We start from the raw sequence: 57,671 nt of genomic DNA on the forward strand, positions 1-57,671 counted from the left end.
CATATCCGCGAATAATAGAACTCTGCATAGAATCAGGGAGGAGGAGCGGAAATGAAGTCAGGGTCCAACCGAAAAGCACAGAATGCGGGAGCAGATCCTGCACCGCGACCGGGACAGCCGCAGGGCAGCGTTCCCTTGGGCCTCGCGGATACGGTCGCCCAAAGTCTGCTTCACATTCAGACGGAGCTTGGCGGCAGTCCAGATCTCCAGATCCGCAGAATCCAGATCGGGGGAGAACGCCGGCTGGAAGCGGCCGCTGTTCATCTAAGCGGACTGGCGGACCCTGCGGCAGTGAATGAATTCGTACTCGGTTCACTGCTGAATCATACGGAGGAGCTGTTCCTTGACAGAACGGATGGCGGTGCTGATAGCCGCGGGGAAGAAGCTTCACTTCCGCAGCAGATACTTAGCCGTGCAATGGAGACAGGTGATGCGGAGCTCCAGGAGAATTGGAAGGAAATCATGCTCGCTATTCTCTCAGGGGACACAGCGATTCTGCTGGAGGGCTGCCGGTCAGCGATTCTGTGCGGAACCAGGGGCGGGGAGCAGCGGGCGGTCAGTGAGCCTTCCTCCCAGCTCGTGGTCAGGGGGCCGAAGGACGGGTTCGTCGAGTCGGTGGCCACGAACATCTCGCTGATCCGCCGCAGAATCAAATCCGCCAAGCTGCGCCTGGAGGTCTTGAAGATCGGTTCGGAGACCCATACCCATGTGGCGCTGATGTACATGAAAGGGATTGCGGGGGAGGATCTGATCCGCGAAGCCAGAGACCGGCTGAACAAGATTGTTATTAATGAGATTCTGGAATCCGGAAATATTGAGGAATTAATTCAGGACAAGACCTTTACGCCGTTTCCGACGATCTACAACTCGGAACGGCCGGATGTGGCTGCAGGAAATCTGCTCGAAGGCCGGGTGGTTATTATTGTGGACGGCACGCCGTTTGTGCTGATTCTTCCGGCGGTGTTTACGCAGTTTTTTCAGTCTGCCGAGGATTATTCCCAGCGGTTCGACATTAGCATATTAATGCGGCTGGTCCGTTATTTGAGCTTCCTCGTTCTGATTCTGGGGCCTTCGGTCTACCTTGCGCTGACTACCTATCATTATGAGATGATTCCGACCACGCTGCTGATTAATCTGCTCTCCCAGCGGGAGAATGTACCCTTCCCGGCCTTTGTGGAGCTGCTCTTGATGGAGCTGGCCTTTGAAATCCTGCGCGAAGCCGGGGTACGCATGCCTCGCGCCATCGGGCAGACGGTCTCTGTGGTCGGTGCGCTTATCCTGGGTACGGCGGTGGTAGAGGCCGGCATAATTACACCCATCATGGTTATCGTAGTGGCGTTGACCGGGATTGCCAGCTTTGCCCTACCGGCTTACAACATGGCGATTGCCGGGAGAATTATCCGGTTTGCTTTTCTGATCATGGCCAGTATATTCGGCTTCTATGGAATTACTCTGGGCCTGATCCTGCTGGTGGCACATATGAGCAGCCTAAGATCCTTCGGTGTTCCTTATCTCTTCCCCTTCGTGCCGCTCTCCATTAAAGGGCATAAGGACACACTGTTCAGAATGCCGCTCTGGCTGACCGGGCCGGACAAGCCGCCGGCACAGATGCGCGAGGAAATGCCGGACTACATGCTGCTAACGACTGGTCATGAAGAGCAGCTCCCCCCGTTAATCCGCAAGAATAGCAGGACTGAGGAGGAGAACCGTGAGGAATAGAATCTTCGGCGGCATAGGTGTACTGTTTGTCCTTCCAATGCTGTTGCTTACCGGCTGCTGGGACAGTGTTGAACTCAACCGGCGGGCGATTGTCTCGGGGGTAGCGATCGACAAGGGAGACACTGAGGCTGAGCGGTACAAGCTGTCCTTTCAAGTGATTGTGGCGGAGGAAATCTCCGGAGAGAAGAGCAGAGGTATATCGCCGGTTGCGCTGTACACAGGAACAGGCCGCACGATGTTCGAGGCGCTGGCAGACGCTTCCCGCCAGACGGCACGCTTCCTCTCCCTGGGACATGTGCGGGTGCTGGTGATCTCGGAGGCGTTCGCCCGCGAAGGCATCAAGGACCTTCTCGATGTGCTGGAGCGGGAGAGCGATACACGGCTGAACAGCCTGATTTTCATCTCCAAGGGACAGCCTGCGCGTGAGATCATGTCCACAATGACCGTGTTCAGCAAAATCCCGGCCAATGATCTGGTGGAGAAGCTGGAGACGACCTCCAAGCAGTTCGGCTATAACTTCCGGATGGCCGTGGATGATGTGATCCGGGGCATTCAGATCAGAGGAGGCGGTCCGGTGATCAACGGGGTATACACCAGAGGAGAGTGGACTCCCTCATCGGGCAGCAATGACAGCCTGAAGAATATCGAACCCCGGTCGATCCTGAGAGTCTCCTCCCTTGCGGCATTCAAGGATGACAAGCTGAAGGGCTGGCTTACGGGTGACGCTGCTCTCGGTACCGTTCTTTTGCATAATCGGATCAAAGAGTTCCCGGTTCTGCTCAAGCAGCAGGAGGGCCGTTATCTCTCCTTCAACATCTATCAGTCCCAGGTGTCACTTGCCGTCGAGTCGTCTGACCCGGAGCATCCTGTCTTTACGGTCAAAATCACGCAGCAGGCTGCGCTCAAGGAAGCTCCGAATCCGCTCGATCTTACCTCGCCTAAAGTGCTGGAAGAGCTGTCAGACCGGCTCATAAAAGAAAGCGTCAAGCATATCCAAGCAGCCATAAGCACAGCCAAAGAATTGGGCAGTGATTATCTCGGCTTTGGACGGGCATTGCAGCGGAAGGATCCGCGCGGCTGGAAGAAGGTCAGGGACCACTGGGAGGACGTATTCGCAGACTGTGAAATCCGGTTCGATGCGGATGTAGTCATCCGGCATACGGATATGCGCAGCAACTCTTTTCAGATTCATTAAGTCTGCCGGTAAGGTAACCGGGTGGGGAGGACCACAGAATATGGGTAAGGTCAAAATCGGACTCGTCGAATTCTTCAGCCTGACGGTGCTGTTCGAGCTGGGCACGGCGCTGGTGGTTAATCTGGGAATGGGGGCAGGCCGGGATGCCTGGCTCTCGATCCTGCTCGGCTGCGCGGCGGGGCTGATGATGTTCACGGGATACGCCTATCTGTACCGCAAGCATCCGGACCAGCCTTTTACAGCTTATACACGGCAAATTCTCGGAAAATATATCGGGGCACCTGTAGGCCTGCTCTACATTATTCTCTACATAAACCTGGCCGCCAGGGATTTGCGCGATGGCAGCACCATGCTCGCAATGTCAACCATGCATCATACTCCGCTGTTTATCTTAAGCACCCTGATGCTGCTCTCGGGAGCTTATGTGCTGCATAAGGGGTTGGAGGTGCTGAGCAGAACGTCCATGGTATTTGCGTTTGTCGTTCTGGGGATCGGCCTGTTCGGGACCGTGATGCTGATACTCTCCGGTACGATTAATCTGCACAGACTGCTGCCTGTACTGGAGAATGGCTTTCAGCCCGTGCTTCGCTCGGTGATTCATCAGAATTATATGTTTCCGTTCGGGGAGATGGTGTGCTTCACGATGCTGATGCCGTACCTGTCCAGTGTCAAAAAAGGGCCTTGGATTATCGCCGCCGCCATGGTGTTCTCCGCGCTGCTGCTCAGCTTCACCATGGCGCTGAATGTTTCGGTTCTGGGTGCTGATATTGTAGAGCGTTCGCCGCTCCCGCTGATGCCGACAATCAGCAAGATCTCCATTTCGGATATCATCCAGCGGGTGGATATTTTCGTGGTGATGGTGCTGATCATCGGGGTGTTTTTCAAAATGGCTGTCTTCTTCGCTGCCGCGCTTATCGGAATTTCGGACCTCTTCAAGATACCGTACCGGAAAATGCTCTATCCCTGTGCGCTGATTATCCTCTTCACCTCGATGCTGGATGCGCGAAGCTTCATTGAACATCTGGATGAGGGCGGGACCCTGCTGTACAAGGTGTATCCCTATTTAATGATAGTCGTTCCGGCGCTGCTGGTAATAGTAACGGCGGTCCGCGATCATTTCTCCGCCCCCCGGCCGGGCTGACGGCCGCTAACCCAATAGATGACATCAGGTATGATAAGGAGCAGCACCAGCACAGCCGCAGTCAGCTTCTCCGAGGTAGTATAGAGCAGATAATTCAGTATATAGCGGATATTCTCCGTGCCGTAGCCGAACATCCAGTCCAGCATGTACAGGTACAGCAGCGAGAGCGCCGACAGCAGGAGGATTACGGCATATTTGCGCAGCAGCAGTTTTCTTATTTTTTTCTTCATTCTTACAGTCTCCTTCTGGCAAGATTAAGCGTAGTATGAATCATTTGCCGGACTGGCATACAAGAATAACGGACGGTCGCCTCTTTTGCCTGCTAAAGCTTATCATCCATCCCGATTTATGTTACATTAGTATGAAACTAATGTCAGTCAAGGGGAGGTTCTTGCGGTGAAGCCGGATTTGCGCTCTGCATGGGAGAACAATGTGTTGGTCGGAGACGGAGCGATGGGAACCTTTTTGTATCAAAAGGGTTTCCCTGTCGGCATCTCCTACGAGGAATTGAATCTGACCTCACCGGAGGTCATTGAGGATGTGCACCGGAGCTATATCAATGCAGGTGCTGTACTGCTGGAGAGTAATACCTATTCCGCGAACTACGACAAGCTGTCCAAGTTCGGACTGGAAGCCAAGGTAGCGGATATCAACCGGGCAGGAGTCCGCATTGCCCGCCGGGCTGCAGGCGAGAATGGTTATGTAGTCGGAGCCATCGGCTCGATCCGCGCAGGCAAACGGGCGAATCTGTCCTCCTCCGAGCTGAAGAAGTTCTTCTCGCAGCAGATTGCCGCGCTTCTGGAGGAAGCGCCGGACGGGATCATGCTGGAGACCTTCTATGATGTCGAGGAGCTTCATCTGGCGCTGAAGGCTGTGCGTAAGCTCAGTACGCTGCCGGTAATCTGCCAGCTGGCTGTGGACGATTCGGCGCGGACGCTGGATGGATTAACCCTGCCGGAAGCGTTCCATATTCTGCAGCAGGACGGAGCCGATGTGATCGGCTTCAACTGCAACACCGGACCGAACGGGATCAAGCGTGCGCTGGGTACGCTACAGGGCAAGCTGGCGCTGCCGGTGTCGATCTATCCGAATGCGGGGGTAGCCGATTATGTAGACGGCCAGTACCGCTATGGCGCCTCGCCGGAGTATTTCGGACAGATGGCTCCGGTGTTCGCGGATATGGGCAGCCGGATTATCGGGGGCTGCTGCGGGACTACCCCCAAGCATATCGCTGAGATCTCCGCTGCCCTGAAGGGCTATGTGGTGGAGCCGCTGCCTGAGCCCGCTGCCTTCAGTGCGCCTGAGAGAATTGCGGTGCAGGAGCATCTGGCGGATGACGGGGGACAGGGAGGCGGCGAACCGACGCTTGTCGATCTGGTCAAGGAACGCCACACCGTTATCGTAGAGCTTGACCCTCCGCGCGATCTGGACATCGCGAAGTTCATGAAGGGGGCAGAGGCGCTGCGCCGGGCCGGAGCCGATGCGCTGACGCTGGCTGATAATTCGCTTGCTGTCACCCGGATGAGCAATATGGCGCTGGGGCATCTGGTGCAGGCCCGCACAGGCCTGCGGCCGCTGGTGCATATTGCCTGCCGTGACCGCAATCTGATTGGCACCCAGTCGCATCTGATGGGCTTCGACGCGCTGGGGATTGACCATGTGCTGGCCGTGACCGGAGATCCTGCCCGGTTCGGGGATTTGCCCGGCTCAAGCTCGATCTATGACCTGACTTCATTTGAAATTATACGTATGATTAAGCAGCTCAATGACGGCGTGGCCTTCTCCGGCAAGCCGCTCAAGCAGAACGCGAAGTTCGTCATCGGCGCAGCGTTCAATCCCAATGTCAAGCATCTGGACAAAGCGGTCGAGCGCCTGGAGAAGAAGATTGCCTCGGGTGCGGATTATATTATGACCCAGCCTGTGTATGATCCTGAATTGATTGCCCGGATTGCCAAGGCTACTGAGCACCTGGATATTCCGATCTTCATCGGCATTATGCCGCTGGCCAGCGGACGCAATGCAGAGTATCTGCACAATGAGGTTCCCGGCATTCAGCTCTCCGCCGAGGTCCGCAGCCGGATGGCCGGACTCGAAGGCGAAGCGGGACGGGCCGAAGGGGTGCTGATCGCCAAGGAGCTGCTGGATGCGGCTATTGCACATTTTAACGGAATCTATCTGATTACGCCGTTTATGTTCTATGATATGAGCGTGCAGCTGCTGGAGTATATTTGGGAGAAGCAGGGACGTAAGTTATCCCCCTTGTTTCGCTAGTAATAATCAATTACAATAGTGTAATGGATGTGATTCCGTTGTCATATAGTATGACCGGATACGGTCAGTCAGCCCTGGAATACGGCGGACACAAGATAACGTTCGAGGTCAAATCGGTGAATAACCGGTACTGCGAAGTTGTGCTGCGGTTGCCCAGGGAATGGACGGGGTATGAGGATAGGCTGCGCAGAATGGTTCAGGCTCATATCAGACGGGGACGGGTAGATGTTATTATTAATAGAGAACTCACCGACGGGGCGGCTGACACGCATGTGCTGGACCGCCGCAGGGTGAGCTCCTATCTTGATGCAGCGGAGGTACTGGTCCGGGAGTATGGCTTCAAGGGAGAGTTGTCCCTGCGGGATATCCTTGCTATGCCCGGTGTAATGGAACCGAAGGAAGAGACGGCTGTTGCTGACTCCTCCGGAGAACTTGCAGATCTTCTGGAGCAGGGTCTCCAGCTTGGTCTGGAGGCCCTGCTGGAGATGCGCGGACGGGAAGGCTCCTATTTGGCGGCCGATCTGACGCGCAGACTTGACCGTCTGGAAGAGCTGCATGCCGGAATCAGCAGATATGCGCCTCTGGTTGTGGAGGAGCAGCGCGAGAAGCTGCGGCAACGGCTTAACCTGCTGAATGACGGGAGCTTCCCCTGGGATGAGCATAAATTCGGCATGGAGATGGCTATTTTCGCCGACCGCTGCAATATAGATGAGGAGCTGACCCGGCTTCACAGCCATTTCGGCCAGTGCCGGGCCTTGCTGCTGGGCAGCGAGCCTGCCGGACGCAAGCTTGATTTTCTCATCCAGGAGATGAACAGGGAGACCAACACAATAGGGTCGAAATGCAGTCATCTGGCGGTTGTGAATCTGACGCTTGATATGAAGGCGGAGCTCGAGAAGATTCGGGAGCAGGCGGCGAACCTGGAATGACAGGAACCAGGGAGCAAGCTATGATGTTACTTATGGGGGGAACAACCGGAACATGGCAATCAAATTAATCAACATCGGCTTTGGGAATATCGTGTCAGCGAACCGCATTATTTCCATTGTCAGCCCGGAATCGGCACCGATTAAGAGAATTATCCAGGAGGCCAGAGACAGGCATATGCTGATCGATGCCACCTACGGGAGGCGGACGCGGGCTGTCATTATTACCGACAGCGACCATGTGATTCTCTCGGCTGTACAGCCTGAGACGGTAGCTCACCGCCTATCCAGCAAAGACGACGATAACGACGAATAACAACAATTGGAGTGTACTATGTCAAAAGGATTGCTGATTATACTATCCGGCCCTTCCGGTGTCGGCAAAGGTACGGTATGCACAGCGCTGCGGCCGAAGATGCCTGAACTCGTCTATTCCGTTTCTGCCACCACACGCTCTCCGCGTGCAGGTGAAGAGAACGGAGTCAATTATTTTTTCAAATCCAGAGAGCAGTTCGCCGATATGATTGAAGGCGACAAGCTGCTGGAATATGCGGAGTACGTAGGCAATTATTACGGTACTCCGCGTGACTTTGTAGAGAGAACACTTGAGAGCGGAAGAGATATTATTCTGGAGATCGAGGTTCAGGGAGCTCTCAAGGTCAAAGAGAAATTTCCCGAAGGGATCTTTGTATTCCTTCTTCCCCCGTCCATGGACGAGTTGAAGGACCGTATTCGCGGACGCGGAACAGAGCATCCTGATGTAATCAGTCACCGCATGTCTGTGGCAGAAGACGAGATCGGTTTGATCCGGCATTATGATTATGCCGTGGTGAATGATGAGATTGATCTGGCCTGCAAGCGAATAGAAAGCATTATTATCGCCGAACATTGTAAGGTGCGATGAACAAGTTCTACAGGATTGGTCCATATTTACAGTAAAAGATGAAGAGGTGCCTTACATGCTATATCCATCCATTGACGAATTGGTGACTAAGGTCGACAGCAAGTATTCCCTGGTAGTCGCTTCAGCCCGCCGGGCCAGAGCACTCCGTGAAGGCGGCAAGACCGATATCGTTGCGCCTAAATCGCATAAGTATGTCGGTGTTGCACTTGAAGAAATCTATGAAGACCGTATTATAGTAACGCGCGGCGAGGAATAGTCCCCTGAAATGGTGCCGTCCCTTGAATAAGGGCGGCGCAGCCGTTTCTGCCCGCTTAAGCTGCACAATGAAGTGATAATGGCCCGTACCGGGCTGTTCCTGACAACCGGAAGGTTGTTATTTTTTTCTCTATATATAAAGAAAATTTGAAGCGCAGGCTTCTTTTAGCGTAAATATGACATAACGAAGCCGTAAATATGAAGATTTTCATTTCTTCTTTTCATAGCTGGATATAGAATGGGTGCAGATTGAGGAACGGAGGGAGATCAGATTGAAGAGCTTACAAGGGAAGTCGATTATACTCGGAATTACCGGCGGGATTGCTGCGTATAAGGCCGCGGCGCTGACCAGCAAGCTTACCCAGAAGGGCGCCGAGGTGCATGTCATTATGACGTCATCGGCCAAGCAGTTCATTACGGAGCTGACGCTCCAGTCATTGTCGAAGCAGCGGGTGTACAGTGATACGTTCCAGGAGCGGGACCCGTCTTCGATTTCACATATTGATCTGGCTGATGCTGCCGACCTGGTCCTGATTGCGCCGGCTACGGCCAACATTATCGCCAAAATGGCCCACGGGCTGGCAGACGACATGCTGTCCACCACGCTGCTTGCTACAACAGCGCCTATTATGGTAGCTCCGGCGATGAATGTCCATATGTATCAGCATCCGGCGGTCCTCAGCAATATGGATACCCTCTATAACCGAGGTGTTCAGTTTATTGAGCCCGGTGAAGGGCTGCTGGCCTGCGGGTATGTGGGCAAGGGACGGCTGGAGGAGCCGGAAGAGATCGTGAAGGTGGTTGAGAACTTTTTTGTATTGCAGAAGGAGAAGACCTCCGGACCGCTTGCCGGTAAAAAAGTGGTGATTACCGCAGGAGGCACGGTAGAACGTATTGATCCTGTCCGTTATATCTCCAATGATTCCTCGGGTAAAATGGGCTTCGCCCTCGCGCGCGCCGCGCGCGCCATGGGTGCTGCGGTGACGCTAATTGCCGCACGTACCGATGAGGCGCCGCCCCGTGATGCCGGTATCGATCTGGTCCGCGTCCAGTCAGCACAGGAGATGCACGATGCAGTCATGGCCCGCTGGAGTCATTGCGATATTCTTGTGAAAGCAGCGGCGGTTGCGGATTACCGTCCACGCGAGAGCAGTGACTCGAAGATTAAGAAGAGCGGCAGCACCATGACGCTTGAGCTGGTGAAGACGACTGATATTCTGGAGAGCCTGGGCAGAATCAAGGACAAGCAGTTCCTGATCGGCTTTGCTGCCGAGACCGGAAATGCTGAGGTCTATGCCAAGGACAAGCTGGTCCGCAAGAACCTCGATCTGATTGTAGCCAATGATGTGGCCATGGAGGGTGCGGGATTCGGCACGGATACCAACATCGTCAAAGTGTATGATGCCGAAGGCCTGGTGCTTGATCTTCCGCTGGCTTCCAAGGATGAGGTGGCGCGCCGGATTCTGCGGCTGGCGGCTGAGCGTGTTGCCGGAGCCTTATTATAATGGATATTGCCAAGGTCATTGTCGATGTTCCTGTACGCAGCACCGACCGGCCGTTTGACTATATTATCCCGGATGCTCTGAAGCTGTGGATTGAAGTGGGCAGCAGAGTCGCTGTTCCGTTCGGCCCCCGTACGGTCCAGGGGTTCGTAGTGTCCCTGGAATCAGGGGAGACCGGCAGTGTCTCCCGGATGAAGCCGATTGTAGAAGTACTGGATCTGCTTCCTCCCCTATCGCCGGAGCTGGTTGAGCTGGCCGACTGGATGAGCCAAAGATACGCCTGCAGACGGATCTCCGCACTGCAGGCGATGCTTCCGACTGCCCTGAAGGGCAAAGCGGAGCGTTTGATCTCGCTTGGAGATACAGAGGAAGCGTCCAGCGCCCCCGCAGATGAGCTGTTTCCGCTCTTTCTTGAGGCGGACAACGAAGAACAGCAGATCATTGACTTCGTTAGGCGTCACAGCGAAGTATCCATGAAGCTGCTGACCCGTACCTTCCCCGAGGCTGCGGAGACGATCAAGTTCATGGTGCGGCGCGGAGTCCTGGCAGAGAGCCAGTCGATCAAGGATAAGATGGGCAAAAAGAAGCTCAAGGCCGTTGACCTGGCTATTGGCTTGTCAGCAGCCCGGGAGTCGCTCTCCAGCTTCCCCGCGCGTTCAGTGCGCCAGAAGGAAGTGCTTTCCTACCTGATTGATATGGAAGCCATGCTGCCGATGCCGCTCAAGGATATTCTGGCGATCCTTCAGGTCACTGCGGGCACGCTCAAGACGCTTGCGGACAAAGGGTATATAGAGATCAGCGAAATCGAAGTCTACCGTGACCCCTACCGGGGACGGGACTTCAAGCCAAGCACACCGCTTCCGCTGACAGCTGAGCAGGAGAGGGTCTATGAGCGGATTGTGGGTACTGTCGAGCAGCAGACGCATGAAGTCTTCCTGCTGCACGGGGTGACCGGCAGCGGGAAGACGGAAATCTATCTCCAGACGATCCAGCGCTGTATCGAGCAGGGTCGGCAGGCAGTGGTGCTGGTGCCTGAGATTGCGCTGACACCGCAGATGGTGGAACGGTTCAAGGGCCGGTTCGGCAGCGGGGTGGCGGTGATGCACAGCCGCCTGTCTGTCGGCGAACGTTATGACGAGTGGCGCAAGATCCGCGAAGGTAAGGCGATGGTTGCGGTCGGAGCACGCTCAGCCGTATTCGCCCCGTTCGCCAATCTGGGCCTGATTATCATGGATGAAGAGCATGAAGGCTCTTATAAGCAGGAGGAGAACCCGAAATATCATGCCCGTGATGTGGCTGTCCGCAGGGCAGAGCAGGGCGGGGCCGTGGTAATTCTGGGTTCTGCAACACCTTCACTGGAGAGCTATCATGCCGCCAGATCGCAGAGTGACATCCACTTCTCGCCGATTCTGCTGGAGATGCCGAGCCGTGCACTGGGCAACGAGCTGCCGAAGGTGGCTGTCGTTGACATGCGTGAGGAGCTGAAGGAAGGTAACCGCTCCATGTTCAGCCGCAGTCTGCATGCCGCTCTGGTGAGCAGGCTGGAGCGCGGCGAACAGACAGTGCTGCTGCTCAACCGCAGAGGCTTCTCGACCTTCGTCATGTGCCGGAGCTGCGGCTACGTTGCCGGCTGCCCGGAATGCGATATCTCGCTGACCTATCACAGCCGAAGCGACAATCTGCGCTGCCATTACTGCGGGCATGCAGAACCTGCACCCAAGGTATGCCCGGAATGCGGCAGTGAGCATATCCGCTTCTTCGGGACAGGGACGCAACGGGTAGAAGAAGAGCTGGGCAAGCTGTTCCCCGGTATCCGGGTTATACGTATGGATGTGGACACGACCACGGAGAAAGGCTCGCATGAGAAGCTCCTGAACCAGTTCAGGGACAAGAAGGCCGATGTGCTGCTGGGCACACAGATGGTCGCCAAAGGACTTGACTTCCCCGATGTAACGCTGGTTGGGGTCATTACTGCGGATTCTGCACTCAATCTGCCTGATTTCCGGGCGGCGGAGAAGACCTTTCAGCTCTTGACGCAGGTTGCCGGCCGCGCGGGCCGGCATCAGCTCCCCGGCGAGGTGGTGGTCCAGTCGTATACACCGGAGCATTATTCGATTATCCATGCCAGCGGGCATGATTACCGTTCATTCGTCCGGGATGAGCTGAAGCACCGCAAAGAGCTGCATTACCCGCCCTATTGCCGTCTGATTCTGGTCACCCTGTCGCATGAGCAGCTTCCGCTGCTGCTGAAGCTTGCGGAGAATTATGCGCTCAGCATTCAGGGCAAAGCCAGACAGCTGCGCTGGTACGGCAGTCTGGACAAGCTCTCCTCGGATGCGCTGGATCTGCTGGGACCGGTGGCCTCGCCGCTGCCCCGGCTGAAGGGGCGTTACCGGTTCCAGTGTATTATCAAATGGCGCGGTGCGATTGACGCCATTGCGCTGGCCCGCCAGGTGGCGGAGGAGCTGGAGGATTCTGTCCGCGATAAGGGGCTGCAGATCAGCATCGATGTCGATCCGCAGATGTTGATGTAATTCTCGGGCATGTTACAATGGTAAGGCGGTTTTGCCCTGCCGTTTCGGCGAGAAATAGAAGGATAATGTATAGCGTGAAACCTATACATTCTTATATTTGAACAAGGATGGTGTTAGTGTAAATGGCAATCAGGCTGATTGTGAAAGAACCGGATGAAGTATTGCACAAAAAAGCGAAGACGGTAACCACCGTTACCCCCAATGTACAAAAACTGCTCGATGATATGGCAGATACGATGTATGACGCGGAAGGCGTAGGTCTCGCAGCCCCGCAGGTAGGAATTCTGAAACGGCTGATTGTAATCGATGCCGATGAGGAGCATGGATTGATCAAGCTGATCAATCCCGAGATTCTCAGTATGGACGGGGAGCAGTTCGGACCCGAAGGCTGCCTGAGTATTCCCGGCCTGAACGGGGATGTCCGCCGTGCGGAGACAGTAACTGTACGCGGCCTGAACCGCGAGGGCGAGGAAGTGACCATTACCGGAAGCGGCCTGCTGGCCCGGGCTTTTCAGCATGAGATCGACCACCTGAATGGCGTGCTGTTCACAGACATTGCTGAGAAGGTCTATGAATACACAGCAGAACGCAGTGAAACTGAGGAGTGAATGAAATGAGAATAGTGTTCATGGGAACACCGGCCTTTGCAGTCCCCTCCCTGCGGATGCTGCTGGAAGAGGGCTATGAGGTAGTGGCTGTGGTGACTCAGCCGGACCGGCCGCAAGGCCGCAAGAAGACGCTGGTCCCATCCCCGGTGAAGGCGGCTGCACTGGAGCTGGGCCTGCCTGTCCTTCAGCCCGAACGGCTGCGCCGCCCTGAATCGGTGGCTGAGCTGGCTGCCTATGAGCCGGATCTGATTGTTACCGCCGCTTATGGACAGATTCTTCCGAAGAGTGTTCTGGAGCTGCCGGCGAACGGTTGTGTGAATGTTCATGGCTCCCTGCTGCCCAAGTACCGGGGCGGTGCTCCGATACAGCGCTGTATCATGAACGGCGAGAAGGTGACCGGTGTGACGCTGATGTATATGGCGGAAGGATTGGACACCGGAGATATGATCTCGCGGGTGGAGGTAGCGATAGAGGATGACGACACTTCAGGAACGCTGTTCGAGAAGCTAAGCGTGGCCGGACGGGAGCTCCTCAAGGCAGAGATGCCGCGACTGGCTGCCGGCCGTGTAGAAGCTGCCGTGCAGGATGACAGTGAAGCAACCTATGCGCCGAATCTAAACCGGGAAGATGAACGGATCGACTGGAGCCGGGGCTCGCTGGAGCTATACAACCAGATTCGCGGCCTGGTGCCGTTCTCGGGTGCGTTCACCCTGTGGAACGGCGAGACCTTCAAGGCATGGGCAGCGGTGAAGCCGCAGGCGGAGGAACAGCCGGGCGGTAGCGCGGCTCCGGGCACCGTGCTGTCCGTGAGCGAACGCGGCGTTGAGGTGAAGACCGGTGACGGGACGCTTCGGCTTACAAGCGTCCAGCCTGCCGGCAAAAAAGCCATGAGTGCAGCCGACTTCAGCCGTGGTGCAACCCTCGCACCCGGCACGGTGCTCGGTTGAGCGCGGGCGGTAAGGGAGGCGGCGGACCGCGTCCGCGTACTTCCGGCAATCAGCCTGCGGCTTCCGGCACAAAGCCTGCCTCCGACAGAACCGGCGGAGCGGGCCGGAATCGGCCGGGCGGCAAGCCTGCTGCGCCAGCTTCTGCGCGTGAGGTTGCTCTTGATATTCTGGTGCGCGTAGAGCAACAGGGTGCTTACAGCAACCTGCTGCTGGGAAGCAGCCTCCAGAAAGCGGACCTCAGCCGGGAGGATACGGGACTTGCTACAGAGCTGGTGTACGGAACCCTCTCACGGATGATTACCCTCGATTATGTCCTCAGCAGCTTCGTCAGCAAAGGGATGGCCAAGCTGGAGCCCTGGGTACGGAGTCTGCTGCGGTTAAGCCTGTACCAGATCATGTATTTGGACCGGGTTCCTTCGCATGCAGCCGTTAACGAGGCTGTGAATATCTCCAAGCGACGCGGCCATCAGGGCATCTCGGGTATGGTCAATGGCGTGCTGCGCAGTGTGCTGCGGGCGGGAGAGCTGCCGGTCTTGCCTGAGGGGCTGAGCCGGGAAGAGCGGATCTCCATCCTGCACTCCCATCCCCTGTGGATGGTGCAGCGCTGGTCGGCGGAATACGGCCCGGATACGGCAGAAGCCATGTGTGCGGCGAATAATGAGCCGCCCGCAGTCAGTGTCCGTGTCAATACAACGATGATTAGCCGGGAGGCCATGCTGGCAGAACTGCTTGAAGCCGGTCTGGATGCCGCAGAATCGAAGGTGAGTCCTGCCGGGCTGGTCATCAGAGGCGGCGGCAATCTGGCGCTGACCTCCTGGTACCGGGACGGCTATCTGTCCGTTCAGGATGAGAGCTCTATGCTGGTAGCCGAGGTTGTCGCTCCCGAAGCCGGAATGAAGGTGCTGGACTGCTGCGCTGCCCCCGGCGGCAAAAGCGCCCATATGGGCGAGCTGATGAAGGACGAAGGCTCCATATTGGCCAATGACCTGCATGAGCATAAAGCGGGGCTGATTGCCGAGCAGGCAGCACGCCTCGGCCTGGAATGCATTACCACCGCAAGCGGGGATGCCCTGGAACTGGGTGCAGCCCTCCAGCCGGAATCCTATGACCGGATTCTGCTGGACGCTCCTTGCTCGGGGCTTGGGGTCATCCGCCGCAAGCCTGACTTGAAATGGCGCAAGCAGCCGGAAGATATTGCAAGCGTAGCTGCATTGCAGCTTGAGCTGCTGCAATCGGTCTCCGGGCTGCTGAAGCCGGGAGGCGTGCTGGTCTACAGCACTTGTACTACTGAGCAGGCGGAGAACAGCCGGGTTGTCGCTGCTTTCCTGGAGCGCAATCCCGGCTTCGCGCAGGTCAGCTTCAAGTCAGCCGTCTGGGAGCGGCTGGAGGGAACCGCGCTTGCTGCCGGTGACGGCATGCAGCTGCTCCCGCATCATTATGGCAGCGACGGCTTCTATATTGCCCGGCTGGAGCGACTCTTGTAATATAGTGATTGTGCTTCAGGACTACAGCTTCCCGCCCGCAGATTCCTCCGCGCGGCGGGCTTTTCTTTTACCGGTTCTGAGTTTTGTGTTAAAATAGGAAGAATGAGAAACAATACGCATATAATTTATGAAAGCACAGGTGCAAAAATACAATGAAACCTTTAATATATGATTTTTCTTTAGAAGAGTTGCAGCAATGGGCCAAGGACAATGGAGAGCCGGCTTTTCGCGGCGGGCAGATCTTTGACTGGCTGTATGTGAAGCGGGTCAATGATTTCGAATCCATGAGCAACCTCTCCAAGGCACTCAGAGCCAAGCTGGTAGATCAGTTCAGTATTTCGGCACTCACCGAGATTACGAAGCTGGAGTCCAAGGACGGCACCGTGAAATTCCTGTTCGGTCTGCATGATGATCATGCGATTGAGACAGTCATTATGAAGCATAATTACGGCAACAGCGTGTGTGTGACCACCCAGGTAGGCTGCCGGATCGGCTGTACCTTCTGTGCCTCTACCCTTGGCGGTCTCAAGCGGGACCTGACTGCAGGGGAGATCGTTGCCCAGGTTGTCCGTTCCCAGCAGATCCTTGATGCTCGCGGCGAACGTGTAAGCAGCATTGTCATTATGGGTACAGGCGAACCCTTCGAGAACTATGATGCAACCATGAGATTCCTGCGTCTGATGATCCATGAGAAGGGCCTGAATATTGGCCAGCGCCATATCACCGTATCCACCAGCGGAATTGTGCCGAACATCTACAAATTCGCGGATGAAGATACACAGATTAATCTGGCGATCTCGATTCACGCTCCTAACGATACGCTCCGTTCCAAGCTGATGCCGGTGAACCGCCGTTATCCGTTCGACGATGTAATCGAGTCCCTGCGCTACTATCAGGCTAAGACAGGCCGCCGGATCAGCTTCGAGTATGCCTTGATCGGCGGCGTGAATGATCAGAAGGAGCATGCAGAGGAGCTGGCGGGTGTGCTCAAGACCATGCTCTGCCATGTGAATCTGATTCCGGTCAATCATGTGCCTGAGCGCAAGTATGTCCGGACTTCCCGCAATGATATCTTTGAATTTCAGCGTATACTGGCCGATCATGGCGTGAATGTTACCATCCGCCGTGAGCAGGGCCATGATATTGCGGCCGCATGCGGACAGCTGCGCGCCAAACATATGGAGTTGGGGTGAGGATATTTGATCAGAACAGTTCAAGCCAGCGACATTGGCCGGGTACGTACCGTCAATGAGGATTCAGTCTGGATCGGCGCTACGCGCCACGGTTATACCCTCGGCATTATTGCCGACGGGATGGGGGGGCATCTGGCTGGCGATACCGCGAGCAGGCTTGCACTTGAGACGGTCAGGGGTATTCTGGATCAGCTGGAGCCTGATCTCCCGGAGGCAGAGCTGAAGGAAGCGCTGACTACCGCCATCATGGAAGCCAATAACACAGTTCACAGAGAAGCTCAGAGCGATGAGAAGCTCCATAATATGGGGACCACCATCGTTGCTGCACTGCTGAAAGGGTCGGCAGGCTATATCGGCCATATCGGAGACAGCAGGGCTTATCTGATCCGGGACGGTGAAGCCAGGCAGCTAACCGAGGACCATACGCTGGTGAATGAGCTGTTCAGGAACGGCCAGATCAGTCTGGAGGAGCTGGATAATCATCCGCGCCGCAATGTGCTTACCAGGGCGCTGGGGACGGATACAGTGGTATCCGCGGATCTGGCATATGTTACGCTTGCAATTGGTGAGCTCCTGCTGCTGTGCAGTGATGGACTCAGCAATTATGTCAGTCTGGAGCATCTGGGCAAGGTAGCCGGAATCAATGAAATATCTCTGGAAGAAAGAGCAGAGCGATTACTTCAACTGGCATTGCTTGCGGGCGGCAGCGATAATATAAGCGTTGCTATGCTGGAACACCAAGGAGAGGCCGCAGTGCCCGAGACAAAGGAGTGGGGAAGATGATCGGTCACGAATTGGGCGGCCGTTACCAAGTCATCGAACGGATCGGCGGAGGAGGCATGGCGCTTGTCTATAGAGCCCATGATATTCTGCTTAACCGGAATGTTGCTATCAAAGTACTGCGCAATCAATTTGTGCATGATGAGGAATTCATCCGCCGGTTCCGGCGGGAGGCGCAATCAGCTGCATCATTATCTCATCCCAACGTAGTCAGCATATACGATGTCGGCCAGGAAGATGAAGTCCATTATATCGTTATGGAATATATTGAAGGCAAGAACCTGAATGAGATTATCAAAGAGCGGGCACCGATGCAGGTGGATGAATCCGTGCGGATTGCCTCGCAGATTTGTGATGCGCTGGATCATGCGCATATGAACCAGATTATTCACCGCGATATTAAGCCTCATAATATTCTGATTGGACGTAACGGGCGGGTTAAGGTTACCGACTTCGGGATCGCCCGGGCGGTTACGTCCACTACGATTACCCAGACGGGGTCTGTGGTCGGTTCCGTGCATTATTTCTCGCCGGAGCATGCCAAGGGCGTAACTACAGGCGAGAAGTCGGACCTCTACTCCCTGGGCATCGTACTGTATCAGATGCTTACGGGTGTATTGCCTTTCTTAGGGGAGAGTCCGATCAGCGTGGCGCTGAAGCATCTGCAGGAGGAATTCGAGGAGCCGCGACTGCTGAATCCGCTGATTCCGCAAAGCGTGGAGAATGTAATCCTGAAGTCGATGCGCAAGAACCCGGAGGAGCGCTACCAGTCGGCCAAGCAAATGCTGCAGGATCTGGAGACCTGTCTGCTGCCTGAACGGCGCAGCGAAGCCAAGATGCTGTTCCAGGACGATGATGATGAGGACAGAACACGCATCATTCCGGCGATCAAGCCGCTGCAGCGCGGGCTAAGCAGCCGTGGCGGCGGAGAGGAGCGAATCCGCAGTATGGAGGAAGCTCCGCCGCCTGCTGCTGTGAAGCGCAAGGGCCGTGCAGCGCTGTGGATCAGCCTTACGCTGGTCGTGTTAATCGCCATGTCCGGAATTGTCTGGTATGTCAATTCCAAGCTGTCGGTTGATGAAGTTTCGGTGCCTGCGGTGACGGGGAAGACCTTCCAGGAGGCCAAGGCTGAGCTTGAGGCTGTGGGGCTGTTTGCCGAGGAGCCCGCGCTGGTTGAGTATAATCCTAATTTCGAAGAGAATATTGTCTGGAAGCAGAACAAGACCAATACGATGGTCAAAGAAGGAACTCATATTATTCTGACGGTAAGTGCCGCCAAGGTGCTTCCGAAGCTTAAGGATGTCTCTAACCTGAGTTATGACGATGCCGTCAAGGAGTTAATCGCGCTTGGCATAGCCCAGAGCAGAATCACTCCTGATGAACGCTTCAGTGAGGAATTTGCCAAGGGGAAGGTCATTAGCTCTGAGCCTGCCGCAGACACTGAATATGATCCTGATACGGTAACTATCAAGCTAATCGTGAGCAAAGGTAAAGAAAGCACCCAAATGCCGGATCTCATCGGGAAGACGGAGAAGGAAGCCAAGGCTGCGCTGGAGAGTGTAGGTCTAGTGCTGGATGCGGTCAAGGAAGAGCCAAGCTTCACTTACAAGAAGGGTGAGGTTACGAAGCAGTGGGCCTATGAGGCAGGGGATCTGGTCCCTCCAGGTGAGAAGATCACGATCTATATCAGCACAGGATATCCTCCGGAAGCTCTGGAATTTACGTTCAATGTGCCGGTAGCACCGGCTGCGGAAGGCAAGAAGAGCAAGATCCGTATTGTGTTTGCCGATGCGCGCAACGGAGGCGAGAACCAGGAGTGGGGCACGCGCACGATTGGCAAAAGCCAGACCCTATCCGTGAACATGCTGCTTGCCCCTAATAAAGACGGCATGGTATCTGTATACCGGGACGGAGAGTTCCTGGAGACTTATCCGATCACTTATGTCGATGTCAAGAATAACACGGTGCAGCAGCCTGAACCGCCTCCGGTGGAGACACAGACGCCTGCACCGACAGTTGCTCCTACCGAGCCTGTTCAGCCTACTGAGACTCCGGCTCCCGAGCCGACAGCAGAGCCGGCGATTATTCCACCGGACACAGGAGAAGGAGAGGTGACGGGCGAGACGGACCAGACGGGTTATGTTCCGGGTAACGGACAGAATAACAATGAGCTGGCTTCCGCCCTCAGCAAGGGCAACAGTAAGGGAAAAGCTAACGGTAAGGGCTCTGACACCAAGCCAGGCAAAGATAAAGGCAATAAATAATAGAACAGAGATAAGCTTCAGCCGGGCTGCCGGGAATACGGGCAGGGCTGAAGCAGCGAAATGACCCGGGGTTCTACACACTTGGGTCATTTGCGTAAATATCAGGAGAGGAAGGCTCAGCATGTATGCCTGAAGGAATCATAATCAAAGCGTTAAGCGGATATTACTATGTTAAGCCGCTCAAGGATGAACAGATTGTAACTGAGGAAGAGGCGGTACAGTGCCGGGGGCGCGGCATTCTGAAGAAGAAAGGAATTGCGCCGCTGGTCGGTGACCGGGTAATCTATGTGCTGACCGAGAACGGGGAGGGCATGGTAGATGAGCTGCTTCCCCGTGAATCGGAGCTGATCCGCCCGCAGGTGGCTAACGTGAAGCTCGCGGTGCTGCTGTTCTCCGTGCGGGAGCCGGATATGAATCTTAATCTGCTGGACAAGTTCCTGGTTCATATCGAGCATTCCGGCCTGGAGACGCTGATTGTGCTCACGAAGCAGGATCTGGCCGATGATGAAGGGCAGGCTACGGAAGCTGTCAAAGCTCTATATGAGCAGATTGGTTACGAGGTCATGGTCACAAGCTCGCTGAACGGATCAGGTGCGGATGAGCTGCGTCAGCGTCTGGCCGGTATCATCAGCGTCTTCTCGGGACAGTCGGGCGTAGGGAAGTCCACACTGCTCAACCGCCTTGTACCGGGCCTGGCGCTGGAGACAGGAGAGATCAGCCTCCGTCTCGGGCGCGGACGGCACACCACACGCCATGTAGAGCTGATGGATATAGGTAATGGAGGATTTGTGGCCGACACTCCGGGCTTCAGCCAGCTGGACTTCCTGGAGCTGGGAGTGGATGAGCTGTCCGTGTGCTTCCGGGAGTTCGCCTCTTATGCGGAGAACTGCAAATTCCGCGGCTGCAGCCATCTGCACGAACCGGGCTGCAAGGTGATAGAAGCCTGGAAGTCCGGGGATATTGCAGATAGCCGTTACGAGCATTACAAGCTGTTCTTTAATGAAATGAAAGATAAAAAGCGGAGGTACTAAACTTATGGTAAAAATTGCTCCTTCCATATTGTCAGCAGATTTCGCAGCGCTGGGCGCAGAGGTGGCCGAAGCGGAAGCCAGCGGTGCGGACTGGATTCATGTAGATGTGATGGACGGACATTTTGTGCCGAATATTACGCTGGGTCCCGCGATTGTGTCCGCGGTGAGATCCCATACTTCTTTACCTCTGGATGTACATTTAATGATTGAGAACCCGGAACGCTATATCGCTGATTTTGCGGCAGCGGGCGCTTCTGTGATTACGGTACACGCCGAAGCCTGCGTGCATCTGCATCGTGTAATCCATCAGATCAAGGAGCTCGGCCTGATGGCAGGGGTGGCCATTAATCCGGCTACGCCGGCTGCTGCGGTGCGTGAGGTCCTGGAGGATGTGGATATGGTGCTTGTGATGACCGTCAATCCGGGCTTCGGCGGGCAGGCCTTCATTCCGCGCACACTGCATAAGATTACGCAGCTCCGGGAGTGGGCTGAAGAGATCCATCACAAGGGTCTGCTTATCGAGGTAGACGGCGGAGTAGCCGAAGCTACGGCACCGCTTGTTGCTGAAGCGGGGGCGGATGTGCTTGTGGCAGGTAATGCAGTGTTCGGCCGCAGCGACCGCGCAGGAGCGATCAAGGCCATTCGAGAGGCGGCGGACAGCGCTGTCCGGCAATAGGTGATGACGCCCATTTACTATTGAACGAATTGACCCTCAATCTGCTGCATTCGCATACGGAAGGTATAGGCCAAGTTGTGGTCGCATAAATATGGTTACATGAGCAGAAATCTCATGTAGCCTTTTTTGCGGAGGTCTGCAATCGATGGTATATTTTTCATCTAGACAGGATAGTCTCCTACTGCACGGCATGAATTGATGGGAGGGTTAATTATGAAATTTTATACGTTCAAGCTGCCAAGATTTTTGGGAGGTTTTGTTAAAGCGATTTTGAACACGTTTCAGAAGAGTTAGGTTAAAAAAGACAAGTAAATATGAAAAAAAGCACCTTACGAATGTAAAGGGTGCTTTTTGCTACAAATATAATATCTCTTCTATTCTCGCTGAAACGGATACCGTCTGTGTAAGAACGGCATGTCCGTTTCTACTTGGTATGAGATATCGCCAGGCCCGGTAATGATCGGAAACTAGACGCGTTCAACTTTACCGGATTTCAAAGCACGGGTGCTGACGTAGACGCGTTTCGGTTTGCCGTTCACCAAGATACGAACCTTCTGAACGTTAACTCCCCAAGAGCGACGGTTGCGGTTGTTAGCGTGAGACACGTGGTTACCGCTGCCCGGTTTCTTGCCTGTTACTGTACATGTGCGGGACATAGATTACACCTCCTTGTTACTTACACCTGCGTAAAACAATACTTGAATATCATATCACAGCAAAAATTGCTTCGTCAACCGATTCAAAAACATTTATTTCTGCAGACTCTTATAGTACAATATAAATTAGTGCATTATGTCCAGTTGATCATCGAATTGATTAGGCATGAAGTTAGGAAGGGGAATTCTCATTGAGTAAGCGTTCTATAAACGGGACAGATTTTACCGCAATGGTACTAGCCGGTGCGGAAATGCTGCAGCAGCATGCCGAGCATGTCAATTCATTGAATGTGTTTCCGGTGCCGGATGGCGATACGGGCACGAACATGAATCTGACTATGACCGCAGGCGCGAACGAATTGAAGAGAAACAACACAGCCTCTGTCGGTCAATGTGCGGGAGTGCTGTCGAAGGGACTATTGATGGGCGCGCGGGGGAACTCCGGCGTTATTTTGTCACAGCTGTTCAGAGGTCTTGGACGTTATGCGGCCCAATATGATGAGCTTAACACACAGCAGTTCGCTGCAGCACTGCAGACCGGGGTAGATACCGCCTATAAGGCAGTGGTGAAGCCGGTTGAAGGCACCATTCTTACGGTTGCCAAGGAAGCTGCAAGACATGCAGTGTATTATGCACGCCGCACAACGGATATTATCGAGCTGATGACCGAAGTTCTGGCCAAAGCCAAGGAAGCCTTGGCGCATACACCTGAGCTGCTGCCTGTGCTGAAGCAGGTGGGCGTGGTGGATTCGGGTGGCCAGGGTCTGGTCTACATCTATGAAGGCTTCCACCAGCATCTGACCAGCGGAGCAGTCTCAGCACCTGTACAGACTCCTGTGCAAGGACAAGCTGCGGCCCCTGTATCTGTGCCGGCGCCTGTGCTAACCAAACCTGAGCATGCGTTGTCCTCCGTACAATCTTCCGCGCAATCACAGCTCCATACGGAAGACATTGAATTTTTATATGATATGGAATTTTTCATTAACCGTCAGCTTGGCGCATCCGTGAAAGCGGATTTTGATGAGGAAGCTTTTCGGAAAGCGTTATCAGTTAACGGGGATTCAATCATCGTCATCTCGGATGATGAGACAATCAAGGTGCATGTGCATTCCAAGACTCCCGGAGAGGTGCTTAACCTGGCGCTCGTCCACGGGGAGATTACCCAGATTCACATCCTTAACATGCGTGAGCAGCACCGCGATCTGTTGACTGCCGGTATGGACATCGCACCGATGCCTGATGTCTTCGCAGATATCCCGGAAGAGAAGGCCAGCGTGCAGGCGCCGGCGGTTCCTCCTGCGGATGATCTGGCGCCGTACGGCTTCATTGCGGTCTCCTCGGGAGACGGAATCTCGGATATCTTCCGCAGTCTGGGTGTCGATGCGATCCTGGCCGGCGGCCAGACGATGAATCCCAGCACAGAGGATTTCGTGAATGCGATCTCTTCCATTTCGGCGAAGCATATCTACATTCTGCCGAATAACTCCAACATCGTCCTGGCTGCGCAGCAGGCCAAGGAGCTGCTGGAGGGCGAACGTGAGATTACAGTGATTCCAAGCAAGAGTATCCCCCAGGGGATCTCGGCTGCCTTTGCCTTCCAGGAAGAGGATGCGGTTGATACCAACACCAGCAATATGCTGGAGGCGATTGCCCAGGTCAAATCCGGACAGATTACCAATGCTGTACGGGATACCGTGATGGAGAATCTGGAGATCAAATCCGGTCAGTATATCGGCATCGAGAGCTCCAAGATTGTTGCAGCTGCCGATGATTTGCTTACGGTCAGCAAGCAGCTGCTGTCAAGCATGCTGGTGAATGGTGACGAGATCGTTACTGTGCTGACCGGTGCAGACACCGAGGCGGATATTACGGATGCCCTCGGCAGCTGGCTGGAAGAGACGTACCCGCAGGTTGAGGTAGAGATTCATGAAGGCGGCCAGCCGCTGTACTATTATCTTTTCTCAGTTGAGCCGTAGAATCTCTTAAGTGAGTGGCGCAGCCAAATCATAGCATGGGGAGGAACATTATGAATCGTACCGTAATCGTTACCGACAGCACCTCCGATATCCCGCCTGCTCTGGCGGAGCAGTACGGCATTGAAGTCGTTCCGCTGACGCTGATGTTCGGCGAAGAGGCATTCCGGGATAATGTGGATATGACTCCGGAACAGTTCTACGAGCGTCTTCCCCGCTCGCCGCAATTGCCGACCACTTCGCAGCCGTCTCCTGTAGAATATATGAATGTATACCGTAGTATACAGGAGAAGCATCCGGGCAGTTCAATCCTGTCCTTCCACATCTCCTCCGGCTTAAGCGGCACCTACCAGTCTGCTGTCATGGCCAAATCCATGCTGGAAGAGGAGGGCGAAGCTATCACCGTGGTAGATAGCCTCTCCGCCTCCTACGGCTTCGGGTTTATGGTCGTGGAAGCCGCCCGGCTGGCGGAGCAGGGGCATGCTCCTGCGGAGATTCTGGCGAAGGTGGAGAGTCTGCGCCAATCCCGCAAGCTGTATTTTCTCGTGGATACACTGGAATATCTGCAAAAGGGCGGCAGAATCGGCAAGGCATCGGCCATCCTGGGTACGCTGCTCAATATCAAGCCGATCCTGTCCATTGATGCGGAAGGCATTATCTATGCGGTAGAGAAGGTCAGGGGACGCAAGAAGGCAGTCGCCCGCATGATCGAGCTGTTCAAGGCAGATCTGCCGGGTGTGAATACAATACATGTGGCCGTGGGTCATACAGCTGAACCGGCTTCCGGCGAAGAATTCCTGCGGGAATTAGCCGGACATTTCACCTTGAAAGAGAAGGTTCTGACCAATGTCGGCCCTGTCGTGGGCAGCCATGTCGGGAACGGAATCTTAGCCGTATTCATCTGGCCCGCCTAAGTATAGGGGATGAACATGGTGCTTACTTTGGATTCAATTCAAGTGAAACAAATAACTGGCGTGAGCGCTCAAAAGCAAAGTGAGCTTCACGCCTTTGGCGTCTTTACAGTGAAGGACTTGCTGGAGTATTACCCTTTCCGGTATGAGGATTTCCGTCCGAAATCTCTCAGTGAGGTCAAGCACGGCGATAAGGCAACCGTGGTAGCCAAGGTCATCGGTATTCCGGTACTCCAGCGCTTCGGAGGCAAGTCCCGCATGAGCTGCAAGATGGTGGCAGAGCCGTGGATGTTCACTGCTACGTGGTTCAACCAGCATTATGCGCGTGAACAACTGACGGTCGGCCGTGAAGTGGTGCTGACGGGAAAGTGGGACCAGAAGCGGAATCAGATCACGGTGACTAACTATGAATTCCCGGACCGGGGCGAAGGCAAGACAGGGACGCTGCAACCGGTATACTCGATCGGGGGCAAAATTACGCAGTCGTGGATTCGCAGAATTATCGGCCAGGCTCTGCAGCAGTACGGGGACCTGATCCCGGAGATTCTGCCGCACAGCATTATGCGCAAATATGACTTCATGTCACGCAAGCGGGCCATTGCCACAATCCATCAGCCGGAGGATACGCGCGAGGGCCAGCAGGGAAGGCGCCGGATGGTGTATGAGGAGCTGTTTCTGTTCCAGCTCAAGGTACAAGCCTTCCGCGTGCTGAACCGTGGCCGGATGGATGGTGTAGTTCATACGGTGGACAATGCAACAGTAAGGCAATTCGTGCGCAGCCTGCCGTTTGAGCTGACCGATGCCCAGAAGCATGTAGAGCTGGAGATTCTGCAAGATATGCGTTCAGGGTATTGCATGAACCGGCTGCTTCAAGGCGATGTGGGCTCCGGCAAAACTGTACTCGCGGCCATAGCGCTCTACGCGACTGTAAGATCCGGATTTCAGGGTGCACTGATGGTCCCGACTGAAATCCTGGCAGAGCAGCATATGCGCTCGCTCACGAGAATTTTTGAACCGTTTGGCATCACCGTGGGCTTGCTGACCGGGAGCGTATCTGGCCGCAAACGGAAGGACCTGCTGGCCTCTCTACAGATGGGTATGCTGGATGTGGTTGTCGGAACCCATGCGCTGATTCAGGAGGATGTCTTCTTCCGCAGCCTGGGGCTTGTGGTTACGGATGAGCAGCACCGCTTCGGGGTGAACCAGCGCAGTGTTCTGCGGCGCAAGGGCTACAATCCGGATGTGCTGACGATGACCGCTACTCCGATTCCGCGTACGCTGGCGATCACCGTCTTTGGCGATATGGATGTGTCTACGCTGTCCGAACGGCCGAAGGGGCGTGTGCCGATCACCACCTACTGGGTGAAGCCGGATCTGATGGAGCGGGTGATGAACCTGATCAGCCGCGAGATCGGGCAGGGGCGGCAAGCTTACCTGATCTGTCCGCTGATTGAGGAGTCGGAGAAGCTGGATGTGCAGAATGCGATTGATCTGCATGTGCAGATGTCGCAGGCTTTTCCGGATTATAAGGTGGGCTTGCTTCACGGGAGAATGACGCCGTCCGAGAAGGACGAGGTAATGCGGAACTTTTACAGCAACGAATTGCAGCTTCTGGTGTCTACAACGGTCGTAGAGGTCGGTGTCGATGTCCCGAATGCCACGCTGATGATCATCATGGACGCTGACCGCTTCGGGCTGTCTCAGCTGCATCAGCTGCGCGGCCGGGTCGGCAGAGGGGAGCATGCTTCCTACTGTGTACTGATGGCTGATCCGAAGTCGGAGATCGGTCGTGAGCGGATGACTGCGATGACAGATACAGATGACGGATTCGAGGTATCACGGCGGGATCTGGAGCTGCGGGGACCGGGGGATTTCTTCGGGACGAAGCAGAGCGGCCTGCCGGAATTCCGGCTGGCGGATATGACCGCTGACTTCGAGACGCTGGAGCTGGCGCGCGATGATGCCGCTGAGCTGCTGCGGGAGGCTTCATTCTGGACCTCGGCGGATGTTGCGCCGCTGCGCGGGTATTTGCAGCAGGAACAAATTTTCCAGGGGGATTTAATTGACTGAACAGGCACATCCGGGCACCTGCCCTCATATACTGTGAATGATTGGATATGACAGGAGGTGCTGTACTTGGGTTATCAGCAATATGGAATCAGTCCGCAGCTGGTAGATCGCATCAAGCTGAAAATGAAGAATCCGGCGGTCAAGGAACGCGTCAAGAATATGATTACCGGCATCTCCAAACAGGAGCTGCAGGATACAGCAGTCGTGCGCAAGCTGGTGCGTAATGCCTCGTCGGTGATGCATGAGAAGCTGACGAACGCACAGGAAGAGCAAATTGTGAAATTCGTCATTGCCCAAAAGATTGATCCGAACAATACGTTTCACTTAATCCGCTTATGGGGGATGTTCCGCTGACAAATAGCGGGCTTCTGGAATCTCCGATAGGCTTGTAATCCAAAAAGCGTTCCCGTAAGTAACATACGGGAACGCTTTTTACTTGTTCTTCGCCACCCTTGAAGGCTATTCGGCTTAGCCCGGCGGCTTATTGCGGAAAAGCGCTGAGATGCGGTTGTTCCGCGCGGCATTGATCACAATCTTGCTGTCCTGATCACAGTCATGCACGATAGAGGCGAGCTGTTCTTCCTCCAGCCTGCTTGCCAGGCAGAAGACCGTACCAGGCTCGCCCTCCGGTCCTGTGGATCTTACGAGCTTCACCTCGCGGTCCAGTGTCTGCTGGAGCTTGCGGCGGATCTCCTCGCATTTGCTGCTGGTAATGAACACCGCCTGCGTGAGCGAGAGGTCCCTTAAGGAGAACCGCAGCGCTTCAAAGGCAAGCAGATACGCAATGATACTGTACATCGCCTGATCCCAGCCGAATAATGATCCGCCGTAGAGCAGGATGAGCATGTTGAACAGCATGATCGGCATCTCAGCCGATTTGGGCGGCCCTCCGTTCAGCAGCCGTACGCTCTGCTTCTCGCTTCCTGCGGTCAGCCCACCGAAGCGTACAGAGATGCCCAGGCCGAACCCGAGACATAGTCCCCCGGCAATAGCCGCGGGCAGCGGCTCACTGATTGCCGCCGGGAAATGGTGCAGTGCCAGAGACCCTGCCGTCAGACAGATCAGGCCGAGCATCGTATACAAGGTAAAGCGGAGATTAATCTGCCTGCGCGACATCAGAATAAACGGAAGGTTAAACAGGAAAAGGAATAATCCAAGCCGCATTTCTGTCACATGGGACAGCAGGGCGGATAATCCGGCAATGCCGCCCGGAAGCAGCTTATGCGGCATCAGGAATAGCTCCAGACCCACGGCTGCAAGTAATCCTCCGCCTACAGTGGACAGCAGACGCAAGGTCTTGGAATAACGTAAGGGTGCAGCGTTTCTATATCTGACTTTCATAAGATTTCCTCCTTTCAGCAGGAAACCGGAATTTGTGTTGCGGATAACGGCGCTTGCAGCTTCATTCAGCGTACAGCCGTACTCCTACGAAATGTGAATTATATTTCAGCGGAAACAGCAGTAGCCGCTTCAGCAGAATGTAAATGAAGGGGAGCAGAGATACACAGAGCAGCAGCCCGGGAGGTACGGACTCCAGCGTCAGCGGGTTCTCACGGGGAGCAAGCCGGACGGCCTGGGTGTCATAAATCTGCGTATGATGCACGCGCACTGGCTGGGCCAGCTTATGCTCATAGCGGTCCGGTCTTACAGAATGCATCTCAGGCTCTTGTTCATGCAGCATCTGGAGGGCCATGATCAGAAAAATCAGCAGCAGCACCGGAAGGAACACAGCCTTCAGCAGATCCAGCAGCGTCAGACGCGTCCAATCTCTCCTCATGAGAACACCCCCTTTTTTGTACATCGCAGTTAAAGCATATCATAGGATCTTAGCAGGACCAAATATAATACGCTATTATTTCAAGGCCTGCGACTGCGGAATAACGAAACCGGAGCTGCTACGCTGCGTATTCTCTAGTAAATTGAACTTTTTGTGAAAAAATGTTCGGAAGGAGCGGTTAATTTGCATAATGCAGGCGTATTTAACGGTTTGTATCCGGCAGCGGCCAGCAGCCAGAGCGGATTTTTCACGGAGGGGCCATTCTTGTTAAAGCTCATTCTGCTGCTGATCGCGGGCTTTGTTACTTACACGATTTGGAGAGGGCTCAAGACCTGGATGACGAACCAGACCAGCCCTCTGCAATCAAGGGTAGTTACGGCTGTTGCCAAACGGACAGAGGTTTGGGGCGGAAGAGGGCATATGGGGACGCATACGAGTTATTATGTGACCTTTGAATTCCATAATGGCAGCCGCAGAGAGCTTGAAGTGAAGCCGAGGGCATATTCCATGATTGTAGAGGGGGACCGGGGGGAGCTGTCATACCAGGGCAGCCGGTTCAAAGGGTTCGTGCGGGCAGGGATGCAGAGGGATAGCGGGTGATTGTTGAAGAACGGAGAATGCCTCCATGAAGAGCCGGGAGTAACCTTTGGAATAGCATTTATTTGCAGCAAAAAAAATGCAAGGAAGCGGGCCGGTCGCTAAGTGAGCGAGCCCGGGCAAGCTGCCTTGCATTTATTGTGTCCTGTTCTAGAGCACGCGCTGCATGTGCAGAATTACGTTGCTCCAGTATCCGCTGTCCAGCTCACTGATCTGCACGCCGGGGTCACCCCAGGTGTGAATGAAATTCCCGCCGCCGATGTAGATACCGACATGACCGGGAACCGCGTCGCTCTCGAAACGTCCGGGTACGGTGAAGAAGATCAGGTCGCCGGGCTCCAGCGAGCTGCGCGATACCCGTCTGCCGATATTGTCCTGATCTTTGGCCAGCCGGGGCAGATCCACCCCGAATTTCTGAAAGACATGGCGTGTAAAGGACGAGCAGTCGAAGCGCTTGGTCTCTTCATACGGTCCGGCACCGAAATCATAAGGCACACCGAGAAATTTTTTGGCATAAGAGACCAGCTCGCCCGTGTCCACATTCGATACACTCTGAATCCGCAGCGGCTTCGCAGCCTCCACCTTGGCGGAGTCCTCTGTATTCTCCCTATCAGAAGGAGTCGCGATATTGATCTCGCCAGTAACGGGATTCCAGCCGACCTCAGTCTGCAGCAGCTTGGACAAGGCGGTGGGGGTGATATAGATTTGACCTTCGCGGCGGACGGGGACATCGGGAAGGGTGATTTTCTGGCCCAATGAGAACACCTGGCTGGAATCCGGCCGCAGCATATACATGACATCACTATAGCCGAGCTTGGTGTATCCGCCGCTTGCCGTGTCATCCTTCATCCGGAAGCCGATAGAGGCGACAGCCGGTTTGAGCGGAATCCAATACTTTCCTTCTTTGTCGGTAAAAGAATTCTTCTCATAATAGCTGCCTGCGAACGTTCCGGTTGGCGTCAGCGAGTTAACCTTGGGAGTGCTGTCCTTGCTGGTGTAGCTGCAGGCGGTTGTTCCGGCAATGGCAGTAACTAGGATGGCGGAGGATAATAAAATTTTGCTGGTACGCAGATTGATTATTGGCATGGGGCACGCTCCATCTTCAAACTTTAAGGTAAGTTTGTGCAGGACCGCTTATTTTATGTGCTGCAGGCCTTAGCAAACAATGTCAAGAGAAACCGCAGATTGTTGAAGCGAGGAGACACTCATTGTGCGTATTTTGTAAAATATGGACCTCACTTAAATGATTGACGGGAAATCAACCTACATATAATATATGTTTAATAGATTCGGGGAGCGGATGGGGACAGGCTGCGGGCCTTCGCTTTAATGCTTTTAAAGATGAAAGCGATAATGCTGGACCGCTAGCCCAGGTTCTCGCGCTGAACCCGTACAAGAAGAGGGGTAATCTGATGAAGACTAAGAAGATTTGGATGGGGCTAAGTATGGCCTTGATGCTCGTAGCTGCCGGTTGCGGGAACAATAATGCAGCAGTGAAGAATGACCCGGGTACCGGGAATGCCCCGGCCGCAGCGACGGAAGCTCCTGCCTCGGGTGCAGGCTCCGGCGATGCCAAGTCCTACAAGATTGCCATCTCGCAATATGTGGAGCATCCGTCACTGGACGCTACCCGTGAGGGATTCCTGGCTGCGCTGAAGGATGGCGGGATTGTCGAAGGGGAGAACCTGAAGGTAGATCTTCAGAACGCCCAGGCGGATCAGGCCAACAACCTGTCCATTGCCCAGAAGATTGCCGGCGACAAGAACGATCTGGTGCTGGGGATTGCTACACCTTCGGCTCAGGCTGTCGTACAGAATGTGAAGGACACTCCGATTCTGTTCGCTGCGGTAACCGACCCTCTCGATGCCAAGATTGTAAGTGATCTTGAGCATCCCGGAGGCAATGTGTCCGGCGTATCGGATACCAATCCGGAGTCGATTACCCGCCTGATGAACTTCATTGCGACGCAGTTCCCCAAGGTGAAGAAGCTTGGTCTGGTTATTAATGAAGGGGAGCCCAATGCTGTAGTTATGGCTGATATCGCAAAGGGTGAGCTGGACAAGCACGGGATCGAGCTGGTGAAGGCGGCGATTACCAACACTTCGGAAGTGAAGCAGGCTGCGGAATCGCTTGTAGGGCGCGTGGATGCGCTGTACATTACACTCGATAACTCCGTGGTCAGCGGCGTAGACGCCATTATCCAGACGGCCAACGACAACAAGCTTCCGTTCTTCTCGGCAGACCGTGATACGGTGGAGAAGGGTGCTTTTGCTACAGTAGGCTTCAAGTACTATGATCATGGCTATCAGGTCGGCCAAATGGCGGTAGAAGTGCTTAAGAACGGAAAAAGTCCCGGTGATATGAAGGTGACGATGCAGGAGAAGCTGGACTTGGTCCTTAATCTCAAGGCGGCGGCAGCACAGGGAATTGAAGTAACGGATGCTATGAAGGCTGAAGTGGCTGATCCGGGCAATAATATTATTCAATAACCTACAGAGTTCATAAACAAGGTGCGTCCGAGCTGGGCGCCCTTTGCCGCTTGAGGGAGGAAGTCAGCAATGTATAATTCATTAATCGGGGCTCTGGAAATGGGCCTGCTCTACGCATTCATGGCACTTGGGGTGTATATTACCTTCCGTATTCTGGATTTTCCCGATCTGACGGTGGACGGAAGCTTCACAACCGGCGGCGCGATTGCTGCAGTGATGATCAGCAGCGGTTATTCTCCGCTATTGGCGACCTTGTGCGCAATGCTCGGGGGAATGGCGGCAGGGATGTGTACCGGTCTGCTCCATACCAAAGGTAAAATCAACGGGCTGTTGTCCGGAATTCTGATGATGATTGCCTTGTATTCGATCAATCTGCGGATTCTGGTGAAGCCGAATGTCTCCTTGATGGGAGATGACACATTGTTCAGCTCCATGAATCCGCTGCTGGTCATGCCTTTTATCGTTGTACTGGTCAAAATCCTGATGGATCTGTTCCTGCGCACCGATCTGGGACTGGCCCTGCGGGCCACCGGCGACAACTCGCGGATGATCCGCAGCTTCGGAGTGAACACAGATACAACAACCATTCTGGGGATCAGCCTGTCGAACGGGCTGGTGGCGCTCTCGGGCGCATTGATCGCCCAGTATTCTTCCTTCGCCGATGCGTCGATGGGGATCGGGATGATTGTCATCGGGCTTGCGTCGGTGATTATCGGGGAAGCGATATTCGGTGCGAAGAACGTCTTCCGGGCGACACTGGCTGTGCTGCTCGGCTCCATCGTGTACCGGATCGTTGTCGCTCTGGCACTCCGGGTGTCTTGGCTCAAGCCTTCCGATCTCAAGCTAATCACCGCAATTATCGTCATTATTGCCCTCGTCTTCCCGTCGGTTCAGCGGTATGTGAAGCAGAAGAGCACGGCCCGCAGACGGACGGCAGAGCTTGCTGAGCTGGCTCAGCGCAGTAAGCAGAGAGGAGGGGCCGCCAATGTTGAAGCTTGACAATGTATGTAAGCTGTTCAACCCCGGCTCGCCGGATGAGAAGGTCGCGCTGCTGGGGATCGATCTTGAACTGAACGCGGGCGATTTCGTAACGATTATCGGCAGTAACGGTGCCGGCAAATCTACACTGATGAATATTATCTCAGGCGTGATGAAGCCCGATCTGGGGGAAGCGCGTATTGAGGGCAGCTCGATCAGCCATCTGGCGGAATACCAGCGAGCACGCTGGATCGGCCGGGTCTTCCAGGACCCGATGGCCGGGACTGCGCCGCATATGACGATTGAGGAGAACCTGGCTATGGCCTACAAGCGGGGCAAGCCCCGCGGGCTGTCCTTGGGTGTTAATGCGCACAGACGTACGCTGTTCCGCGAACAGCTCAGCCGTCTGGGCATCGGCCTCGAGGACCGGCTGCGGGCCAAGGTGGGGCTGCTCTCAGGAGGCGAGCGGCAGGCGCTGAGCCTGCTGATGGCGACCTTCACCCAGCCTCAGATTCTGCTGCTGGATGAGCATACGGCTGCGCTGGACCCTTCGCGTGCCGAGCTGATCACTACCCTAACGGAATCTATTGTCCGTGAGATGAAGCTGACTACACTGATGGTTACCCATAACATGGATCAGGCGATCCGCCTGGGCAACCGGCTCATCATGATGGATAAAGGCTCGATCATCCTCGATTTCGATGAGACGCGCAAAAAGGATCTGACGGTAGAGCGTCTGCTTGGCGAATTCGAAGCGATCAGCGGACATAAGCTGGCTGACGACCGGATGATGCTGGGCTGATTCAGAATCATCATTCCTGAGCTTCATGGCTTGATCTGCCGCCGGTTTATCCGGCAGCGGGTCAAGCTTTTTGCCATTTCAGGTGCGCTGGTCCGATTCATATCCGGGTATGAGAGGTAAAGTTAAGGGAAAGAACTTGACTTGAACATCAAACACCAATGGAGGCGACTGCATATATGACTGCGAACAAACTGGAAGGCAAGGTAGCGATTGTTACAGGAGGCGGCTCGGGCATCGGCCGGGCATCTGTGCTGGAGTTCGCCAGAAGCGGGGCCAAGGTGGCCCTTCTGGACCGGACGGTAGAGAATGCGGAGAAGGTGGCTGAGCAGATCCGCCAGGAAGGCGGCGTGGCCGCTGTATTCGAATGTGATATTGCCGAGCCGCAGCAGGTGGAGCATGCCGTGAAGGAGGTTGTCAAGAAGTATGGACAACTGGATATCGTGTTCGCCAATGCCGGAATCAACGGGGCCATGACACCGATTGAGACGATGGACATCGAGTCCTGGGACCAGACGATTCAGATTAATCTGCGGGGCACCTTCGCCACCGTCAAGTATGCGATTCCTCATCTCAAAGAGAAGGGCGGCAGTATTCTGATCAACAGCTCGATCAACGGTAACCGGGTATTCTCCAATGTCGGGTTCTCTGCCTATAGTACGACCAAGGCGGGGCAGGTGGCTTTTATGAAGATGGCTGCGCTTGAGCTGGCCCAGTACAAGATTCGTGTAAACGCTATCTGTCCGGGAGCAATTACCACGAATATAGATGATAATACCTATCCTTCGGATGATCTCAGGGAAGTGCAGATTGAAGTAGAATTCCCGGATGGCGGGCAGCCGCTGGAGAAGGGGCCGGGGCGTCCGGATCAGGTGGCCAAGCTGGCGCTGTTCCTCGCTTCTGAGGATTCGGATCACATTACGGGCACGGAAATCTACTGTGACGGAGCGGAATCTCTCCTGCACGGCTAATCCTTCTATAAGTCACTCATCGCTCATAGGATGGGATAAGTGAAGTCTTCTCTGAAGCGGACGATGTTCCTTGCCGGAGCCTTAGGCAGTACTGCCTGAAGCTCCCGGTTAGCGGGGATAGGCGTCCGTTTCTTGTTTTGACCGGGCAGCAGAAAATTTCAGTAAAAGTTGCAGCGCATTTCAGGTATACTGATTCTATGTGCCATGACGGGCGAGGAAGGAGGAAAATAAATTATGAATATGGACCTGCTGCATATGGAGTCAATCATCAAGCTGCTTGTGGCCATGCTGTTCGGGCTGTTCATCGGCATTGACCGCCAATTGAAACAGAAACCGCTGGGAATCCGGACCAGTATGGTCATCAGCATCGCCAGCTGTCTGGTAACCCTGGTATCTATTCATGCGTATGACAAATTCGGCGGAACGGATCACCCCAATATGGACCCGATGCGTCTGGCGGCGCAGATTGTCAGCGGTATCGGTTTTTTGGGAGCGGGTGTTATTCTGCGCAGAGGCGGAGATGCGATCTCCGGCTTAACCTCGGCCGCGCTGATCTGGACGGCATCCGGTATCGGAATTGCAGTTGGCGCAGGCTTTTATGTAGAGGCGGGTTATGCGGTTATACTGCTTATGTTCGCGGTTAACGCTGTGCCTCTGCTTATCAAAGCCATCGGACCTGAAGTGCTGAACAAGCACGAGATCTCCATCAAAATCATTATGGAACCGAACTATATCCTGACGGATGTGATTCAGAAGATTGAGCAGCGGCATGTCATGACCGACCAGCGCAAAACGCGCAAAACCGGCCGGACCATCCGGCGAATGAAGATCAAGGATCTTGAGGATGGCAGGCAGATGATCGACATGGTCGTTTCTGCGCCAGACAAGGATTATGCTACGGAAATCTATTATGATGTGAAAAAAATCGAGCATGTCATGAGTGTCGAAGTCGAGCAGCTGTAAAAATGGCATGTTGCCATTCCGGCAGATGTGGTACTCTATCTATGAGAGAGTCATTTTGATCATATGGAAGGGGATTATTGTAATGACACCGATTACAGCATTTGAAGGACACTATGAGGGAGAAGCCGCTGTCTGGCTGAAGGCCGGCCGTTATGAAGCGGCTATTCTGCCGGGCATCGGCGGGAATCTGATTTGCTTCCGGGATACTGAGAGCGGTTACCGTTTCTTGCATGAGCCGGGCGCGGAGGAGATGGAAGCATTCAAGGCTAACCCGGGCATTCACGGCATTCCTGTACTATTTCCGCCGAACCGCTATGAGGATGGAGAGTTCCCGTGGAATGGACAGACCTATCATTTGCCTGTCAATGAAGCCAAAACCGGCAATCATCTGCATGGCTTCCTACATACAGCAGCATGGGAGGTAGAGGAATTCGGTACCGGCACAAGCGAAAGCTTCGTCACTGTAGCGATCAAGGTGGATGAGAACCATCCGTCCTATCAGTATTTGCCGTTCAAATATACGATCAAGCTGCGCTACACGCTCGGTGAAGGCGGCCTGTCCCAGCAGCTGCTGGTCCACAATGACGGTGATGTGCTGATGCCTTGCCTGCTGGCGTTCCATACCGCTATTAATGCTCCGTTCGCCCCAGGCAGCAGCGCGCAGGATTACCGCGTCAAGGTGACTATCGGCGAGCGCTGGGAGCTGAGCAGCGACCGGATGCTGCCGACCGGCAAATTCCAGGAGCTGACTGCTGATGAGGTGGCTCTGCGCGGCGAAGGCGTGTATCCGTTCTATGCATCGATGGACAACCACTATACCGCAGCCGCCCAGAATGGACGGAACCGGATGGAGCTGACCGACCGCAAGGCCGGAGTTACGCTGGTGTATGATGTGGGTACCTCGTATAAGCAATGGATGATCTGGAACAACGGAGCAACCGAAGGCTTCTTCTGTCCTGAGCCGCAGATTAACCTGGTGAATGCGCCAAAGGTGGATCTGCCTGCTGATGACATCGGCTTGTTCGGGCTGGAGCCTGGGGAATATTGGGAGGAGAGCAGCCGGATATACGTGAAGTAAGTAGGGGGTCTTGAAGCGATAAAACCCTCTCAGGGGTTATCCGTGGCTGCAAAGAAGGTTTGACTTCCGGCCGCTGTTAGGTTTGTATTTCCTGATTTAAACTGCTGTTCGCAGTAGAAATACAAACCTAAAGGCGAACGCTATCGCTCCTCCAGTTCAAACTTCTCTTCCGCCACTTCACCCTGAGTGTATATTACAAATTCAGTCTATCCCGCTGGGATGAGAATAGAAAAGAAAAGAGAAAAGAGCAGCGTCTGATGTATGGATGCTGCTCTTTTTTGTAGCGTTGTACTCATTTGGGAAATGAATTTTAAGGCGGTTTTAAGCTTAAAGGCGTATACTACTCCTTTAATAGTTAGGAGTGAATGAACTTGTCTCGGATATTGCCATCGAAGCGTTTGTTGTATTTGTTGATCATTTTACTGGCTATAGGATTTGGGCTGAATTTGTTTTTGCAGGCTGCTTCTTTTCGGATGGATGTGCTTCATGCGCTAAAGTGGGTTGGCGCTTATCCTTGGCTGTATTGTACCGGAAGTCTGTTTATATTCTTCATCCTGCTCTTAAGCTCAGTGATTGTACCGAATGCGTATGTGGGGCCGGCGGTGGTCTCGGCGCTGTTCGTGCTGCTGGGGATTGCCAGTGATCAGAAGCTGGCTACGAGAGGCGAACCGCTGTTTCCGTGGGATCTGATGCTGCTGAAGAATGCCGAAGGAATGAGCAAGATTACCAGCGGGATGATCTCTCCGTTTGCTATAGGGACCGCTGTTCTGCTGGTTGCCGGTCTGGTCCTTGTGATTATTAAGCTGCCGAAGAACCGGATCAGACTGTCCTTGCGCGTGACGCTGGCGGGGATCTCTGTGGGGCTAAGCACATGGTTTCTTGTGCTGGTCACTGGTCAATCTCCTGTGGTTGCAGCAATGAGCTATCAGAACATCTTCTGGAATCAGAAGGTCAATTATACGCAGAACGGGTTCGTCTATGCGTTCGCCGGGAATCTGCGGCAGAGCCTGATGGACAAGCCGGAGGGCTACAGCCGCGAAGCGGTTGAAGCGGTAGCTGCCAAGTATTCGGCATTGCCGGAGGCGCCGGTACAGGCCGCGCCAGGGGAACAGCCGAACATTCTGTTTATGATGAATGAGGCGTTCTTCGATCCTACGCGCCTGCCCGGATATACGCTTAGCGAAGATCCGCTGAAGTTCATCCATGGGGTGGCGGGGCAGACGCCGTCCGGTTATTTGCTGTCCCCGGAATTCGGCGGCAATACGGCTAATGTGGAGTTCGAGGCCCTGACCGGGCTGTCGATGTATTTTCTGGGGGATGGAACGATTCCTTATCAGCAGCGCATCGTCAAAATGTCCTCCCTGCCGTCAATTGTCAGCATTCTGAAGGACAGAGGGTATGAGGCACTGGCGTTGCATCCGTTCGATGAGACCTTCTATAACCGGAACCGTGTCTATCCGGTGCTGGGGTTCGACCGCTTCACAAGTGAGAAGGATCTGCCGGACGCTGACCGCCTGACTCCAGAGGGGTATGTCTCGGATAAAGCAGCTGTACAGGAGGCGGTCCGGCAGCTTCAAGAGGCATCAGGCCCGGCATTCCTGCATCTGGTGACGATGCAGAATCATTTTCCATTCGTCAAAGGCGTGAACGGACCGAACACGATCACCGTCCAAGGCGGACTGCCGGAACAGAAGGATGAGCTGGAGACTTATGTGCAGGATACCAAGCTGACAGACGAGGCCATGGCTTATCTCCAGCAGGAGCTGCTGAAGATCAAGCGGCCCACTATCGCGGTGTTCTGGGGAGATCATCTGCCTGCGCTCAGCGCCGGGATCTATACCGCAGCAGGCTGGGATCAGGAGCCAAGGCTGAAGCATGAGACGAAGCTGTTGGTACTCGCTAACTTTGAGATCGGGAAGGAGCCGCTCGGGACGCTTAGCCCGGCCTTTCTCGGCCCTGCGGTCTTCCGGTTATCCGGGCAGACGCTGCCGGCCTTTTATAAGCTGCTGGAGCAGGTACGGGCTGAAATTCCGGGACTTAGCAAGAAGGTGCTAATCGGGCCGGGCGATACCGGAACTCTGAAGGAGCTGACCCCGGAGCAGCAGGCGCTGCTGGCTGACTACCGTCTAGTCGAATATGATCTGCTCGAAGGGGAGAAATACGCGGAGTCTCTGATGTTCTGAGCACTCCGCCGTGGCTTAGCGCAGCCCCACATCATGGAAGCGGTTCTCGATCGGCTCACGGAGCAGTATGCGGATGGACTGGATCGCTGCGGTCTCTATACGCTGTGCTTCCCGGAGGAGTGGAAGCAGAGATTGGGCATCCAGCGAACATGGACCCTCTGGAGCTTGTACAGTCTGCTTGCATAGAGTGTGCGTTATTTGATTATAGACAGCAGCTAGAGCTGCATAATGCTCTGCAACGCCTTCAACTTCGGGCCAATACTGGCTGGCTTCTCTTGCGTAGGCTGCAGTGTCCTGCTTCAACCCTGCATAGAAGAGCAGCGTCTCATAAGCTCCGGCAGCATCATAGGTGTTGTCCGCCAAGGCTTCCAGCATAGCATCATAGGCCCGCAGGCCGCAGGCATATTGCGATTCCGGCAGCATCAGATCATGAACCTCTGCCTTATACACCGCCTGGATGAAGGACTCTCTGAGCACCTGAACGATATCCTTGCGGATCTGGCCTTCATAGATTTGGCCATACCAATATGGCGATTCATTCCTTCCGAATTGCTCGTAAGGCAGCTCCAGTTCTGCGGCAGAAGCATTCTCTGTGTAATAGAAAAGCTGCCGTTCATCATCACAGCGGGTAATCACTATGAAACGGTCCTTCCAGCAGACCACACCTGTGCCTTGCTCAAGTGATCTGCGGATTTCTGAAATAGCCTGCTTCTGATAGAGAGGGAAGGTAGGGCTGAAGTTAAAGCCTGCACCCTGCATGGCGATAACACCAATCAGATCTGCTGCTACGCAATGTTCAGCCGCCCAGTTATATGCCGTAGCAGAATCCGGGTGAAGCTGCCTGTGTACCGACAGACGGAAACATAAGGCCGTCATTCCGGCCAGCATGGGCTTGGAGAGTGTGAACCAGCCTTTGGCCGACAGGACCTGGTGCATCGCATCTGCAAAAGAAGAAGCGAGCGGCACACGCGGCTGATCCGCAGCGGCTGAAGCGTGCTTATTATGATGTTCATTCATCGTGCGGTGTGCGCCCCCCATCTGGGCAGTGTGGACCGCTTCCGGTCCGGGTACTGCCCAGAAATTTTTGTAACCTGCTGCATCGCCCGTTCCTCCAGCTCCAAGGCCTTCTTCAAAGCAGAGCAGAGGGAGGGAAGCTGAACTTGCATTAGCAGCTTGCCGCTGTTCTTCTCAGAGATTGCAGCCGCGAGCGGTCCCCTCAGCCCCTCCACCAGCTCATCATACAAGCGGCTGACTTCCTTAAGACCCGGTAATACGGACTGAACCTCACGTAGATAAGCGGAGATCTCGATCCGTGAAGTCATGTACGATTCAAGGATGTAAATAGCGCCGTAGCTGTCGAATCCGCCCTGCTGAAGCGCCCGGATCAGGAAGCTGTAGGCCAGGCGGCCTGAACCGAGGCTTGAGACAGGGAGTGTTTTGTGAGGAGTCTCCCAATCCTCCAGCGCAAGCCGAAGTGATTCAAGTACAGTATCCTGCAACGGAATCATCATCCGCTCTCCGACATACATATAGTCCCAGAAGGGCGTGAAGTTAAGGCCGAAGTTATCATACAGCACATATTGTGTCTCACCGGACCAGCCATCCTGTACATAGAACACCCGGTCATCCTCATCATAACCATGAATCACTCCGAATTCCGGTATCCAGTAGAGGCAGGCCAGACCGCGGTCCAGACTCTGCTTGACACAGTCAATAGCGATCCGTTGATACGCCCCGAAGGAATCATGTCTGGTTCTCCCGCCGTCATCCACCAAGAAGATCCCGAGGTTGTCGACAGCCCGGCGATGCTCTGTGCCCCACTGTCCGTAAGCCGTAACAGACATGGGGAGGAGCTTCTCATGTACGGTGAATTTGAAGGCCATGCCGCTTAGCCCGGAGAGCATGAATTTTGGACCCTCGAATAACCCGGCGGCAGTCAGTACGGCATAGAGCGCATCGGTAAAGGATTTCGATTCACGCTGCATCCGGACGTCAAGGATTACACCTGTTCGTTTGCTCACTGTTCATTCTCCTGTTCATCCAGGCGGCTCACTATTGTCTCACATTTGCTGCGGAGCTTCTCCTTCAGCCATTTGGGGGCCAGGAGGGCATTCCACTCCGAGTGGAGCAGATGTGCAATGAACGCGCTGGTATCATAAAAATCAACTTCGTAGATATCCTTGTCAGCGGCGCGAAGCTGGTAACCTCCCCAAGACGGCTCCCGGGGTATTCCGGGTAACCGGATTCTTGCCGTGAATGGCTTCAAGGGTCTGGCCTGCCCGGCTGGAGCTACAGGGCCGTTCTCCCCGGCTATAAAAACCCTGCTGGTCAGTGTTAGCTCACGGATGCCCGACAGGTTGTAATACTCACTCCGCCCGTCTCCTTCCACAGCGGCCACGAGATAATCATCTTCAATCCGCCGGCTTAGCTGTAGGGGACAGAGATACAGCTCCTCCGGGGGATCCTGCCCGTTCCGGTAGAGAACATGGACCACCCTGCGGACCTGGATAGCCTGCTCCAGCATCTCCATGACCTGCAGTCGGTGGGGATTCACTTCAAATACAGGCAGCTTAATCTCCCTGTCCGCAAGCGGCTGCGCCGTGAACCGCTCCAGCAGACCGCCCACCTTGCGGATGGTCTGGGCGTTCTCATAATCATAGTGACTATACCGGTAAGCCAGATATTTCAGCACCCGCTGCTCCTCGTCCGTAATGTACAGATGTGGGAGCACGAAGCTGTTGTCCTCATAGATATATCCGCGCTGCTTCGCTACATAGCGGAGTGGGGCCCGCAGCGATTCCGCCAGGTATTCAATATCCCGTTGGGCCTGGCGCCTGGAAATCTCGAACTGCTCCGCCAGCTTGCTGCTGTTCGGATAAGTAAGCTGGCGGACCTGCTGGTCAAACCACTGAATCCGGTGAATATGGCTCATGCTGCTCCCGCTCCTTTCTGTCAGCCTCCAGTATAGCTGGAGACGGTGCTTTAGACCAGCGTGAGCGTTCCTCTCAAAGAAACAAGGATGCTCTGGCATCCATGCACGAAGCATGAAGCTTGGAGCATCCTTGCGTCAATTTACTTGGTTGCTGCGTCCACTCTAACCTGCGTCGCTTTGTCGCAGCGCTTGCAGACCTTCAGGGCGCTGCCGTCGGATTTTATTTTGGTGTAGAGCAGCTTGATCCGGGTGGTCCCGCAGACCGGGCAAGTGCCGCGTCCACGGGAAGGAAGGGTCCAGAGTACCCGTCCGCGTTTGGTTTTTGACATTCTTGTAATCCTCGTTTCATTGAATTGATGGTACCTGTCCAGTATAGAACAAGCGGTACGACATAAAATGTCGTAGCAGATAACGAGTTTTTAACATTGGCCCAGTAACATAATTGACGGAACGGCTGCCAAGCCAGTAGACTAGATTGGACATAGATGGAAGAACCTGGGGCCCTAGGGCCTTCAGCATTCATTGTTATGAAAGGGGTTACATATGTGAAAAAGCTTGGGCTTGTCTACGTGCTGCTAATCGGCATCTTCGTACTCTACGTGCTGAATTACAAGCAGCAGGGGAATGCGGCAGACCCGTGGGAGACTGCGGGACTGCGCGGCAATATTGAGGACAAATATGTGATGGTTACGTTCCAGATCGGCATAGATTACTGGAAAAGCGTGCTGAAGGGCTTCGAGGACGCCGCAGAGGAGCTAAATGTATCCGTCGAGTATCACGGCTCCACCCAGCATAATGCGAGTGAACAGATGACGGTGCTGGAGCAGACCATCGCCAAGAAGCCGGCGGGAATTGCCATCTCGGCCGTGAATTCCAAGCTGCTTACAGCGACGATTAACAAGGCTGTGGAGAGTGGTATTCCGGTGGTGCTGTTTGATTCGGGAGCGGAGGGCAGCAAGGCGTATTCCTTCCTGGGAACGGACAATTATAATGCCGGAACGAAGGCGGCGCATAAGATGGCCGAGCTGACCGGGGGCAAGGGCGAGGTAGCTATTATCACCACACCGGATCAGCATAATCACCAGGAGCGGACGGACGGCTTCACGGACACAATTCGCAGCAAATACCCGCAGATGAAGCTGGTGGCGGTTAAGGATGGGCGGGGAGATCAGGTGGCGTCTAGGGAGGCTGCCGAGCAGCTGCTGGTGCGTTATCCGCAGCTGGCGGGAATTTTTGCCACGGAAAGTAATGGAGGCATCGGGGTCGCGGAAGCTGTGGATGCCGCCCCTGGGAGCGGACAGGTCCCGCAGATTATCAGCTTCGATACGGATAAAGGCACACTCGATCTGGTGAAGGAAGGCAAGATTGCCGCAACCATGGCTCAGGGCACCTGGAATATGGGTTATTGGTCGCTGACCGAGCTGTTTCATCTGCACCGTGATCTGGAGGCTGATCCTGAAGCCTATGCCAATAACAAGCCCCTGCCTGTCCCCGATTCTGTAGATACCGGAATTGATGTGGTCACGCGGCAGAATGTGGACAATTATTATGCCAAATAGGCGGCAGAGGGGGAGCCTGGGATGCGCAAGACCGGCGTGAGCATGGAGAAGCTGAAGCTGAATAATATGCCGATCCGCTATAAGCTGATTATTCACTTTTTGCTGATTAGCATTCTGCCTTCCATTGGACTGGGGCTGTTGATTGGCTGGACGGTGGACCGGATCGTGGAGGAGCAGAGTACCGAGAACACGATGCAGCTCATCCGCAAGGTAAATACCGCCATAGAGAGTGATGTGGAGAATCTGCAGAAAATTACATACCTGATCTCGTTCGATCCGGGCGTCCAGAAGTTCCTGAAGGGGGCGTCACCGGCTCCGGCACAGCCGGACCCCGCAGCGGGCAACGGGGAATCGGCGGAATACAATATCCGCAAATTTCTGCAGGGCTTCACCACACTCAGCTCCGAGATAGCCGGCATCATGCTGGTCAACCGTGAAGGCGATTTCATCAGCAACGAGATGTATACCCGTTCCGGTACCCGGCTGACGGAGGAGAGCTGGTACAAGCAGGCGGCAGAGAATAAGGGGATCTTCCTGATCGTCGGGCATCCGTATGGCCGTGCGGTCAGGTCCCATGTGGACTATAAGGAGAGCGAGGTGGTCTCTGCTGTACGGGCCATTGTGAATCCTGAGACGCAGGTGGTCCAGGGTGTGGTGCTGGTGGATCTGAAGCTGCGGGTGATCGCGGAGACGGCTAGAGATGTCACGCTCGGCAAAACCGGATATCTGACGGTGGTGGACAATCGCGGAGAGATGATTTACGCGCCGCAGCACCCTTTAATGCGTAACATCCCGGCAGGTCTGTTCACCGAGTCCTCGGGCATTACCTCGGAGACAGTAGACGGCCGCAAGCTTCAGCTGATCTACCGGACCTCGCCGTTTACCGGCTGGACCACGATGGGCGTGTTCCCGATGGATGAGTCGGCTTATGGAATCCGCGAGATTACGTTCAATGTTGTCACGTTTGTATTTGTGGTCTGTATGCTGGGCATGACCGCCTCATTCTATCTGGCCTATTCGATCTCCCGTCCTATCGGCCAGCTGGCCTCCTTCATGAGCAAGGCACAGTCCGGTGATCTGACGATCCGCTACTGGGGCAGCCGTTCCGATGAGATCGGGCTGCTCGGCCGCAGCTTCAATACGATGCTGGCCCAGATTAGCCGGCTGCTATCCCTGACCGAGCTTCAGGCGCGGCAAAAGCGTGAGGCGGAGCTGCGCAGTCTCCAGGCGCATATCAAGCCGCATTTTCTGTACAATACGCTGGATACGATTCACTGGATGGCCCGCAGCAAGGGAGCGGAGGATATCGCCGAGGTCGTCCAGTCCCTCTCCAGGCTGTTCCGGCTGGGCTTAAGCAAAGGGAGCGATATCATACCGCTCTCCGATGAGCTGGAGCATATCGTCAGCTATCTGAAAATTCAGCATGTCCGTTATAGCACCAAGCTGACCTATTCCATTGAAGTGGAGCCGCACTTACAGGAGCTGTATGTGCTTAAGCTGCTGCTGCAGCCGATGGTGGAGAACGCGATCTATCACGGCATCAAGGAACGGCGCGGCCCCGGCCACCTCTCCATTGCAGTTGTAGAACGGGACAACGACCTGTATCTTACCGTACGCGATGATGGTGCAGGGATGTCTGCGGATAAGCTGAAGGAGCTCAGACAGCGGCTCGAAGCGGTTGGCGCAGAAGAACTAGAGCGTACGGAGACGGACATGGCTGTAACAGGCACCGCAGGAAGCGGCTACGGCATATTGAATGTGCAGGCGAGGATTAGGCTGACCTACGGAGTGCCGTACGGGATCCAGATTGAGAGCGGACCGGGGCAGGGAACTCTTGTAACCGTATGTCATCCGGTTGTTCGTGAGCATTACCCTGAGAAGGATTAGGACAGAGGAGGATGATCCGCAGATGATGGACAAATGGAAAGTAATCATTGCCGATGATGAGCGCATTATCCGGGAGGGGATCCGGCAATGCGTGGACTGGGATAGCCTGGGCATGGAGGTGACGGCAGAGGCAGAAGACGGGGAAGAGGCGCTGGAGCTGGCCGTGAACAATGCCATTCATATCGCCCTGGTGGATCTGAACATGCCGATAATGCATGGCATGGAGCTGATGAAGCGGCTGCGTGAGGCACTGCCCGGCTGCAAGATTATTGTGATCACCGGCCACGATGAATTCGCCTATGCCCAGGAGTCGATCCGGCTGCAGGTGAATGATTATATTCTCAAGCCTGCGGAGCCGAAGCAATTGATGCAGGTGCTGCGGGGCGTCCGCGATGAGCTGGAGTCCGAGCGGCAGCAGAGCCAGCATCTGGAGCAGGCTTCCCGGCAGCTGATGAAGAACTTCCCGCTGCTGCGCGAGCGCTTTTGCCAGGAGTGGCTGGATGGTAATCTGAGCCAGGCGGAGATCCGGGAGCAGCTGCAATTCCTCAAGCTTCCGCCGCAGCGGCCGGAGCTGATCGGCATCATCCGCTGGCGGTGGGAGGGCCAGCATCCGGCGATGAAGGAGAAGGAGCGGCAGCTCTTCTTGTTCGCCATAGAGAATATCGCTGCCGAGCTGTTGGACCCGTATCCCAAGGTGATGTTCCGGGACGCCGCCGGATTGATCGTTATCCTGCTGTGGGATGCCGCCAGTGAGCGCATCCTGGCCGGAGTGGAGGCCGCGGTGCGCAGCCATCTCAAAATCGCTGTTGAAGTCGGCACGCGGCTGATCCAGGGAGAGATTACAGAGCTTGCTGCCGCTTACCGGAGCTGCCGGGTGGCGCTGGTCAAGGAGCAGCCGCTGTCCCCGCTCGTCCGCCGGGCGAAGCAGCATATCCAGGAGCATTACAGCGAATGCGAGCTTACCCTGGAGGCCACAGCAGGCCTGCTTCAAGCCTCCCCGGTCTATCTGAGCCGCCTGTTCAAGCAGGAGCTGGGCCAATCCTTCGGCACGTATCTGACCCAGACCCGTATCCGCCGGGCCGCCCAGCTTCTGCATTCAACCGACCTCAGTATTAACGAGGTGGCGGAGCAGTCGGGCTATGAGACCCAGCATTATTTCAGCACAGCCTTCAAGAAGCAGACCGGTGTGGCGCCGCTGCAGTTCCGTAAAGGGGTGCAGGCTGAGGTACACAAGTAACTGAAGATACTGGATGAATAGTGGGGAATGCTTCAGTAGCCATCTATTGGCGAGAGGGCATTCCTTTTTGCATATAAAAAGTTATATTTTCACAAAAACAGTAGCCTCAGTGTAAATACGGCACCTGCCCCCGGTTGCTATACTCGATTTGTCACACGGGAACACCTGTGGAAGACATCAGAATAGTTCAGGGGGTAGTGCAGGAATGAAAAAATATTCAATGATCACGCTTCTGCTAACACTGGTACTCATCTTATCTGCATGCGGCAACAGCGGTAATTCATCCAGCAGCGCTGGCAGCTCTTCCGGCGGCGGGGATACATCGAAGGGCAAGGTGGGCATCGCGATGCCGACCAAATCTTCGGAGCGCTGGGTGAATGACGGTAACAACATGGTCAAGGAGTTCGAGAAGCTGGGCTACGGGACGGATCTGCAATATGCGGAGGATGTTGTCGAGAATCAAGTGTCGCAGATTGAGAACATGATCACCAAAGGTGTGAACGCAATTGTAATCGCTTCAATTGACGGTGAGGCGCTGACGGACGTGCTGCAGAAGGCGCATGACGCCAACGTTAAGGTGATCGCTTATGACCGTCTGATCAAAAAAAGTGAATTCGTAGACTATTATGCGACCTTCGATAATTTCAAGGTGGGTGTGCTGCAAGGCTCTTACATTGAAGAGAAGCTTGGCCTGAAGGACGGCAAAGGCCCGTTCAACATCGAGCTGTTCGGCGGATCGCCGGATGACAACAATGCCTACTTCTTCTTCGACGGCGCCATGTCGATTCTGAAGCCATATATCGATTCCGGTAAACTGGTGGTCCGCAGCAAGCAGCTTACGATGGATAAAGTAGCTACGTTGCGCTGGGACGGCGCTGCCGCCCAATCACGGATGGATAACCTGCTGAGTGCGAACTATGCGAGCGATAATCTGGACGCCGTCTTGTCTCCATACGATGGCATCAGCATCGGTATCCTGTCTTCGCTCAAGGGTGTAGGCTACGGCTCCGGTGACAAGAAGCTTCCGGTGGTGACCGGACAGGACGCCGAGCTGGCTTCCGTGAAGTCCATTCTGGCCGGAGAGCAGACCCAGACAGTATTCAAGGATACCCGCGAGCTGGCCAAGAAGGCAGTGGAGATGACGGAGAGTGTGCTGAAGGGGACCGAAGCTGAAGTCAACGATACCACCACCTACGACAACGGGGTCAAAATCGTCCCGTCCTACCTGCTGGAGCCGGTCTCTGTGGATGCGGGCAATGTGGATAAAGTGCTGGTGGACGGCGGGTACTATACCAAAGAGCAGCTCGGACAATAATAATCAGCAGCAATTCTTGCGGTTTCCCGGCGGCATCTAACAACGATAATATCCGCCGGAGAACCGCTGCACAGTCACAAGGAAAGCTGGGTGAGAGGCACATGAGCGAAATTATTTTGGAGATGAAAGGCATTACCAAGACATTCCCCGGCGTCAAAGCGCTCTCGTCAGTCAATCTGCAGGTGAAGGCAGGCGAGATCCACGCCCTCTGCGGAGAGAACGGGGCAGGCAAGTCCACGCTGATGAAGGTGCTTAGCGGAGTGTATCCGCACGGGACGTATGAAGGGGATATCTATTACCAGGGGCAGGTATGCCAGTTCAAGGATATCAAGGACAGCGAGGGCCTGGGGATCGTCATTATCCATCAGGAGCTGGCGCTGATTCCGTATTTGTCGATTTCGGAGAACATCTTCCTCGGCAATGAACAGGCCAGACGCGGGGTGATCAACTGGAACGAAACGACGGTCAAGACCAAGGCGCTGCTAACCACCGTCGGCCTCAAGGAATCGCCGTTTACAGGAGTTTCTACGATAGGTGTCGGCAAGCAGCAGCTTGTAGAGATCGCGAAGGCGCTCTCCAAGGAAGTGAAGCTGCTCATTCTCGACGAACCGACAGCGGCGCTGAATGAGGATGATAGCGAGAACCTGCTGCTGCTCATTCTGGAGCTGAAGAAGCAGGGGATATCCTCGATTATCATTTCCCACAAATTGAACGAAATCGAGAAAATAGTGGATTCCGTCACGATTCTGCGGGATGGACAGACCATCAAGACCCTGGATATGAAGCAGGATGCCGTTACAGAGGATGTCATTATCAAAGGCATGGTCGGGCGCGATCTGACGAACCGTTACCCTGAGCGCACACCGGATCCGGGAGAGACGATCTTCGAGATCCGTGACTGGAATGTCTATCATGAGACACAGGCGGACCGCAAAATGCTGGATCAAATTAATCTCCACATCCGGCGGGGTGAGGTGGTCGGCATTGCGGGGCTGATGGGCGCAGGGCGCACGGAGCTGGCGATGAGTGTGTTCGGCAAGTCATATGGCAAGCGGATCAGCGGCCAGACTTTTATGCACGGCAAGGAAGTACACCTTAATAACATCAGCCAGGCGATAGAGCATGGGTTAGCCTACGTGACCGAGGACCGCAAGCATTACGGCCTGATCCTGATCGACGATATCAAGCGGAACATCTCGCTCAGCAGCCTGAAGAAGCTCTCCCGCCATGGCGTCATTAATGAGAACGAGGAAGTGCTGGTCGCAGAGGAATACCGCAAGAAGCTGAATATCAAGACCCCCAGCATCCTGCAAAAAACCGTGAATCTCAGCGGCGGCAACCAGCAGAAGGTGGTACTCAGCAAATGGATCTACGCCCAGCCGGATGTTTTGATCCTGGATGAGCCTACGCGGGGTATCGATGTCGGGGCCAAATACGAAATCTATTCCATCATCAACAGCCTTGCCGCAGAGGGGAAGGGCGTGCTGGTCATCTCTTCCGAGCTGCCGGAAATCATCGGGATGTGCGACCGGATCTACACCATGTGTGAAGGGCGGATCAGCGGGGAAGTCGAGCGGAAGGATGCGTCGCAGGAGCTTTTGATGAAATTTATGACACGAAGCAGGGGGTAACACCGCATGGGAGCCATTAGTGAACTGTTCAAAAAAAATATCCGCCAATACGGCATGATCATTGCCTTGATTTTTATTTCGGTGTTCTTTCAAATTCTGACCGACGGCATTCTGCTGAAGCCGCTGAACGTGACCAATCTCATTCTGCAGAACAGTTACATACTGGTGCTGGCTATCGGGATGGTGCTGGTAATCATCACTGGGCATATCGACCTCTCGGTCGGCTCGGTAGCTGCCTTCATCGGTGCCCTGTCGGCCATTATGATGGTGGATATGGAGCTGAATCCGGTGCTGGCCGTAGTCATCTCGCTGCTGATGGGCGCGCTGGTCGGGGCCTGGCAGGGCTTCTGGGTCGCTTATGTCAAAATCCCGGCGTTCATTGTTACCCTGGCGGGCATGCTGCTGTTCCGGGGCCTGACGATGATCGTGCTGAACGGGCAGTCGATTGCACCTTTCCCGAAGACTTTTCAGAAGATCAGCTCCGGGTTCATTCCCGATGTCGCAAGCGTGGGCTCGCTGAATGTGCTGACCCTGATCATCGGCGTTCTGCTGTCGCTGCTGTTGATCTATCAGGAAATCCGCAGCCGCAGGATCACGGTGAAGTACGGTTTTGAGCGGTCTGCGGTCTGGATGTCCGTTGCCAAGGCTGCTGCGCTGGTGATCGTCATCAACCTGTTCACCTATGTTCTGGCACAATATAACGGGATTCCTAATATCCTTGTGATTCTGATGGTGCTGATCGTATTGTACTCCTTCGTCATGAACCACATGACCATGGGGCGGCATATCTATGCCCTGGGCGGCAATGAGAAGGCGGCAAGCCTCTCCGGCGTCAAAACCAAACGGGTGACCTTCTGGGTATTCGTCAACATGGGTGTACTCGCTGCCCTTTCCGGTCTGGTCTTCGCGGCCCGCCTGAACTCTGCTACCCCTAAGGCCGGTACGAACTTCGAGCTGGATGCTATCGCTGCCTGCTTCATCGGCGGAGCCTCCGCATCCGGGGGAATCGGAACCGTGGTCGGTGCCATCATCGGCGGTCTGGTCATGGGCGTCATGAACAACGGCATGTCGCTCGTCGGCCTCGGCGTAGACTGGCAGCAGGGGATCAAGGGACTGGTGCTGCTGCTTGCCGTAGGCTTTGATATCTATAACAAGTCGAAGACAGCCTGATAGTAAGATAGAACCCGGCCGGAACTGCTCCAGAGGGAGCGGCTCCGGCTTGCCTGTCGTACAAGTTCTCCCGCACAGCTTGCAGCATACGGCTCTGGCATGGATAATAGCACCTAAGGTGCTTTATATTTCATGATAGTAACAGGAGGCTACAGATGCAGATTATTGCCATGCTGACCATGCTGATTGACCATGTTGGGCTGATCTTTTTCCCGGGTGAGCTTGCCTGGAGATATGTGGGGAGAATTGCCTTCCCGATCTACTGCTACGCGCTGGCGCAAGGCTATATCTATACCTCCTCCAGACCCCGCTATCTGCGGCGGCTGCTTGTCATTGCGGTGCTGGCACAGATTCCGTACAATCTGGCGATTCATCCTGGAGGCTGGAACGTCGTCTTTACCCTGCTGATCTCAGCGCTGGTCCTTGCCCTGCTCGATAAGCTGCCGAATCTGTGGGCGGGTATTCCGGTAGTGGTAGTCGCTGTGCTGCTGATGGATGCACTGCCGCTCGACTACAACGCTTACGGCCTGCTGCTGGTGCTGATCTTCCGGTATACCCGTTCGTATGTGCTCGTGCTGGCGCATTTGGCGCTGAATGTATTCTATCTGTTCTATTATAATTGGCTGGTGCAGATGGCCAGCATAATTCCGACCCTTCTGATTGCGCTGACCCCGGGTTTTTGGGTGCTGCTGGAGAAGAGACGTCTGCCACGCTGGGTCTGGTGGTGCTTTTATCCGGCCCATTTAGCAATCCTTGCGTTGGTAAAGTTTCTCTTTTTCAAAGAATGGGTATTTATAGAATGGCGGAGTTTATTTAGCGTATGAGGGTTCATCATTTCCAGGTGCTGTATTTACAAATTGATGCTCCTCTGAGATGATGGGTACGTTGCCAAATTATGAGCTAGAGGAGACATGCTATGAAGAAAATGAAAGCAAGAACCAAATGGCTGGTGCCGATTCTCGCCCTGCTGTTGATTCTGTCAGGCTGCCAGGCGGTTGGCGGCTTCGATGTCAATAAGGCACTGCTGGGGGATCTGGATGTCAAATCCTCTGAATCCAGCACTACGATGACCCTGAGCGCTGTTCCTGCTGCAGGCATCACCGCAGAGGACCGTGAAGTTGTTGATCTTATTAATTCCTTATCGCTTACGCTCGGCCATGTGAAGGTTCAGGATAACGGCAATGTCTCGGCCACGGGAGTTGTGGGTTACAAGGAGTTCAAGATTCCTTTCTCCCTCTTCACCGACCAGAAGAACCTGGTCTTCACCGCAGAAGGCGCGAAGCAGCCGTTCTACATGCCGCTTCAGAGCAATGAAATGTTGCTCGGCCTGGAAGCAACCGATCCTGCCAAGACCTTGGAATTCACTAAGCTGGCCTCCCAGTTTGTGATCAAGAATCTTCCGAATCCGGGTGCGATCACAGTGACATCAGTAAATGAATCCGTATACGGCCAGCCAACCAGCTTGACGAAGCTACATACGGAAATTACAGGGGAAGAGCTTCCGGTATTGCTTAAGAGCTTCCTGAGATCTGTGTCTAAGGATACCGAAGGCTTCACTGCCCTGATCAACGGTCTGTATGATTACATGTATCCGCTGATCAAAGACAGAGCTGAAGATCTGAACAGCATCGGTCTGGGCGATATTCCGCTGGAAGACAAAGAAGGGGTAGTCACCGTAGTGCATGATGCGGCCAAGCTGGCGGTGGATGCTCTCCTGCTCGTCTATGACAAGCAACTGGAGAATCTCTATGAATCGACCCCTGAACTCAAGACTGTTCTCGGCAAGGATACGAAGCTGACTGCGGATATCTTCGTGGATAGCGGCTTCCATGTCCGCAAACAGAACATTGACTTGAGTGTTGCTCTTCCGGCCGATGAATATCTGCCGCTGCAGAGCATCAACATGAAGCTGGTGTCCGAGACTTGGAATGTAAATGGTCCGGTAACAGCTGATCCGATCAGCACGACAGGCGCAATTGATTACTCCAAGGGAGATCTTACTCCGGGTGAGACGCTGAGAAGCTTCGATCCAAATTCTTCAATCTATAAGCTGCTCAAAGAGGAGATGGCAATTACCTCCAAGAGCCTGATGATCGCACCGGACGACGATTACTATTATCCGGTCGTGAAGAATGGCACTACCTATGTACCGCTGCGTTATGTAGCAGAGGATCTGGATGCTAAGGTAGAGTGGGATGGGCCTAACAAGTCGATTAAGGTTACCGACGATGTATACGGCGATCAGCTCGTATTCAAAATTGGTTCCGCGCAGGCACAAATTGCCGGCAAGACCGTGAAGCTTCCGTTAGCCGTATTCGTAGATGAGTATGGAGATGCTAATGTGCCGCTGCGTGTATTGGCTGAAGGCCTGCACGCCACGGTTGAAGTGGATGATGACGGCTATATCTGGATTGAACGTCCGTAAGAAGTACCATTAAAGTCAAAAAACCGGGACCCCTGAGTAATCAGGCGGTTCCGGTTTTTTTTTGCGGGATTACCTGGCGCCGCCTTGACAATATAGGTTTATTGCAATAGACTTAACGTCATTAGGTCTACTGCAATAAACTTATAAGGAGTGAACAGGATGGAGCCCTACAAATTATATGATGCTGAATATAAATTCGCTTGTCTGATCTGGGATCATGAGCCGATTAATTCTACAGAGCTGGTGAAGCTGAGCCTCTCGGCGCTGGGCTGGAAGAAGTCCACGACCTATACCGTATTGAGAAAGCTATGTGAGCGGGGAATTCTCAGAAACGAGGGGGCCATGGTCACAGCTGTCATCCCGAAGTCGGAGGCGCAGCGGCATGAGAGCCAGACGGTAGTGGACAAAGCCTTTGGCGGGTCGTTGCCGCAGTTTTTGACTGCTTTTCTCGGGGATAAGAAATTGTCCGCGAAGGAAGCGGCAGAGCTGAAGAGGATTATCGAGGAGGCCTCCCAATGACAGATCTGTGGATCAGCATTCTGAACATGAGCATTACTGCCAGCTATGTAGCCGTCGCCGTAATGCTGGCGAGAGTTCTGCTGCGGCGCGCCCCCAAGATCTTCTCCTATATGCTATGGTCCGCAGTAATGATCAGGCTGATCCTGCCTGTCAGCTTCACTTCAAGCTTCAGTATCCTGAGGCTGGCAGGGCCTGCAGGCTCGTCCGGCACAGGGCAGCTGCAATTCGTTCCGAAGAATATAGGGAGGCAAGCGCAGCCTGCAGTGGACACCGGAACAGGTTCAGCAGGAAGCCTGTGGAACAGTCTGCTTCCGCCGGTAGCACCGTCAGCAAGCGTGAATCCGGTGCAAGTCATCCTGTGGGCCGGCAGTATGATCTGGCTGACAGGTGTTATAGTACTGCTCCTGTACAGCGTGTTCTCTTATGTGAGAATCATGCGCAGTGTCCGTACAGCAACAATTGTGAAGAGGCATGTCTTTGAGACGGACCAGATCATGACTCCGTTCGTATTCGGCTTCTTGAAGCCAAGGATCTACATCCCGGCCGGGATGAGTGAACAGGAGCTGTCCCATATCCTGCTGCACGAGCAGACTCACATTAACCGGCGGGATTACCTGATCAAGCCGCTGATGTTCCTGCTGGTCATTCTCCATTGGTTCAATCCGCTGATGTGGCTGTCTTTTGTGCTCATGAGCAAGGATATGGAGATGTCCTGCGATGAAGCGGTGATCCGGAAGCTGGGTCCGCAGGTTAAAAGCAGCTACTCAGGCTCCCTGCTTGGATTTTCAACCCGCCGGAGCGGTCTTATGACCGGCAGTCCGCTGGCTTTTGGAGAGAGCAGTGTAAAGGCACGGATTAAGCATATTCTTGCTTACCGCCAGCCGACCTCGGGGAGTGTGGCCGCTTTTACCCTCGTCCTTGTGATCCTGCTGATTGGATGTACCGCTAATCCCAAGCCTGTGGAGCGTCCGTCGCAGCAGCTATATTCCGGTTATACGGTGGATCAGCTGCTGGAGAATAAGACAAAGTATATTGGCGACGCCAGCAAGGTCACAGCGCTGCTTGGTGCAATGCCGCTGCCCCAGGGACTGGAGAGGGCAGGCATTGAGCTGACAACCGGCTCCCGCCCGTATGAGTTAACCATCAATTATACAGTGAACGATATTAAGGGAATGTGGAACGATGAGCTTCAGGCGTTAAGCCGGGAGCCTCTCCTGCATAATTCGATCCTGCTGTTCAGCCTGATTGATAACGCGGATATTATTAATTACTCACTTGCTGATGAAGGTATAACTTACAGCTTCACGTTCGCCAGAGAAGAGATAGATAAGCTGCTTGGAGAGGATGTCCGCCCTTATGGAGCGGATGAAGCTGGCCTTCGTAAGCTGATTGACCGGCTGGAGAGTGTCAAGCTGACTCCTTAAATGCCGATTTTCACAGCATATTTACGAAACACTGCTGCACCTTTTATCCAATGCTTGAACGCGGATGATAATCTGGAATGAGGTACACATTCTGGAGGCAAGGGAGCAACAGGTATGCAAGCAGAGAAACAGACGGTACCGGGAGAACATTGGAAGGGGAAGGCTGGGGCTTTACTTGAGATCCTGTTTGTATCGGCCCAATTGGGTCTTACCTCCTTCGGCGGACCGGTCGCCCATCTGGGTTATTTCCACAATGAATATATCCGCCGCCGGAGATGGATGGATGAACGGAGCTATGCGGATCTGGTAGCGCTCTGCCAGTTCCTACCGGGTCCTGCGAGCAGTCAGGTGGGGATTGGCATCGGGATGATACGGGCAGGCTGGCTGGGCGGGTTGGTCGCTTGGTTGGGCTTCACTTTGCCCTCTGTCCTTGTGCTGGTCGCGTTTGCCTTCCTGCTGCAGGGCTATGATATTGCCGATGCAGGCTGGATTCACGGTCTGAAGATCGTAGCTGTAGCAATTGTTGCCCAGGCCATCCTTGGCATGGGGCAGAAGCTGACCCCGGACCGGGAAAGAGTAGGCATCGCGGTTATAGCGGCAGGTGTTACATTATCATGGCAGACGGGCTACAGCCAGATTCTCACGATTGCTGTAGCGGGCATAGCCGGGGTATGGCTGTACCGCCACAGTTCTACGGAGAACGTGACAAATCTTCCGATCCCCATCCGCCGGTCGTCAGGTATCGTTTGTTTAGCATTGTTCGGCGTACTCCTGATAATGCTCCCGTTCCTTAGAGGGACGGCTGAGGCGGGACCGTTAGCGATATTTGACAGCTTTTATCGTTCTGGTGCCTTAGTGTTCGGCGGTGGACATGTCGTGCTTCCGCTGCTGGAACAAGAAGTTGTTCCTACCGGCTGGGTGAGCCAAGCTGATTTCCTGGCGGGATACGGGGCCACGCAGGCTGTACCGGGTCCGTTGTTCACTTTTGCAGCCTATCTCGGGGCAATGACCGCCGGTGTTCCCGGGGCCATCGTGGCCACGTTCGCGATTTTCCTGCCAGCCTTTCTGCTGGTTGCGGGCGCATTGCCTTTTTGGAACAGCTTAAGAAGGAGCCCCCGGATGCAAGGAGCCTTAACCGGAATCAATGCCGCTGTGGTCGGAATCCTGCTTGCCGCCTGGTACGACCCCCTGTGGACGACAGCCATCCTCGCGCCGCTGGACTTTGCCCTCGTTGTCATTCTGTTCGTAATGCTGGTCTTCTGGAAGCTGCCGCCTTGGTTGGTTGTGGTGGCCGGTGCGGCGGGAGGAATGGTGATCGGATGGTGACTTAACCGTATAACTCATGGAACGCTCCATGTTGAACTGGCCTTTGCTTAATTGCGAGGTCAGTTTTTTGGTATACAGCCAGGTTCATCATTCATCCGTAACATTGTAAGCCCATAAGTCATGTGGTAAAATAATAATAGAAATATTGAAATAGGTAACCTAAATCAAAAAAATGAGAGGACTAATTAAATTGACTCAAAATGATCTAAAAATAGGTCTTTCTAATAAAGAAGGTCAATTAGGGTTCATGTCTGCAAGAGGAGGTCCCCGGGAGGGAGCAGGCCGCAAGAACATAGGTGTAACGAAAAAAGTCTCGGTAACCTTAACTAGTGAGCTTTGGGAGAAGGTTGAACAACATTGCGCAGAGCATGAATTGTCCCGATCGGAGCTTATCCGATCTCTGATTGAGTCTACCGATTTGTAATGTAGCTTATGGAAGCGGGTGAAGCCAGTGCGGATCAACGTAAGCAAGGATATTCTTCTCAAAGCTCTTCAGCAAGTGCTTAAGGCTGTACCTGCAAACCAACAGATTCCCATACTGGCAGGGGTTCATATACAAGCTCTAACCAATGAACTAGTAGTTACGACATGCAATAGCAGTATGACTATCCAGTATCGAATTCCCGGGGAAGATACCTCTTTGACGGTTCAGAGAATTGGAGAAGTGGTTGTACCGGCAAGGTATTTCTGCGAAATCATACGTAAGTCTGATGCTGGGATGATTACTTTGGAAGTCGACAGATCCTTACGGCTCACTATCTCCTCAGAACATACACAAATTCGGTTATGTGGAATGGATGCTGTAGATTATCCGGCGATACATCCTGCTGAGAATCATGCTGTACTTAAATTAGCAGTTAATAATCAACTGTTGAAGGCTTCTATCCTACAAGTAGCAGGAGCGGCTTCTTTATCAGAACATAGGCCTGTGTTGACCGGGGTATCTTTTCAGTATAGAAATCATCGGTTACAGTTAACGGCTACTAACGGTATTCGTCTGGCTTCCCGGACTATAGATGTGGAACATGATGCTGAGATAGAGAGGCATATTATTGTACCTGGCAGAAATTTAGTTGAAGCGGTTAAAATCATGGACGGCGAGGACAGAACAACAGAAGTTGAAGTAACCAACCGTCATGTTAGATTCACTGCTAACCATATTATGGTTCAATCTGCTTTAATTGAGGGGGAGTACCCGTCCCTGCACCATGTGATTCCGCACACTTTTATATCAGAGATTACAATTGGAACAGCGCCTCTGTTAAAAGCCGTCGAACGGACGACGGTATTGGCGAGTGAAAGTATTATAAGGTTAGAGACCACTGCCGACAGACTACGTTTGTTATCCCAAACCGCAGAAATCGGAGATAT

General features: G+C 54.3%; 53 protein-coding genes (1 of these 53 only partly in view). 44 read left to right on the plus strand and 9 right to left on the minus strand.

The window, feature by feature from the left end:
- Positions 1-51 precede the first annotated feature (51 nt).
- The 3 genes from NST26_RS13165 to NST26_RS13175 are packed head-to-tail and all read left to right on the plus strand — an operon-like array spanning position 52 to position 4,055.
- Positions 52-1,719 (plus strand): spore germination protein, encoded by a 1,668-nt coding sequence (locus NST26_RS13165; RefSeq protein ID WP_340953477.1) that lies wholly within the window; start codon positions 52-54, stop codon positions 1,717-1,719.
- Complete coding sequence (locus NST26_RS13170; protein ID WP_340953475.1) at positions 1,709-2,914, plus strand: Ger(x)C family spore germination protein; 1,206 nt, start codon at positions 1,709-1,711, stop codon at positions 2,912-2,914. Before NST26_RS13165 ends, NST26_RS13170 begins: the two co-directional genes overlap by 11 nt.
- 40 nt (positions 2,915-2,954) lie before the next feature.
- Positions 2,955-4,055, plus strand: coding sequence for a GerAB/ArcD/ProY family transporter (locus NST26_RS13175; protein ID WP_339256029.1), 1,101 nt, complete (start codon positions 2,955-2,957; stop codon positions 4,053-4,055).
- Here the strand turns inward: NST26_RS13175 and NST26_RS13180 are convergent.
- Positions 4,028-4,285: a hypothetical protein gene (locus NST26_RS13180; protein ID WP_339256031.1), complete on the minus strand. Its 258-nt coding sequence runs from the start codon at positions 4,283-4,285 to the stop codon at positions 4,028-4,030. The genes NST26_RS13175 and NST26_RS13180 overlap by 28 nt on opposite strands.
- 166 nt (positions 4,286-4,451) lie before the next feature.
- On the opposite strand from NST26_RS13180, the gene NST26_RS13185 reads away from it, so the two are divergent.
- The 16 genes from NST26_RS13185 to spoVM all read left to right on the plus strand — a co-directional run bounded on the left by NST26_RS13185 (position 4,452) and on the right by spoVM (position 21,724).
- Positions 4,452-6,326 carry a bifunctional homocysteine S-methyltransferase/methylenetetrahydrofolate reductase gene (locus NST26_RS13185; protein WP_036729413.1) on the plus strand — a complete coding sequence of 625 codons (1,875 nt, stop codon included), beginning with the start codon at positions 4,452-4,454 and terminating at the stop codon, positions 6,324-6,326.
- 38 nt (positions 6,327-6,364) lie between these two features.
- Complete coding sequence (locus NST26_RS13190) at positions 6,365-7,255, plus strand: YicC/YloC family endoribonuclease (protein WP_339256034.1); 891 nt, start codon at positions 6,365-6,367, stop codon at positions 7,253-7,255.
- A 52-nt stretch (positions 7,256-7,307) separates the two neighbouring features.
- Positions 7,308-7,568 (plus strand): extracellular matrix/biofilm regulator RemA, encoded by a 261-nt coding sequence (gene remA / locus NST26_RS13195; protein ID WP_006209218.1) that lies wholly within the window; start codon positions 7,308-7,310, stop codon positions 7,566-7,568.
- 18 nt (positions 7,569-7,586) lie between these two features.
- The gene (gene gmk, locus NST26_RS13200) at positions 7,587-8,156 is read left to right on the plus strand and encodes a guanylate kinase (RefSeq protein WP_036694520.1); all 570 of its coding nucleotides are present in this window, start codon (positions 7,587-7,589) and stop codon (positions 8,154-8,156) included.
- Positions 8,157-8,211: 55 nt separating this feature from the next.
- Entirely contained in the window at positions 8,212-8,412 is a 201-nt protein-coding gene (gene rpoZ, locus NST26_RS13205) for a DNA-directed RNA polymerase subunit omega (RefSeq protein ID WP_036694519.1), read from the plus strand.
- A gap of 271 nt (positions 8,413-8,683) precedes the next feature.
- A complete protein-coding gene (gene coaBC, locus NST26_RS13210; RefSeq protein ID WP_339256037.1) occupies positions 8,684-9,916 on the plus strand; it encodes a bifunctional phosphopantothenoylcysteine decarboxylase/phosphopantothenate--cysteine ligase CoaBC in 1,233 nt (410 codons plus the stop codon).
- On the plus strand, positions 9,916-12,447 hold the full coding sequence (priA, locus tag NST26_RS13215; RefSeq protein WP_340979249.1) for a primosomal protein N': 2,532 nt from the start codon (positions 9,916-9,918) through the stop codon (positions 12,445-12,447). Before coaBC ends, priA begins: the two co-directional genes overlap by 1 nt.
- A gap of 122 nt (positions 12,448-12,569) precedes the next feature.
- Positions 12,570-13,055, plus strand: coding sequence for a peptide deformylase (gene def, locus NST26_RS13220; RefSeq protein ID WP_036694508.1), 486 nt, complete (start codon positions 12,570-12,572; stop codon positions 13,053-13,055).
- Positions 13,056-13,060: 5 nt separating this feature from the next.
- Positions 13,061-14,002 (plus strand): methionyl-tRNA formyltransferase, encoded by a 942-nt coding sequence (gene fmt / locus NST26_RS13225; protein WP_339256041.1) that lies wholly within the window; start codon positions 13,061-13,063, stop codon positions 14,000-14,002.
- Positions 13,999-15,486 carry a 16S rRNA (cytosine(967)-C(5))-methyltransferase RsmB gene (rsmB, locus tag NST26_RS13230; protein WP_339256043.1) on the plus strand — a complete coding sequence of 496 codons (1,488 nt, stop codon included), beginning with the start codon at positions 13,999-14,001 and terminating at the stop codon, positions 15,484-15,486. The genes fmt and rsmB overlap by 4 nt, the downstream gene beginning before the upstream one ends.
- Before the next feature lie 152 nt (positions 15,487-15,638).
- Positions 15,639-16,679 (plus strand): 23S rRNA (adenine(2503)-C(2))-methyltransferase RlmN, encoded by a 1,041-nt coding sequence (rlmN, locus tag NST26_RS13235; RefSeq protein WP_036729399.1) that lies wholly within the window; start codon positions 15,639-15,641, stop codon positions 16,677-16,679.
- Between the two features lie 6 nt (positions 16,680-16,685).
- Entirely contained in the window at positions 16,686-17,462 is a 777-nt protein-coding gene (locus NST26_RS13240; RefSeq protein WP_340979250.1) for a Stp1/IreP family PP2C-type Ser/Thr phosphatase, read from the plus strand.
- Positions 17,459-19,723 carry a Stk1 family PASTA domain-containing Ser/Thr kinase gene (pknB, locus tag NST26_RS13245; RefSeq protein ID WP_340979251.1) on the plus strand — a complete coding sequence of 755 codons (2,265 nt, stop codon included), beginning with the start codon at positions 17,459-17,461 and terminating at the stop codon, positions 19,721-19,723. Before NST26_RS13240 ends, pknB begins: the two co-directional genes overlap by 4 nt.
- 125 nt (positions 19,724-19,848) lie before the next feature.
- A complete protein-coding gene (gene rsgA / locus NST26_RS13250; protein WP_036729391.1) occupies positions 19,849-20,754 on the plus strand; it encodes a ribosome small subunit-dependent GTPase A in 906 nt (301 codons plus the stop codon).
- Between the two features lie 4 nt (positions 20,755-20,758).
- Entirely contained in the window at positions 20,759-21,430 is a 672-nt protein-coding gene (gene rpe / locus NST26_RS13255; protein ID WP_036729389.1) for a ribulose-phosphate 3-epimerase, read from the plus strand.
- A gap of 213 nt (positions 21,431-21,643) precedes the next feature.
- Positions 21,644-21,724 carry a stage V sporulation protein SpoVM gene (spoVM, locus tag NST26_RS13260; RefSeq protein ID WP_020431362.1) on the plus strand — a complete coding sequence of 27 codons (81 nt, stop codon included), beginning with the start codon at positions 21,644-21,646 and terminating at the stop codon, positions 21,722-21,724.
- 173 nt (positions 21,725-21,897) lie between these two features.
- Here the strand turns inward: spoVM and rpmB are convergent, their stop codons facing one another.
- A complete protein-coding gene (gene rpmB, locus NST26_RS13265) occupies positions 21,898-22,086 on the minus strand; it encodes a 50S ribosomal protein L28 (RefSeq protein ID WP_076074411.1) in 189 nt (62 codons plus the stop codon).
- 191 nt (positions 22,087-22,277) lie between these two features.
- Between rpmB and NST26_RS13270 the strand changes: the two genes are divergently transcribed.
- The 4 genes from NST26_RS13270 (at position 22,278) to NST26_RS13285 (ending at position 27,394) form a co-directional block, all read left to right on the plus strand.
- Positions 22,278-24,062, plus strand: coding sequence for a DAK2 domain-containing protein (locus tag NST26_RS13270; RefSeq protein ID WP_340953462.1), 1,785 nt, complete (start codon positions 22,278-22,280; stop codon positions 24,060-24,062).
- Between the two features lie 50 nt (positions 24,063-24,112).
- Positions 24,113-24,973: a DegV family protein gene (locus tag NST26_RS13275; protein ID WP_340979253.1), complete on the plus strand. Its 861-nt coding sequence runs from the start codon at positions 24,113-24,115 to the stop codon at positions 24,971-24,973.
- A gap of 15 nt (positions 24,974-24,988) precedes the next feature.
- Positions 24,989-27,040, plus strand: coding sequence for an ATP-dependent DNA helicase RecG (gene recG, locus NST26_RS13280; RefSeq protein ID WP_340953456.1), 2,052 nt, complete (start codon positions 24,989-24,991; stop codon positions 27,038-27,040).
- 66 nt (positions 27,041-27,106) lie between these two features.
- Positions 27,107-27,394: a stage VI sporulation protein F gene (locus NST26_RS13285; RefSeq protein WP_036729378.1), complete on the plus strand. Its 288-nt coding sequence runs from the start codon at positions 27,107-27,109 to the stop codon at positions 27,392-27,394.
- A 114-nt stretch (positions 27,395-27,508) separates the two neighbouring features.
- Here NST26_RS13285 and NST26_RS13290 read toward each other — a convergent pair whose 3' ends face one another.
- Both NST26_RS13290 and NST26_RS13295 read right to left on the minus strand, forming a co-directional pair.
- Positions 27,509-28,381, minus strand: coding sequence for a YitT family protein (locus tag NST26_RS13290; RefSeq protein WP_340953454.1), 873 nt, complete (start codon positions 28,379-28,381; stop codon positions 27,509-27,511).
- Positions 28,382-28,442: 61 nt separating this feature from the next.
- Positions 28,443-28,817, minus strand: coding sequence for a hypothetical protein (locus NST26_RS13295; protein WP_340953453.1), 375 nt, complete (start codon positions 28,815-28,817; stop codon positions 28,443-28,445).
- A 183-nt stretch (positions 28,818-29,000) separates the two neighbouring features.
- Here NST26_RS13295 and NST26_RS13300 point away from each other — a divergent pair, with 183 nt between their 5' ends.
- Positions 29,001-29,417: a DUF2500 domain-containing protein gene (locus NST26_RS13300; RefSeq protein WP_340953451.1), complete on the plus strand. Its 417-nt coding sequence runs from the start codon at positions 29,001-29,003 to the stop codon at positions 29,415-29,417.
- 147 nt (positions 29,418-29,564) lie between these two features.
- Here the strand turns inward: NST26_RS13300 and NST26_RS13305 are convergent, their stop codons facing one another.
- Entirely contained in the window at positions 29,565-30,500 is a 936-nt protein-coding gene (locus NST26_RS13305) for a C40 family peptidase (RefSeq protein WP_340953449.1), read from the minus strand.
- 326 nt (positions 30,501-30,826) lie between these two features.
- Here NST26_RS13305 and NST26_RS13310 point away from each other — a divergent pair, with 326 nt between their 5' ends.
- The 7 genes from NST26_RS13310 (at position 30,827) to NST26_RS13340 (ending at position 38,875) form a co-directional block, all read left to right on the plus strand.
- Positions 30,827-31,903, plus strand: a complete 1,077-nt coding sequence (locus tag NST26_RS13310) for an ABC transporter substrate-binding protein (protein WP_036729373.1) — start codon at positions 30,827-30,829, stop codon at positions 31,901-31,903.
- 69 nt (positions 31,904-31,972) lie between these two features.
- A complete protein-coding gene (locus NST26_RS13315; RefSeq protein ID WP_036729369.1) occupies positions 31,973-32,902 on the plus strand; it encodes an ABC transporter permease in 930 nt (309 codons plus the stop codon).
- Complete coding sequence (locus NST26_RS13320; RefSeq protein WP_076074433.1) at positions 32,889-33,683, plus strand: ABC transporter ATP-binding protein; 795 nt, start codon at positions 32,889-32,891, stop codon at positions 33,681-33,683. The genes NST26_RS13315 and NST26_RS13320 overlap by 14 nt, the downstream gene beginning before the upstream one ends.
- 176 nt (positions 33,684-33,859) lie before the next feature.
- Entirely contained in the window at positions 33,860-34,651 is a 792-nt protein-coding gene (locus tag NST26_RS13325; protein WP_340979254.1) for an SDR family oxidoreductase, read from the plus strand.
- Between the two features lie 240 nt (positions 34,652-34,891).
- Positions 34,892-35,614 (plus strand): MgtC/SapB family protein, encoded by a 723-nt coding sequence (locus tag NST26_RS13330; protein WP_340980845.1) that lies wholly within the window; start codon positions 34,892-34,894, stop codon positions 35,612-35,614.
- An 82-nt stretch (positions 35,615-35,696) separates the two neighbouring features.
- Positions 35,697-36,692, plus strand: coding sequence for an aldose 1-epimerase (locus NST26_RS13335; RefSeq protein ID WP_036729359.1), 996 nt, complete (start codon positions 35,697-35,699; stop codon positions 36,690-36,692).
- 371 nt (positions 36,693-37,063) lie between these two features.
- Entirely contained in the window at positions 37,064-38,875 is a 1,812-nt protein-coding gene (locus tag NST26_RS13340; protein WP_340979255.1) for an LTA synthase family protein, read from the plus strand.
- A 15-nt stretch (positions 38,876-38,890) separates the two neighbouring features.
- Here the strand turns inward: NST26_RS13340 and NST26_RS13345 are convergent, their stop codons facing one another.
- The 4 genes from NST26_RS13345 to NST26_RS13360 all read right to left on the minus strand — a co-directional run bounded on the left by NST26_RS13345 (position 38,891) and on the right by NST26_RS13360 (position 42,136).
- Entirely contained in the window at positions 38,891-39,892 is a 1,002-nt protein-coding gene (locus tag NST26_RS13345) for a hypothetical protein (protein WP_340979256.1), read from the minus strand.
- Positions 39,889-40,896 (minus strand): hypothetical protein, encoded by a 1,008-nt coding sequence (locus tag NST26_RS13350; protein ID WP_340979257.1) that lies wholly within the window; start codon positions 40,894-40,896, stop codon positions 39,889-39,891. Before NST26_RS13350 ends, NST26_RS13345 begins: the two co-directional genes overlap by 4 nt.
- Positions 40,893-41,807, minus strand: a complete 915-nt coding sequence (locus NST26_RS13355) for a helix-turn-helix transcriptional regulator (RefSeq protein ID WP_340979258.1) — start codon at positions 41,805-41,807, stop codon at positions 40,893-40,895. The genes NST26_RS13350 and NST26_RS13355 overlap by 4 nt, the downstream gene beginning before the upstream one ends.
- Before the next feature lie 140 nt (positions 41,808-41,947).
- Positions 41,948-42,136 (minus strand): hypothetical protein, encoded by a 189-nt coding sequence (locus tag NST26_RS13360; protein ID WP_036729349.1) that lies wholly within the window; start codon positions 42,134-42,136, stop codon positions 41,948-41,950.
- 216 nt (positions 42,137-42,352) lie between these two features.
- Here NST26_RS13360 and NST26_RS13365 point away from each other — a divergent pair, with 216 nt between their 5' ends.
- The 13 genes from NST26_RS13365 to dnaN all read left to right on the plus strand — a co-directional run.
- Complete coding sequence (locus tag NST26_RS13365; RefSeq protein WP_340979259.1) at positions 42,353-43,366, plus strand: substrate-binding domain-containing protein; 1,014 nt, start codon at positions 42,353-42,355, stop codon at positions 43,364-43,366.
- Positions 43,367-43,387: 21 nt separating this feature from the next.
- On the plus strand, positions 43,388-45,253 hold the full coding sequence (locus NST26_RS13370; RefSeq protein WP_340979260.1) for a cache domain-containing sensor histidine kinase: 1,866 nt from the start codon (positions 43,388-43,390) through the stop codon (positions 45,251-45,253).
- Positions 45,254-45,275: 22 nt separating this feature from the next.
- Positions 45,276-46,490, plus strand: a complete 1,215-nt coding sequence (locus NST26_RS13375; protein ID WP_340979261.1) for a response regulator transcription factor — start codon at positions 45,276-45,278, stop codon at positions 46,488-46,490.
- 205 nt (positions 46,491-46,695) lie between these two features.
- Positions 46,696-47,805, plus strand: a complete 1,110-nt coding sequence (gene chvE / locus NST26_RS13380) for a multiple monosaccharide ABC transporter substrate-binding protein (protein WP_036729338.1) — start codon at positions 46,696-46,698, stop codon at positions 47,803-47,805.
- Positions 47,806-47,906: 101 nt separating this feature from the next.
- Positions 47,907-49,436: a multiple monosaccharide ABC transporter ATP-binding protein gene (gene mmsA / locus NST26_RS13385; RefSeq protein ID WP_340979262.1), complete on the plus strand. Its 1,530-nt coding sequence runs from the start codon at positions 47,907-47,909 to the stop codon at positions 49,434-49,436.
- Between the two features lie 6 nt (positions 49,437-49,442).
- Positions 49,443-50,606, plus strand: a complete 1,164-nt coding sequence (gene mmsB / locus NST26_RS13390; RefSeq protein ID WP_340979263.1) for a multiple monosaccharide ABC transporter permease — start codon at positions 49,443-49,445, stop codon at positions 50,604-50,606.
- A 155-nt stretch (positions 50,607-50,761) separates the two neighbouring features.
- Positions 50,762-51,430 carry a TraX family protein gene (locus NST26_RS13395; RefSeq protein ID WP_340979264.1) on the plus strand — a complete coding sequence of 223 codons (669 nt, stop codon included), beginning with the start codon at positions 50,762-50,764 and terminating at the stop codon, positions 51,428-51,430.
- Positions 51,431-51,522: 92 nt separating this feature from the next.
- Positions 51,523-53,031 carry a copper amine oxidase N-terminal domain-containing protein gene (locus tag NST26_RS13400; protein ID WP_340979266.1) on the plus strand — a complete coding sequence of 503 codons (1,509 nt, stop codon included), beginning with the start codon at positions 51,523-51,525 and terminating at the stop codon, positions 53,029-53,031.
- A gap of 159 nt (positions 53,032-53,190) precedes the next feature.
- On the plus strand, positions 53,191-53,550 hold the full coding sequence (locus NST26_RS13405; RefSeq protein WP_036729328.1) for a BlaI/MecI/CopY family transcriptional regulator: 360 nt from the start codon (positions 53,191-53,193) through the stop codon (positions 53,548-53,550).
- Positions 53,547-54,974, plus strand: a complete 1,428-nt coding sequence (locus NST26_RS13410) for a M56 family metallopeptidase (protein ID WP_340979268.1) — start codon at positions 53,547-53,549, stop codon at positions 54,972-54,974. The genes NST26_RS13405 and NST26_RS13410 overlap by 4 nt, the downstream gene beginning before the upstream one ends.
- Positions 54,975-55,088: 114 nt before the next feature.
- Complete coding sequence (locus NST26_RS13415) at positions 55,089-56,300, plus strand: chromate transporter (RefSeq protein ID WP_340979269.1); 1,212 nt, start codon at positions 55,089-55,091, stop codon at positions 56,298-56,300.
- Positions 56,301-56,547: 247 nt separating this feature from the next.
- Positions 56,548-56,724, plus strand: coding sequence for a ribbon-helix-helix protein, CopG family (locus NST26_RS13420; protein WP_340980846.1), 177 nt, complete (start codon positions 56,548-56,550; stop codon positions 56,722-56,724).
- Between the two features lie 27 nt (positions 56,725-56,751).
- A protein-coding gene (gene dnaN / locus NST26_RS13425) for a DNA polymerase III subunit beta (protein ID WP_339313942.1) crosses the window boundary here: on the plus strand, positions 56,752-57,671 show its 5' portion. The gene runs 208 nt beyond the window's last position; 920 of the gene's 1,128 nt are visible here — the first part of the coding sequence; it begins with the start codon at positions 56,752-56,754; its stop codon lies off the right edge, out of view.

This window comes from Paenibacillus sp. FSL R7-0128 (genome assembly GCF_038002245.1).
Lineage (GTDB): Bacteria > Bacillota > Bacilli > Paenibacillales > Paenibacillaceae > Paenibacillus_AQ > Paenibacillus_AQ silagei.

Excerpts from the sequence above, each read along its gene's own strand:
- priA (WP_340979249.1), top strand. The coding sequence starts at position 9,916 with ATGGATATTGCCAAGGTCATTGTCGATGTTCCTGTACGCAGCACCGAC.
- spoVM (WP_020431362.1), top strand. The coding sequence starts at position 21,644 with ATGAAATTTTATACGTTCAAGCTGCCAAGATTTTTGGGAGGTTTTGTT.
- NST26_RS13355 (WP_340979258.1), bottom strand. The coding sequence starts at position 41,807 with ATGAGCCATATTCACCGGATTCAGTGGTTTGACCAGCAGGTCCGCCAG.
- fmt (WP_339256041.1), top strand. The coding sequence starts at position 13,061 with ATGAGAATAGTGTTCATGGGAACACCGGCCTTTGCAGTCCCCTCCCTG.
- rlmN (WP_036729399.1), top strand. The coding sequence starts at position 15,639 with ATGAAACCTTTAATATATGATTTTTCTTTAGAAGAGTTGCAGCAATGG.
- NST26_RS13330 (WP_340980845.1), top strand. The coding sequence starts at position 34,892 with ATGGACCTGCTGCATATGGAGTCAATCATCAAGCTGCTTGTGGCCATG.
- NST26_RS13420 (WP_340980846.1), top strand. The coding sequence starts at position 56,548 with ATGTCTGCAAGAGGAGGTCCCCGGGAGGGAGCAGGCCGCAAGAACATA.
- NST26_RS13290 (WP_340953454.1), bottom strand. The coding sequence starts at position 28,381 with ATGAAAGTCAGATATAGAAACGCTGCACCCTTACGTTATTCCAAGACC.
- NST26_RS13410 (WP_340979268.1), top strand. The coding sequence starts at position 53,547 with ATGACAGATCTGTGGATCAGCATTCTGAACATGAGCATTACTGCCAGC.
- NST26_RS13335 (WP_036729359.1), top strand. The coding sequence starts at position 35,697 with ATGACACCGATTACAGCATTTGAAGGACACTATGAGGGAGAAGCCGCT.
- NST26_RS13345 (WP_340979256.1), bottom strand. The coding sequence starts at position 39,892 with ATGAATGAACATCATAATAAGCACGCTTCAGCCGCTGCGGATCAGCCG.
- NST26_RS13165 (WP_340953477.1), top strand. The coding sequence starts at position 52 with ATGAAGTCAGGGTCCAACCGAAAAGCACAGAATGCGGGAGCAGATCCT.
- NST26_RS13275 (WP_340979253.1), top strand. The coding sequence starts at position 24,113 with ATGAATCGTACCGTAATCGTTACCGACAGCACCTCCGATATCCCGCCT.
- NST26_RS13325 (WP_340979254.1), top strand. The coding sequence starts at position 33,860 with ATGACTGCGAACAAACTGGAAGGCAAGGTAGCGATTGTTACAGGAGGC.
- NST26_RS13360 (WP_036729349.1), bottom strand. The coding sequence starts at position 42,136 with ATGTCAAAAACCAAACGCGGACGGGTACTCTGGACCCTTCCTTCCCGT.
- def (WP_036694508.1), top strand. The coding sequence starts at position 12,570 with ATGGCAATCAGGCTGATTGTGAAAGAACCGGATGAAGTATTGCACAAA.
- gmk (WP_036694520.1), top strand. The coding sequence starts at position 7,587 with ATGTCAAAAGGATTGCTGATTATACTATCCGGCCCTTCCGGTGTCGGC.
- pknB (WP_340979251.1), top strand. The coding sequence starts at position 17,459 with ATGATCGGTCACGAATTGGGCGGCCGTTACCAAGTCATCGAACGGATC.
- NST26_RS13305 (WP_340953449.1), bottom strand. The coding sequence starts at position 30,500 with ATGCCAATAATCAATCTGCGTACCAGCAAAATTTTATTATCCTCCGCC.
- NST26_RS13310 (WP_036729373.1), top strand. The coding sequence starts at position 30,827 with ATGAAGACTAAGAAGATTTGGATGGGGCTAAGTATGGCCTTGATGCTC.
- NST26_RS13405 (WP_036729328.1), top strand. The coding sequence starts at position 53,191 with ATGGAGCCCTACAAATTATATGATGCTGAATATAAATTCGCTTGTCTG.
- mmsB (WP_340979263.1), top strand. The coding sequence starts at position 49,443 with ATGGGAGCCATTAGTGAACTGTTCAAAAAAAATATCCGCCAATACGGC.
- NST26_RS13175 (WP_339256029.1), top strand. The coding sequence starts at position 2,955 with ATGGGTAAGGTCAAAATCGGACTCGTCGAATTCTTCAGCCTGACGGTG.
- NST26_RS13295 (WP_340953453.1), bottom strand. The coding sequence starts at position 28,817 with ATGAGGAGAGATTGGACGCGTCTGACGCTGCTGGATCTGCTGAAGGCT.
- remA (WP_006209218.1), top strand. The coding sequence starts at position 7,308 with ATGGCAATCAAATTAATCAACATCGGCTTTGGGAATATCGTGTCAGCG.
- NST26_RS13400 (WP_340979266.1), top strand. The coding sequence starts at position 51,523 with ATGAAGAAAATGAAAGCAAGAACCAAATGGCTGGTGCCGATTCTCGCC.
- rpoZ (WP_036694519.1), top strand. The coding sequence starts at position 8,212 with ATGCTATATCCATCCATTGACGAATTGGTGACTAAGGTCGACAGCAAG.
- chvE (WP_036729338.1), top strand. The coding sequence starts at position 46,696 with ATGAAAAAATATTCAATGATCACGCTTCTGCTAACACTGGTACTCATC.
- mmsA (WP_340979262.1), top strand. The coding sequence starts at position 47,907 with ATGAGCGAAATTATTTTGGAGATGAAAGGCATTACCAAGACATTCCCC.
- NST26_RS13320 (WP_076074433.1), top strand. The coding sequence starts at position 32,889 with ATGTTGAAGCTTGACAATGTATGTAAGCTGTTCAACCCCGGCTCGCCG.
- rpmB (WP_076074411.1), bottom strand. The coding sequence starts at position 22,086 with ATGTCCCGCACATGTACAGTAACAGGCAAGAAACCGGGCAGCGGTAAC.
- NST26_RS13180 (WP_339256031.1), bottom strand. The coding sequence starts at position 4,285 with ATGAAGAAAAAAATAAGAAAACTGCTGCTGCGCAAATATGCCGTAATC.
- NST26_RS13415 (WP_340979269.1), top strand. The coding sequence starts at position 55,089 with ATGCAAGCAGAGAAACAGACGGTACCGGGAGAACATTGGAAGGGGAAG.
- recG (WP_340953456.1), top strand. The coding sequence starts at position 24,989 with ATGGTGCTTACTTTGGATTCAATTCAAGTGAAACAAATAACTGGCGTG.
- rsgA (WP_036729391.1), top strand. The coding sequence starts at position 19,849 with ATGCCTGAAGGAATCATAATCAAAGCGTTAAGCGGATATTACTATGTT.
- NST26_RS13315 (WP_036729369.1), top strand. The coding sequence starts at position 31,973 with ATGTATAATTCATTAATCGGGGCTCTGGAAATGGGCCTGCTCTACGCA.
- NST26_RS13370 (WP_340979260.1), top strand. The coding sequence starts at position 43,388 with ATGCGCAAGACCGGCGTGAGCATGGAGAAGCTGAAGCTGAATAATATG.
- rpe (WP_036729389.1), top strand. The coding sequence starts at position 20,759 with ATGGTAAAAATTGCTCCTTCCATATTGTCAGCAGATTTCGCAGCGCTG.
- NST26_RS13395 (WP_340979264.1), top strand. The coding sequence starts at position 50,762 with ATGCAGATTATTGCCATGCTGACCATGCTGATTGACCATGTTGGGCTG.
- NST26_RS13375 (WP_340979261.1), top strand. The coding sequence starts at position 45,276 with ATGATGGACAAATGGAAAGTAATCATTGCCGATGATGAGCGCATTATC.